Genomic DNA, 57,671 nt, shown 5'->3' with positions numbered 1-57,671 from the left:
GATCTTTGCTGCCGCGGAAAAGCTGGTAGCAGTCGGCTGCTTCTGTATTGGTACTAACCAGGTTGATCTCGCTGCTGCGGCGAAACGCGGTGTTCCGGTGTTCAACGCGCCGTTCTCCAACACCCGTTCTGTTGCAGAGCTGGTGATTGGCGAAATGCTGCTGATGCTGCGTGGCATTCCGGAAGCCAACGCCAAAGCGCACCGTGGCATCTGGAATAAAGTCGCCAACGGTTCGTTTGAAGCACGCGGTAAGAAACTGGGCATCATCGGTTATGGTCACATCGGCATGCAGCTGGGTGTGCTGGCAGAAAGCCTCGGTATGCACGTGTTCTTTTACGATATCGAAAGCAAGCTGCCGTTGGGTAACGCGACTCAGGTGCGTCATCTCTCCGATCTGCTCAATATGAGCGATGTGGTGAGCCTGCACGTTCCTGAAACGCAATCCACTCAGAACATGATTGGTGCGGAAGAGCTGGCGCTGATGAAGCCAGGCTCGCTGCTGATCAACGCCGCGCGCGGTACCGTGATCGATATTCCGGCGCTGTGTGATGCCCTGGCGAATAAACATCTGTCCGGTGCCGCCATCGACGTCTTCCCGGTTGAGCCTGCGACCAACAGCGATCCGTTCAACTCTCCGTTATGCGAGTTCGATAACGTGATCCTGACGCCACACATTGGTGGTTCGACCCAGGAAGCGCAGGAAAATATCGGTATCGAAGTGGCTGGCAAGCTGGCGAAATACTCCGACAACGGTTCTACGCTGTCTGCAGTTAACTTCCCGGAAGTCTCGCTGCCGATGCACGCAGCGAGTGCTAGCCGCCTGCTACACATCCATGAAAACCGTCCGGGTGTGCTGACCGCCATTAACCAGATTTTTGCCGAGCAGGGCATCAACATCGCCGCGCAGTATCTGCAAACCACGCCAATTATGGGCTACGTGGTGATCGATATTGATGCTGAGCAGGATGCAGCGGATAAAGCGCTGCAGGCGATGAAGGCGATTCCGGGCACCATCCGCGCCCGTCTGCTGTACTGATTAAACAGGGCGCCATTGGCGCCCTTTGTTTTTCCTGCTCACGCTTCCCACTGCCACAGTTTCGATGGCGTCAGTATCGCGGGGAGCGGCACATCCCAGGCGGCAACCGGCAATGCTTCTACGCGCTGACAATCATGTGCGATGCCCACCGGAAGAAAACCATGCTGCTGCCAGTTTTGCAGCGTGCGATCGTAGAATCCGCCACCCATTCCCAAACGTTGGCCAGCATAGTCAAACGCCACCAGCGGCACCAGCATCACATCCAGCTGATCCAGCGTGGCCAGTTGCGTGATATCCAGCGGCGGTTCCGGGATGCGAAGTTTATTTGGCGCGAGTGGCGTTTCTGGCGTGTAACGGATAAACAGCAGATTGCCCGGCGAGAAGGGATGAAGCAACGGTAAGTAAACCTGCTTTTTTTGCTGCCAAAGTTTGGCGATCAGCGGGCGGGTGTTGATCTCTCCATCGACAGATAAAAACAGCGCAATGCGTTGGGCATTAGCGATCGGTGCAATGTTGATGGCGTGTTCAGCCAACTGATCGGCGGCTTGTTCCTGTTGCTCAGACGTGAGATTACGGCGCAAATGGCGCACATGCTGACGGATGTCTTGACGGTCGAGAAGGGAGGGCGCTGGCATGATATCTAAATCCCCGGAATAATCGCTTCTTAAAAGCGATTATATCATGCGAACCGGGGAAACAGACTTGCTACTAAATGGAGATCTCCGAGATGCCGCCGCAGGCTGTAACCCTTGAACCCTTGGTTCAAGGTGAACATGCCGTCACAACTATTAGGCTTCTCGGACGGACCGAGCATGCGCACAAATTGTGGAGCGTCACATTCTGTTGGTATGAAATATCGGCTCAGGGGACTGGCCCGCTTGCAAACATCTCAGAGAAAATTTACTTCACCGTCACTATAGCATGAGTGACCATGAAGCTTTATTCAAAATTAGGGCCCTGGCGGTCAGTTATGCGACCTTGCTCTACTAACGCTTGTTCAATGGTCTGCTGCAGCATGCGGATACGTTGTTCCATGTTTGCTGCATAGTCGCGCGTCTTACCTTTCTCTTGTGCCAACTCGTGGCAGATGTTTAACGCGGCGATGAACACCAGTTGCTCTGTATTGGTGACTCTAGTGCGAACTTTTAAATCTTGCAACCGTTGATTGAGATCCTCTGCGGCCAGATTCAGCGCATCTTGCTGTTCAGGCGGGCAATTCACTCTTAACGAACGACCAAAAATTTGAATATCTACTGGTTGTGCAGACATGCCACCATCCTAACTGATTACTTCGATCGCATCTCCCTTACCGGTCAATGGGTTGGGAGGTGCGAAACTATATATACCCGAGTTATAAGTTACAACCCCTTTTCTGGAAACCCAGAGGCACCTGGTGGTAGCATAACACGAACTTATTCTGCCAACGACGACCAAAGCTTATGTCTTTACAGAACGCAACGCCGAGTTACAACGCGCTGGCCGCGGCCCTTTCACAGCAGGGCGTGGGCATGACGCCAGCCGAAATGCATGGTCTCCTTTCCGGGATTCTGTGCGGCGGCAATCAGGATACCAGCTGGAAAACCATGGTTCACGATCTCACCAACGAAGGCATGGCATTTTCGCAGAGCCTGTCTCAGCCGCTGCAGGCGCTGCATGAAAGCCTGGCGACCACGCTGGAAGACGAAGGTTTTATGTTTCAGCTGATGTTGCCGGAAGACGATGACATCACGGTATTCGATCGCGCGGATGCGCTGGCCGGTTGGGTAAACCACTTCCTGCTCGGTTTGGGTGTCACGCAGCCGAAGCTGGAGAAAGTGACCGGCGAAACTGGCGAAGCGATTGACGATCTGCGCACCATCGCACAACTTGGCTATGACGAAGATGAAGATCAGGAAGAGCTGGAGCAGTCACTCGAAGAGGTAATTGAGTACGTGCGCGTTGCCGCTCTGCTGTGCCACGACACCTTCACGCGTCCGCATCAGCCAACGGCACCAGAAGTACAGAAACCTACGCTACATTAAGCGCGTCAATGCGGGTGCGTTGTGGCCCGTCTTCAACAGGGAGTGCAAACATGATTACCTTGGATACGTTTCAACAACGTCGTCAGGCGCTGATTGCCCGCATGGCGCCAGGCAGTGCGGCGTTAATTTTTGCTGCACCTGAAGTGACGCGCAGCAACGACACCGAATACAGCTTTCGTCAAAACAGCGACTTCTGGTACTTCACCGGTTTTAATGAACCGCAGGCGCTGCTGGTCTTAATCAAAAGTGATGATAAGCACAATCACAGTGTGCTGTTCAATCGCGTGCGTGACCTGACGGCTGAAATCTGGTTTGGTCGCCGCCTTGGCCAGGATGCCGCACCGGCGAAACTGGGTGTCGATCGCGCTTTGCCGTGGGATGACCTCGGCGAGCAGCTGCATCAACTGCTTAACGGCCTGGATGTGGTTTACCACGCGCAGGGCGAATACGCAGAAGCCGATCAGCTGGTGTTCAGCGCGCTGGACAAACTGCGTCGCGGCTTCCGTCAAAACCTTAGCGCGCCCGACACAGTTACCGACTGGCGTCCGTGGGTGCACGACATGCGCCTGTTCAAAAGCGCAGAAGAGATTGAGATTCTGCGCCGCGCCGGAAAAATCAGCGCGCTGGCGCACACGCGAGCGATGCAAGCCTGTCGTCCGGGCATGTTCGAATATCAGCTGGAAGGCGAAATTCATCACGAATTCAATCGCCACGGCGCGCGTTTCCCCTCGTACAACACCATTGTCGGTTCGGGCGAAAACGGCTGTATTCTGCACTACACCGAAAACGAATCGGAAATGCGCGATGGCGACTTAGTGCTGATTGACGCAGGCTGTGAATTCCACGGCTACGCGGGCGATATCACCCGCACCTTCCCGGTCAACGGCACCTTCAGCGAGCCGCAGCGCGCCATCTACGACATTGTGCTGGCTTCGCTCTACAAAGCGTTATCGATGTTCCGTCCGGGCATCAGCATCCATGACGTCAACGACGAGGTGGTGCGCATTATGATTACCGGCCTGGTCGATCTCGGCATTCTGGATGGCAACATCGATACGCTGTTTGAAGAGCAGGCGCATCGTCCGTTCTTCATGCACGGTTTGAGTCACTGGCTGGGGCTGGATGTGCACGATGTCGGCCATTACGGCACGCCAAGCCGCGACCGCGTGCTTGAGCCGGGCATGGTGCTGACGGTTGAGCCTGGCTTGTATATCGCGCCAGATGCCAAAGTACCGCCACAATATCGCGGCATTGGCATTCGCATCGAAGATGACATCGTCATCACCGCCGACGGCAACGAAAATCTCACCGACAGCGTAGTCAAAGACGCTGACGCGATTGAAGCCTTGATGGCGGCGGCACGTCACGCATGAGCATTTTGATTGCTGGCGGCGGCATGACCGGTGCGACTCTGGCGCTGGCGATTTCACATCTGACGCAAGGCCAACTGCCGGTTACCCTGATTGAGCGCAGCCAGCCCGACAGCCGCGCGCATCCCGGTTTCGATGGACGCGCGATTGCCCTGGCGGCTGGCACCTGTCAGCAGTTAGCGGATATCGATCTGTGGCGCTCGCTGGCCGATTGCGCCACGCCCATCACCGATATTCACGTTTCCGATCGCGGTCATACCGGCTTCGTTTCGCTTAAAGCGCAAGATCATCAGTTGCCTGCGCTCGGTCAGGTGGTTGAACTGTTTGATGTCGGCCAGCGGCTGTTTCAACGCCTGCAAAAAGCGTCAGGCGTCACGCTGCGCTGCCCGGATCATGTAACTTCGGTAGCGCGTACGGCGGATAATGTGCAGGTGATGTTGAACAGCGGCGAACAGCTGGCAGGCGCATTACTGGTGGCCGCCGACGGTTCGCGTTCACCTTTAGGCGCGTCCTGCGGTATCACCTGGCAGCGCGACGATTATCAGCAGTTGGCGGTTATCTCCAACGTGTCGACGCAGTTGCCGCATCAGGGTCGCGCCTTTGAGCGTTTTACCGAATACGGCCCGCTGGCGCTGTTGCCGATGTCCGGCAACCGCATGTCGCTGGTGTGGTGCCACCCGCTTGAGGCGCAAGCAACGATTAAGCAGTGGGATGATGCGACCTTCCTGCAAGAACTGCAGCGCGCATTCGGCTGGCGTCTGGGGCGCTTCACGCATACCGGTCAACGCGAGCATTATCCGCTGGCGCTGCAAACCGCCGAACGTCAGGTGACACATCGTCTGGCGCTGGTGGGCAACGCGGCGCAAACACTGCATCCCATTGCCGGACAAGGCTTCAACCTGGGTCTGCGCGATGTGATGTCGCTGGCGGAAACGCTGGCAGGCGCATATCGTCAGCAGCAAGATCCCGGCAGTTTCGCGGTATTACAGCATTTTGCCGCGCGACGTCAGCCCGATCGTGCCGCCACTGTTGGCGTCACTGACGGTTTAGTCCGACTGTTTGCTAACCGCTATGCGCCGTTGGTAGCAGGACGAAATCTTGGGCTGGTGGCGATGGACCATCTGCCTTGGCTACGAAATCCACTTGCCGCGCGCACGCTCGGCTGGGTTAAGCGTTAAGCACGAATTAAGGGGCAGCAATGCAAACTTTTGATGTGGCAATTGCCGGAGGCGGCATGGTGGGTTTGGCCGTCGCCTGCGGACTTCAAGGCAGCGGCTTACGCGTTGCCGTGCTGGAAAAAGCACCCGAGCCACAGTTTGATCCGGCGGCCAATGCGTCGATTCGCGTCTCCGCCATCAACGCTGCCAGTGAACGTCTGCTGCAAAAGCTCGATGTCTGGTCGAGCATTCTGGCGCTGCGCGCCAGCGCCTATCACGGCATGGAAGTGTGGGATCAGGACAGCTTTGGCTCAATCAGCTTTGATGACGAGCAGCAGGGTTTATCGCATCTTGGCCATATTATTGAAAACGAAGTGATTCATAGCGCGTTGTGGCAGCGTGCCAGTCAGAGCAGCGATATTACGCTGTTTGCCCCGGCGCAGCTGCAGCAAGTGGCGTTTGGCGACAACGAAGCCTTCATTACGTTGCAGGATGGCAGCATGATGAGCGCACGTTTGCTGGTGGCGGCCGACGGCGCAAATTCGTGGCTGCGCGATAAAGCGGATATCCCGCTGACTTTCTGGGATTACGAGCATCACGCGCTGGTGGCGAACATCCGCACCGATATGCCGCATGATGCGATTGCGCGTCAGGTGTTTCACGGCGACGGTATTCTGGCGTTCCTGCCGATGCAGGATCCACACTTATGCTCGATCGTCTGGTCGCTCGCGCCGCAGGAAGCGGCACGCCTGCAATCGATGCCGGAAGCGCTATTTAATCAGCAGCTGTCGGTGGCGTTTGATATGCGGCTTGGCTTGTGTCAGGTCGAAAGTGAACGTAAAACCTTCCCGTTGACGGCACGTTATGCGCGTAACTTTGCCGCGCACCGTTTGGCGCTGGTCGGCGATGCCGCCCACACCATCCATCCGCTGGCCGGGCAGGGCGTAAATCTCGGCTTTATGGATGCGGCTGAATTAATTGGTGAAATTCGTCGATTGCATCAGGAAGGCAAAGACATTGGTCAGCATCTCTATCTGCGTCGCTATGAGCGCAGCCGCAAGCACAGTGCGGCGATGATGCTGGCGGGGATGCAGGGTTTCCGCGAGCTGTTTGCTGGCACCCATCCCGCGAAAAAGCTGCTGCGTGATGTTGGCCTCAAGCTCGCCGACACGTTACCTGGCGTTAAACCGCTGATGCTGAAACAGGCGATGGGGCTTAACGATCTACCCAGATGGATACGCTAATCATCTCAGCTGACGGCGCCCAATTGGGCGCCGTTTTTCTTTGCTGCACCCCAATGATGCAGCGATGCACCGCGATCGCGCCTCGTTTGATTTATTCTAATTTGACGCCTTAATTCGCATTAGATTAATTCATGTCATAGCCCTGCGCATGCCGGACCATTTCTTAATCCTGTGGCGTGTATTCCCTCAATTTGCTGCATGAAAGTAATTTAGTCGTATTTTGTGCGAGGCTAATCACAATAATGCAGTGATTTATGCTGGGCGCTGTTCGATGATTTGATGAAAGGTGGTAGTGTTTCGCCCTCGTTTTCCTCATGGTTAATTGCCACATTAGGTGATAACTTCAGCACAAAGAGAACGTTTGCGTCAGCCTCATTAGGCGACGCAGGCGCGTCACACTCACTTGTCTTCACAGGATGGTTATGACTCAGCAAACGCCTCTATTCGAACAGCATCAGGCAAGCGGTGCACGCATGGTGGACTTCCACGGTTGGATGATGCCGCTGCATTACGGCTCGCAAATGGATGAGCATCACGCGGTGCGTAACGATGCCGGCATGTTTGATGTTTCCCACATGACCATCGTCGATCTGCACGGCGCACGTACCCGCGAATTCCTGCGCTATCTGCTGGCAAACGATGTCGCCAAGCTCACCCAGCCGGGCAAAGCCCTGTATACCGGCATGTTGAATGCCTCTGCTGGCGTCATTGATGATTTGATTGTTTACTTTATGAGCGAAGATTTCTTCCGTCTGGTGGTGAACTCCGCTACGCGTGAGAAAGATTTAGCCTGGATTAAACAGCATGCGCAGCCGTTTGGCGTTGAGCTGACCGAGCGTGACGATCTGGCGCTGATTGCGGTGCAAGGTCCAAACGCGCAGCAGAAAGCACAAACGCTGTTGAGCGCCGCTCAGCGTGATGCCGTTGCCGGCATGAAACCCTTCTTTGGCGTGCAGGCCGAAAACCTGTTTATCGCTACCACCGGCTACACCGGCGAAGCGGGTTATGAGATTGCCATGCCAGCGACTGAAGCCGCCGCTTTCTGGCAGCAGCTGTTGGCCGCAGGCGTTAAACCGGCTGGACTCGGTGCGCGTGACACGCTGCGTCTGGAAGCGGGCATGAACCTGTACGGTCAGGAGATGGATGAGGGCGTTTCGCCGCTCGCCGCCAATATGGGCTGGACCATCAGCTGGGAACCTGCCGATCGCGATTTCATTGGCCGTGATGCTCTGCAAGCGCAGCGCGAGCACGGCACCGAACAGCTGGTTGGCCTGGTGATGACCGAAAAAGGGGTGCTGCGTAACGGGTTAACGGTGCGCTTCACCGATCAACAAGGTCAGCCGCAGCAAGGTATTATTACCAGTGGTTCCTTCTCACCAACCCTGGGTTACAGCATCGCGCTGGCGCGTGTGCCAGCCGGCATTGGTGAGCAGGCGATTGTGGAAATCCGCAACCGTGAAATGCCCGTGAAAGTTACCAAACCGATTTTTGTTCGCGCCGGTAAGCCGGTTGCCCAGTAATTTTTTTTCAGGAGAAATGGCCAATGAGCAATGTGCCAAGTGAATTGAAATACCGCGATAGCCACGAATGGGTCCGTAAAGAAGCCGACGGCACCTTCACTGTGGGTATCACCGAACACGCACAGGAACTGCTGGGCGATATGGTGTTTGTCGATCTGCCAGACGTCGGTGCCACCTTCGCGGCCGGAGATGACTGCGCCGTTGCGGAGTCGGTGAAAGCGGCTTCAGACATCTACGCGCCACTGAGCGGTGAGATTGTGGCGGTGAACGACAATCTGGGCGATTCGCCAGAGCTGGTCAACAGCGCGCCGTACGCCGATGGTTGGCTGTTCCGCATCAAAGCCAGCGACGAATCAGAACTCGACGCGATGCTTGATGCCGATGCCTATAAAGCCGCAATCGACGAGTAACCGGTAGTGGCAGAAGGTGGCGCGCTGCGTCACCTTCTTTTTTATCTGCCTGATTTAACGCCATTTTTGTGACCCAGCCCGATTCAGGATTTACTGCAAATGACCCAGACTCTCAGCCAGCTTGAACACAACGGTGCTTTCATTGAGCGCCACATCGGTCCTACGCCGGAACAACAGGCCTTAATGCTGGAAGCGATTGGTGCCAGTTCGCTCTCCTCATTGATCAGTTCTATTGTGCCTGCCGACATCCAACTGCCAGGCCCGCCTGCAGTAGGCATAGCGGCGACCGAGCAGCAAGCGCTGGCAGAGCTGAAAGCCATTGCCAGTCAGAACCAACGCTATAAATCCTGGATCGGCATGGGCTACAGCGCGGTGATCACGCCGCCCGTCATCCTGCGCAATATGCTGGAAAATCCAGGCTGGTACACCGCGTATACGCCGTATCAGCCAGAAGTGTCGCAGGGCCGTCTTGAGGCGCTGCTCAACTTCCAAACTCTGACGCTGGATCTGACCGGTCTGGACATCGCTTCCGCGTCACTGCTGGACGAAGCGACCGCTGCTGCCGAAGCAATGGCGATGGCCAAGCGCGTTAGCAAACTGAAAACCGCCACCAAATTCTTCATCGCCGATGACATCCATCCACAGACGCTGGATGTGGTGCGCACCCGCGCAGAAACCTTTGGTTTTGAACTGATTATTGATCGTGCTGACAAGGCGCTGGATCACGATGATCTGTTCGGCGTGTTGCTGCAACAGGTGGGTACGCACGGTGAAGTGCACGATTACCGCTCACTGATTGCCGAGCTGAAAAGCCGCAAAGTGGTGGTGAGCGTAGCCGCAGATTTCATGGCGCTGGTGCAGCTAGAGGCGCCAGGCAAGCAGGGCGCAGATATCGTCTTTGGTTCTGCCCAGCGTTTCGGCGTGCCGATGGGTTACGGCGGACCACACGCCGCGTTCTTCGCCAGCCGCGACGAGCACAAACGCTCGATGCCTGGTCGCATTATTGGTGTATCGCGCGATGCCGCCGGGAACACCGCGCTGCGTATGGCGATGCAAACCCGCGAGCAACATATTCGTCGTGAGAAAGCCAACTCCAACATCTGTACATCGCAGGTGCTGCTGGCGAATATCGCCGGTCTCTACGCGGTGTATCACGGTCCGGTTGGCCTGAAACGCATTGCCTCACGTATTCACCGTCTGACCAGCATTCTGGCCGCGGGCCTGCAAAACGGTGGCCTCAAGCTGCGCCACAACAGCTGGTTCGATACGCTGACGGTTGAAGTGGCCGATAAAGCGGCGGTGCTGAACCGCGCGCAGAGCTTCGGCGTCAACCTGCGCAGCGATATCCACAATGCAGTTGGTATTACGCTGGATGAAACCACCGCCCGTGAAGATGTGCTGGCGCTGTTCGCCATTCTGTTGGGCGATGCGCACGGTCAGGACATTGATGCGTTGGATGCCGCCGTTGCTGCGGAAAACAGCGCGATTCCGGCAGGTCAGGTGCGTGAAAGCGCCTTCCTGACGCACCCGGTGTTCAACCGCCATCACAGTGAAACTGAGATGATGCGTTACATGCACAGCCTGGAGAAAAAGGATCTGGCGCTGAACCAGGCGATGATCCCACTCGGTTCGTGCACCATGAAACTTAATGCCGCGGCGGAGATGATTCCGATCACCTGGCCGGAATTTGCCGAACTGCATCCGTTCTGCCCGGCTGAGCAGGCGTCGGGTTATCTGCAGATGATTGGCCAGCTGTCGCAATGGCTGGTGCAGTTGACCGGCTACGATGCGCTGTGCATGCAGCCCAACTCGGGTGCGCAGGGCGAATACGCCGGCCTGCTGGCGATTCGTCGTTATCACGAAAGTCGTAACGAAGGCGGCCGTAATGTTTGCCTGATCCCGAGCTCGGCGCACGGCACCAATCCGGCATCGGCGCAGATGGCGGGCATGTCAGTTGTGGTGGTGGCGTGTGATAAACAAGGCAACATCGATCTTGGCGATCTGCGTGAGAAAGCCGCGCAGGTGGGTGATCAGCTGTCGTGCATCATGGTGACCTATCCGTCAACACACGGCGTTTATGAAGAAACCATCCGCGAGGTGTGCCAGATCGTGCATCAGCACGGCGGCCAGGTGTATCTCGACGGCGCCAACATGAATGCGCAGGTCGGTATCACCACGCCAGGTTACATCGGCGCGGATGTATCGCACCTTAACCTGCACAAAACCTTCTGTATCCCGCACGGCGGTGGCGGTCCGGGTATGGGCCCAATCGGCGTGAAAGCGCATCTTGCACCGTTCGTGCCAGGTCACAGCGTGGTGCAAATTGATGGCGTGCTGACACAGCAGGGCGCGGTATCTGCCGCACCGTTTGGTAGCGCATCGATTTTGCCAATCAGCTGGATGTATATCCGTATGATGGGCGCAGAAGGTCTGAAGCAAGCGAGTTCGGTGGCGATCCTGAACGCCAACTACATTGCCAGCCGTCTGCAATCGGCCTATCCGATTCTGTATGCCGGCCGCGATGGCCGCGTGGCGCACGAATGTATTCTCGACATTCGTCCGCTGAAAGAGCAGACCGGTATCAGCGAGCTGGATATTGCTAAGCGTCTGATCGATTACGGTTTCCACGCACCAACGATGTCATTCCCGGTTGCGGGTACGCTGATGGTTGAACCCACGGAATCGGAAAGCAAAATCGAGCTGGATCGCTTTATTGATGCGATGCTGGCTATTCGCATGGAAATCGATCGCGTTGCCGATGGCGAATGGCCGCTGGAAGATAATCCGCTGGTGAACGCACCGCACACGCAGACAGAAATCGTTGGCGACTGGGCGCATCCGTATACCCGTGAGCTGGCCGTATTCCCGGCCGGTAGCGCCAATAAATACTGGCCGACGGTGAAACGTCTGGATGATGTATTTGGCGATCGCAATGTCTTTTGTTCGTGTGTACCAATGAGCGAATACCAATAATTTAGCCGTCATACTTTGAGCCACAGCGGCGTTGGCTGCGCTCATTCACCCCGGTCACTTACTGATGTAAGCTCCCGGGGATGAATGAACTTGCCGCCTTGCTGTCTCTCAAATTATTTAGGCTAAAGTAGCGGGTGATATTTATGAAAGGGCCGATTGTTCGGCCTTTTTTGTGGAGGCAAAAATGGATCTGGCTTTGATTACCGGCGGTAGTCGCGGCATTGGACGCGCAACCGCACTATCGCTGGCGCAGGCGGGTTATCGCGTGGCGATCAACTATCGTCAGCGTGCAGCCGAAGCGGCAAGCGTGGTGGCAGAGATTGAAGCGCAGGGCGGCAGTGCGTTTGCGCTGCAGGCCGATATTGGCGATGAAGCGCAGGTCATACGTATGTTTGCCGAATTGGACCAGCAAGAGGGCGTGCTGCGAGTGCTGGTGAATAATGCCGGTATTTTGTTTACCCAATGTCGGGTGGAAGATCTGGATGCCGAACGTATTCAGCGCGTGTTCGCCACCAACGTTACCGGCACGTTCATCTGCTGTCGTGAGGCGGTAAAACGCATGGGCACGCATCATGGCGGCAAAGGGGGCGCCATCGTCAATGTGTCATCCGCTGCGTCACGTCTCGGTGCGCCAGGCGAATATGTGGATTACGCCGCTTCAAAAGGGGCGATGGATACGCTGACTAAAGGGCTGTCGCTGGAAGTGGCATCGCAAGGCATTCGCGTCAACAGCGTGCGTCCTGGCCTTATTTATACCGACATGCACGCCGATGGCGGCGAGCCGGGTCGGGTCGATCGCCTGGCGAGCGCATTGCCAATGGGACGCGGCGGCCAGGCAGAAGAGATTGCTGCAGCAATTGCCTGGCTAGCGAGCGATGCCGCGTCATACGTGACGGGCACCTTTATCGATGCGGCTGGCGGACGATAATCACCAAGCCGGTATCAATACCGACCCCATAAAACAGTATCCGTGCGGAGTGTCGCCATGCATGGCGACCGATTCATTCAAATCCTCGCCTGTCACACCCACTCACAGATTTATTTTAGCGTACATGTGTACTCTGAAAATTATCCCGGTTACTCTGGTTGCTCAGAAATAGCACACTCGCTTTTTCCGTTGTTCAGGAATCCCCTCATGGTACAAACCCCAGTTATTGCTCAGGGCTACTCATTGGCAGAAGAGATCGCCAATAGTATCAGCCACGGAATTGGCTGCATTTTCGGCATCATCGGCCTGGCGTTAATGTTGACACAAGCCGTTGAATCCCAAGCTAACGTTACCGCGATCACCAGTTACAGCCTGTACGGCGGCAGCATCATTCTGCTCTATCTCGCCTCAACGCTGTATCACGCCATTTCCCATCAAAAAGCCAAATACTGGCTGAAGAAATTTGACCACTGCGCCATTTATCTGTTGATTGCTGGCACTTACACGCCGTTCTTGCTGGTGGGGCTCAATTCGCCGCTGGCACAAGGCTTAATGGTGGTGATCTGGAGCCTGGCGCTGGCCGGTATCCTGTTTAAAATCGCCTTTGCCCACCGCTTTGAAGCGCTGTCGCTGGTGACCTATCTCGGTATGGGCTGGTTGTCGCTGGTGGTGATTTATCAGCTGGCGATCAAACTGTCGCCGGGCGGGATTTGGCTGCTGGCTGCCGGTGGCATTGTCTATTCGCTAGGGGTGATATTCTACGTCTCGCGCCGTATTCCTTACAGTCACGCCATCTGGCACGGTTTTGTGCTCGGCGGCAGCGTATTGCACTTCTGCGCGATTTATTTTTATGTGATGTAAGCTCAATCCAGGTCGCCGAAAATGGCGACCTTACGTGTTTAGTACGGACCCGGCCCGCAATTATTCTGTTAATGAATACGGCAGCGGCTGAATGGTCAATTTGCCACTTTCGTCGCCTTCCACGCGCAATACGCTATCCGGCTCCAAATCATTATTCATCACCACCTGCACCCAAACGCTGCCGTCATCCAGCTGCACGCCGCTCAATACGGTGCCGGTGCGACGCCATTTATCGCCCATCTGCAGCTCCATCGAACCGCCAACCTCCGGCACTTTGCTGGCTTTACCTGCCAGCCAATAGAGTGCGCGTTTGTTCGCACCGCGGAATTTGGCGCGTGCCACCATTTCCTGGCCGGTGTAACACCCTTTTTTGAAGCTGATGGCATCCAGCGCCTGTAGGTTAGTGGCTTGTGGAATCAACTGCGCGCTGCTGGCGCTTTCAATCACCGGAATGCCGGCTTCGATATCCAGCGCCAGCCATTGCAGGCTGTCGTTGAACTGCGCTTCTCCCGCCAGTTTCTCTTTCAACGCATTCGCCTGTTCTGGCGTGGTCACCAGCAGGAAACGTTCGGCTGGCTGATCAAACCACAAAAGCGTGCTCTCACCTTGCTGTACTACCGGCGTTTCGGCATCCGGCAGTGTGCTGAATACGCCTGCCAGCGCGGCGCGCGCCTGGAAACCGGCAACGCCGAGCAGCACCGCTTCATCGTCAGCCACGATGGTGACTTTGGCGAACACCGCGTATTTCTTCAGTTCGGTAAGCTGCTGCTCACGCAGGTTGCGACGCACCACGTAAGCGTAACCTTCGCTGCGATGGAACAGACGAATGTTGCTCCACATTTTGCCTTTGGCATCGCAGTGCGCGGCGGGACGATGCTGCGTCTCGCCCATCGCCGCGACATCCAGCGTCAACTGACCTTGCAGATAAGACGTGCTGTCGTTGCCCTGCACCTTAACCAGCGCCCATTCGTCGAGCGAAATCAGGGTTAAAGGCAGGCGTGACGATGCAGCAGGCTGGCGAGGTGGAAGGGTAAAAATCGACATGTCTCTTTCCTGATTAATGAGGTAATAGGTAGCAATGGTAAAAGAGCAGTGCGGCTTTGCAACCTGTTTACTGAATATGGCGCACAAATCGCGTGATACCCATTGCAAACTGGGGGATGTAACGCCGAGGTATTGCACAGGGTTAAGCACAGCGCCTGCAGCGAGAAAAAAAAGCAGGTACACTGAGCCCCACTGTTTTTAGTCATGGAACCTGAGACATGGAAATTAACGACAAAGCCCGCGTCCAATGGGCATGCCGTCGCGGCATGCTGGAGCTGGATATGGCTATCATGCCGTTTTTCAAATTTGAATATGATTCGCTGGACGACATCGATAAGCAGGTTTTTATCGCGCTACTAAAGAGTGACGATCCCGATCTGTTCAACTGGTTGATGAATCACGGTGAACCGGTTGATCCCGAGTTCAAACGTATGGTGAAACTGATTCAGCAGCGTAACCGTGAACGCGGTCCGGTGGCAATGTGATCTGCGGGCGTCACGCAGTGCGCGCGCACTGAATGTGACGCTTTCTCTACTGTGCACCGGTTTGCTGCTGGCGCTGGAGTGGCCTGACGCGTGGGCGTGGAGCAAAGCGCCGGTGTTAGTGCTGCTGCTGGCGGAGTGCTGGCGTAACGAGCGTCGTCTGGTACAGCGCGTAGGTCATTTGGGGCTGGACGTGAAGGGCAATTGGCTGTGGCGCGGCGTGCGCTGGCGAGCGGAACGTAAGGCGGATTGGTTGCCGTATGGCGTTTTGCTGGTGCTGCGTAATCAGCAGGGAAAACGCTGGCGGCTATGGTTAATGCATGACAACCTGCCGCCCGGTGAATGGCGCACGCTGCGCGCCTGCTGTTTTCTAAGGGATGGTCAAACGCTGCCTTAAAGCAGCGCTGCGGTTTCCGTCAGAATCTGTTCGCACCACTGCTCAATGCGCTCATCGCTCTGTTCGAACTGGTTAACATCGTCGAGCGCCAAACCGACAAACTGCGTGCCATCGGCGGTCAGCGGTTTTTTGCTGGTGAACTCATAGCCTTCCAGCGGCCAGTAACCCACAAACTGCACGCCCATCGGCTGCAGCAGTTCGTGCAGCATGCCCAGCGCATCAAGGAACCATTCGGCGTATTCGCCCTGATCGCCCATGCCGTACAGCGCCACGATTTTTCCGCGCAAATTCAGCGCCGGAATCTGCGGCCAAATCGCTTCCCAATCTTCCTGTAACTCACCGAAATCCCACGTCGGAATGCCGAGGATCAGCAAATCGTACTGCTCCATCAGCGACGGATCGTCATCTTTCAAATTGTGCAGCGTGACTAATTCTTCACCGATAAAGTCGCGAATCTTCTCCGCCGTCATCTCGGTGTAACAGGTACTCGAACCATAAAACAAACCAATATTCATGCAATTAATGCTCTGTCTGAACCTGACTCGGGGGCAATTGTACCAGAAGCAGGCTACTTTCAGGCATAATGAGCACGATTTCACACGGGCGGAGAGTACAGTGCAGGACAGCGATCTGATCGAACAGTTTCTGGATGCGCTTTGGATTGAGCGTAATCTGGCGCAGAACACGCTCGCCTCTTACCGGCAGGATCTGCAAACGCTCACCGGCTGGCTGCATCACCACGATCGCACGCTATTAACGCTTGAAGCGCTTGATTTGCAGCAGTTTCTTGCCGAACGCGTTGAGGGCGGCTACAAAGCCACCAGCTCGGCGCGCACCCTCAGCGCCATTCGCCGCTTGTGCCAATATCTCTATCGGGAAAAAGTGCGCAGCGACGATCCCAGCGCGCTGCTGTCGGCACCGAAACTGCCGCAGCGTCTGCCGAAAGATCTCAGTGAAAACCAGGTCGAACGCTTACTGCAGGCACCGAGCATTGATGTGCCGCTCGAACTGCGCGACAAGGCGATGCTGGAGCTGCTGTACGCCACCGGTTTACGCGTAACGGAGTTGGTGGGTTTGACCATCAGCGATATCAGCCTGCGTCAGGGCGTGGTGCGCGTAATCGGTAAAGGCAACAAAGAGCGTCTTGTGCCGTTAGGTGAAGAAGCGGTTTACTGGATTGAATACTATATGGAACATGGTCGGCCGTGGCTGCTCAACGGGCAAACGCTGGACGTGATGTTTCCCAGCCAGCGCGCACAGCAAATGACGCGGCAGACCTTCTGGCATCGCATTAAACACTATGCGACCCTTGCCGGTATCGATAGCGAAAAGCTGTCGCCGCACGTGCTGCGCCACGCATTTGCCACACATTTACTGAACCACGGCGCCGATTTACGCGTCGTACAGATGTTGCTGGGCCACAGCGACCTCTCGACCACCCAAATTTATACGCACGTCGCCACTGAGCGCCTGCGTCTGTTACATCAACAGCATCATCCGCGCGCTTGAGATGCGGTAACAAGGATTTAAGATGAAAAAGCAGCTAACGATGCTGGCTCTGCTGGTCAGTGCATTCACTGGATTGGCGCATGCCGATGACAACGCTATTCAGCAAACGCTGAAAAAACTGGGATTGCAGCAGGCTGAAATCCAGCCGTCCCCGCTGCCGGGTATCAAAACGGTGCTGACCGAAAGCGGCGTGCTTTACGTCTCCGAAGACGGCAAGCACATGATTCAGGGCCCGCTGTATGATGTCAGCGGCACCCAGCCGATCAACGTTACTAACCAGCTGCTGGACAAAAAAGTTACTGCGCTGGCGCCAGACATGATTGTCTATAAAGCGCCGAAAGAGCAGCACGTCATCACCGTGTTCACCGACATCACCTGCGGCTACTGCCGCAAGCTGCATGAGCAGATGGCCGACTACAACGCGCTCGGCATCACCGTGCGCTATCTGGCCTTCCCGCGTGAAGGTCTGAATGGTCAGGTAGAAAAAGCCATGCGCGCCATCTGGTGCAGCGCCGATCGTAACAAAGCTTTCGATGCAGCAATGAAAGGCGATGCGCCGCAGATGGATGCGCCAGCGACCTGCAAAATCAATATCGAGCAGCAGTACAAACTCGGCATCCTGTTTGGCATTCAGGGTACGCCAGCCATTCTCACGGATAGCGGCATGATGATTCCTGGCTATCAGGGACCGCAAGAGCTGAAGCAGGTGCTTGACGGCCAGAAGCGTGGCGGTTAACGCACAGTGATTCATTCTGTTGAATTGCGTCGGCGCGAAGCCGAGACCGAAGCCAGCTTACCCGCTGATTTGCCCCCTTTGCTGCGCCGCTTGTATCTGCAACGCGGCGTGAAAGAGGCGCTGGAACTGGAACGCGGCGCTAAACACCTGCTGCCGTGGCAAACGCTGGGCGGCATCGAAGCCGCCGTGACGTTGCTGCATCAGATGCTGCTGGCGGGCAAACGTATCGTGGTGGTGGGCGATTTCGATGCCGATGGCGCCACCAGCACCGCGTTAACCGTGCTGGCGCTGCGCAGCCTCGGCGGTAATGTGGATTATCTGGTGCCAAACCGTTTCGAAGATGGCTACGGTTTGAGTCCGGAAGTGGTCGAGCAGGCTAAAGCGCGCGGTGCGGAGATGATCCTCACCGTCGATAACGGCATCTCATCACATGCCGGAGTGGATACCGCGCATCAGCACGGCATTCCGGTGCTGGTTACCGATCACCACTTGCCGGGCGAAACCTTGCCCGCCGCCGAAGCGATTGTTAATCCGAACCTCAACGACAGCGAATTCCCCTCACGTTCGCTGGCGGGTGTTGGCGTGGCCTTCTATCTGATGCTGGCGCTGCGTGCGCACCTGCGTCAGCAAAACTGGTTTAGTGAGAGCCGAGCCGAGCCAAATCTGGCGGAGCTGCTGGATCTGGTGGCGCTGGGCACCGTGGCCGATGTGGTGCCGCTGGATGCCAACAACCGCATTCTGGTGTGGCAAGGTTTGAGCCGTATTCGCGCGGGAAAATGCCGTGCCGGGATTCGCGCGCTGCTGGAGATTGCCAACCGCGATGCGCGCCAACTCGCCGCCAGCGATCTCGGTTTTGCCGTGGGTCCGCGCCTGAATGCTGCCGGTCGTCTGGATGATATGTCGGTCGGCGTGGCGCTGTTGCTCACCGAAGATATTTCCCAGGCGCGCATGCTGGCGAATGAACTCGATGCGCTGAATCAGACGCGTAAAGAGATTGAGCAGGGCATGAAGAGCGAAGCGCTGGCGCTGTGCGATGAGCTGGAGCGTCAGCATACCGATCTGCCGCTTGGACTGGCGTTCTACCATCCCGAGTGGCATCAGGGCGTGGTGGGGATTCTCGCGTCGCGCCTGAAAGAGCGCTTCCATCGCCCGGTGATCGCCTTCGCTCCCGCCGGAGACGGCACGCTGAAAGGTTCGGGCCGCTCAATTGCGGGTTTGCATCTGCGCGATGCGCTGGAGCGTCTCGACACGCTTTTCCCTGGCTTAATGATCAAATTTGGTGGTCACGCCATGGCGGCCGGATTGTCACTGGAAACCGCGAAGTACGAGGAGTTCCGTGCGCGATTTGCCGCGTTGATTGATGAGTGGCTGGATGGCGAAGCGTTGCAGGGCGTGATTTGGTCGGACGGCGAACTGCATGCGCAGGAGTTTACCCTGCATACTGCCGAAATGCTGCGCGAGGCCGGTCCGTGGGGCCAGGCATTCCCGGAACCCGTGTTCGATGGCAAGTTCAAGCTGTTACAACAGCGGTTAGTGGGCGAGCGTCATTTGAAAGTGATGGTCGAGCCGCTCGGCGGCGGCCCGCTGTTGGATGGGATTGCCTTCAACGTGGATACCACGCTGTGGCCAGACAGCAGCGTGCGTCAGGTGCAGCTGGCCTATAAGCTGGATATCAACGAATACCGCGGCAATCGTTCGGTGCAATTGATCATCGATCACCTTTGGCCGCTGTAGTTCACTACCAAAACGCGCAATGCATCGCGCCGCTACCTGTGCACGTATCCGTAGCGGCGCGATCTATCGCGCTCAGTTGACCTGTTAAACGTTTATCAGAAACTCACATCCACACCGCCGCGCAGCACTTTTTCGTCACCGCGATCGGCGAAGTGCTGATCGGCGCGCAGGAACAGGCGCGCGCGTGACGTCTGCGCCACATCCAACCGCACACCTAACCACTGCGAACGGCGATCGAGCTGCATGCCGGGAATCGTGAAACGGTTCTGGTCATCGCCAAATCCGCCCCAGCGCGCCCTGACATCCATCGACGGATTGTTGAATGCGTACTGGTATTCGCCATAAAGACTCAGCATGCTCCACAATCCAGCCGACCAATCCTGCCGTGCGCTGATACTCAAACCGCTATAGCCGACGCTGCGTCGATAGCTGTCGCCGTCGCCGCTCAGACCAAACGCGCTGCCCTTATCCTCAAACGCACCGGTATCCAGCCCGGTTTCACGCCAGCCGAGATAGGGTTCGAGGCGATAATTCTCCTTAATCGTCCAGCGATAGCCGCTTTGCAGCGCCGCCTGCCAGCTGTTGCTGCTGGTGGTCGATGACACCGGCGAAGCTTCATCCAGCAACACCAGACGCTTTAACTCATCGCGACCATGTTGATAGCTGAGATTGCCCTGCAGATACCATGCTGGCGTCAAATCGTAGCGGCCATACAGCATCGCGCCTTGCAGGCGATTACGGCTGGTGCCGCCAGTTTGGTCGTAGGTGGAGTCGATCTGATTCTGCGTCCAGGCCACGCCCACGCGCAGACCAGAAATACCCAAATCGCTATCCACGCCCAATGCGGTAAGCGTGTTGCGGTAATCGGTGCCGAGGTAGCCCGCCTGATCCAGTGAACCGCGCAGTTGACCGCTCTCCAGCCAGAAACCGTAACGATTGTCGGCGCTGGCATCGGCGATACGGTTACTCAACAGGCGGCTTTGATAATCCAGCGCGTTAAACAGTACCGCGTTGCTGGAAGCGTGCGCCTGACCGGAAAGTGAATTGATGGCGGCCTGCGCACTGCGGGCATCTGCCAGCGACTGAAACGCTCCTGCTGCGCCCAGCGCTGACTGCTGCGCACTGCTCAGTGAACCCTGTTGCTGCCAGCTGTCCGCTACGCTAAACGCCTGCTCCAGATTCGCGGCCGTTTGCTGAGTGCTGGCGCTGTTCATGCCCAGCGCTGCCGCTACTGCTGCGGTATTTTTACGCGTCAGTTGGCCAGTGACGCTGTTAGCGTTGTAGCTGACCGAACCATCAAGAAACACGCCAGTATTGACCTGACTGAACTGGCCGCTAACACCCGCATCGCTGGTCAGCAGCGTTTCCTGCTGTTTCACCACATAAGTTGATGAGGGTGGCGCGAGGTTCAGCGTGCCGTCCAGCGTAGAGTGGCCTGCTACACGCAGCGGGCTGTTTAACGCGATATTGAGCACGCCATTACTGCGTTGCTGGTAATCGCCTTGCACCTGCAAACCGCCGTTGACCGTTCCCTGATTGAGTAAGCTGCCGCCAATCACACCGCTGCCACCTAAAGTGCCGCTGCCGCTGACGTTGGCACTGCCAGCAATCGCACCCTCAATCAGCAACGTATTGGCGGCAACGCTGGTCTGGCCGAGGTAACTGTTGTTAGCGGTTAACCGCAGCACGCCGCCATTATTGGCGCCGTCGAGTATCAGGCCACGATCGCCGCTGATGGCATTCGAGAAGACATAGCTACCCGCATCCAGACTGGCGTGGAAATCATTGGCCCAGAACATTGCCGGACCGTTGAGCGCTTTCGCCTGGTTGAGATCGCCCCAGCCGAAGATGTTGTTGTAAGGCCGCCCGTTGGCGCTATCCGCAGCGCCTGCGTAAGCATCGCTGCGATAAGTGGCGGTGGTCAGCAACGTTTGCTGCAGGTTGTAGCCGCTCATCCACGGAAAGCGCTGCAACACTTGCGAAGCGGCCGCAGCGGCGCGCGGCGCGGCAAACGAGGTGCCGTAGCTACGCGCATTTACCCAGGTACCATCGGCGTTATGAAAGCGATAATCGGTGTATCCCGGTGCGCTCAGGCACCATGCCGCGGCGTTACCACAGGCATCAAACGGCCCGGTTAACGCCGCGCGGTTCGCCGTGTCGTATGAGGTGCTGTCCATCACGCCGGTAACGGCCAGCATATTCTTTTGCAACGCGCTGTCCTGATAAATCAACGGCAGCTGCGCGTTAGGGGACGGTGTTGCAGTGCCGCCATTGCCGGTGATCACCACCGCCAAACCGTTAGCCGCTGCAATCTCACGCATGCTTTGCACCAGCACCTGATAGTGCGGCTGCGCATCGGATAGCGCCTGTGCGGAGGTTAAGCGCTCGCTGGAGGCGTACGACATATTGAAAACCCGCACGCCCTGGCTCAGCAGGCCGCTCACCGCACGGGCGGTATCGTCGTATTGAAAGATATTGTTCTGCGATGCCTGCGCCACATACAGTGTGCTGCCCGGCGACAGGCCTAATAACGTCAGCGCCACCACGGTGCCGTGACCGTTAATGCCCTGATTATCATTCAAACTACTGCCGCCGCCGACGTAGCTGGTGAACTGCACGTTGGCATAATTGATTTCACTGCGATCGGGCGATAACCCTGAATCAATAATGCCGACTTTGCTGGCATTGCCTGAAGCGCTGGGCTGAGCTGGCGTGGGTGTCTCAGGCGTGCCGGTGGTGGGCGAGGTTGCCGCGCTTCCGCCACCTCCGCCGCCACCACCACCGCAGGCGGCAAGTAACAAAGGCATTAACAAGGCAAGCAGGCGCGGTGAAGTGCGCAAACCGGGAATAAACATCGATACTCCTTCATGTCTCTCAGGACATGTTGTGCCCGCTCACGTTTACGGGCGCTGATTACTGTGTCATTCCCTGTCGAAGCTGCGCATTCCTGGCGATCGTGGTGACAAACGGTCTGGACGTCAGTGATGTCCATCGGGGGGATAGTCACTGAGCAAAATGATAAAAGGGCGCTAATAAATCGATAGGCTGAATATCAGCTGCTTAATGGCGTTATTTGAGACGTGTCTGCTTTCTTGCAGGAAATTTCTCACAAGACAATTCTTAATGATTTATCGTTATAAATCATGATCTTTAATGGCGTCATTCGGCGCTAATTGCCTTATCTTTGCAGGAAAATTCCTAAGAAGGTTCTGAAGGCGAGGTATTTGCGGAGGTGTTTGGGAAAGCGTAGCGGGTAAAGCTTTCCAGAAGGATAAGAACTTTTTTTCTTACGGCGGAGGCGCGCTCACTCAGGCGGCGTGCAATGCTACAAAGTGCGCGCACTTTCGGGTAAACTAGCGCGTTAGTTTTTATCTCCTTTCACCGAATCGTCAAAAAAGACTGAAAAGCCATGTTTGAAATTAATCCGGTCAAAAATCGTATCCAGGACCTCAGTGAGCGCAGCGACGTTCTTCGGGGGTATCTTTGACTACGATGCCAAGAAAGAACGCCTCGAAGAAGTAAACGCCGAGCTGGAGCAGCCTGACGTCTGGAACGAACCTGAGCGCGCGCAAGCGCTGGGTAAAGAACGTGCTTCACTGGAAGCGGTAGTGGAAACCTTAGATCACATGACGCAAGGCCTGGAAGATGTGCAGGGCCTGCTGGATCTGGCGGTGGAAGCTGACGACGAAGAGACTTTCAACGAAGCGGTTGCCGAGCTTGATGCACTTGAAGTGAAGCTGGGCGAACTGGAATTCCGTCGTATGTTCTCAGGTGAATATGACAGCGCCGACTGCTACATGGATATTCAGGCCGGTTCCGGCGGCACCGAAGCGCAGGATTGGGCCAGCATGCTGCTGCGCATGTATCTGCGCTGGGCGGAAGCCAAAGGTTATAAAACCGAAATTATCGAAGAGTCAGACGGTGAAGTGGCCGGAACCAAATCCGCCACCATTAAAATCATCGGCGACTACGCGTTTGGCTGGCTGCGTACCGAAACCGGCGTTCATCGCCTGGTGCGTAAGAGCCCGTTCGATTCCGGCGGCCGTCGTCATACCTCATTCAGTTCGGTGTTTATCTACCCGGAAGTGGATGACAACATCGATATCGATATCAATCCTGCCGATCTGCGTATCGACGTTTACCGCGCCTCCGGTGCGGGTGGCCAGCACGTTAACAAAACCGAGTCTGCGGTGCGTATTACCCACTTGCCGACCAACATTGTGGTGCAGTGCCAAAACGACCGTTCACAGCACAAGAACAAAGATCAGGCCTTCAAGCAGTTACGCGCCAAGCTGTACGAATATGAGATGCAGAAGAAAAACGCGGATAAGCAGGCAGCGGAAGATAACAAATCTGATATCGGCTGGGGCAGCCAGATCCGTTCTTATGTTCTCGACGATTCACGCATCAAGGATCTGCGTACCAGCGTAGAAACCCGCAACACCCAAGCGGTGCTGGATGGCGATATCGATCGTTTTATTGAAGCAAGTTTAAAAGCAGGGCTATAAGGAACCGACATGTCTGAACAACAACCGCAGAGCGCTGATGCCGCCCTTGAGTTAAACAACGAACTGAAAGCGCGTCGCGAAAAACTCAGCGCGCTGCGTGAAAAAGGCGTGGCGTTTCCTAACGATTTCCGCCGCGATACCACGTCCGATGTGCTGCACGCCAGCTATGACGCGAAAGAGAATGAAGAGCTGGAAGCGCTGGGCGTTGAAGTGAGCGTGGCCGGTCGTATGATGACGCGCCGCATCATGGGTAAAGCGTCATTCGCGACCCTGCAGGATGTCGGCGGCCAGATTCAGATCTACGTCTCACGCGACGATCTGCCAGAAGGCGTCTACAACGAGCAGTTCAAGAAGTGGGATCTCGGCGATATCCTCGGTGCGCGCGGTAAGCTGTTCAAAACCAAAACCGGTGAGCTGTCGATCCACATCACTGAGCTGCGTCTGCTGACCAAAGCGCTGCGTCCGCTGCCGGACAAATTCCACGGCCTGGCCGATCAGGAAACCCGTTATCGTCAGCGTTATCTCGATCTGATCTCCAACGACGATTCGCGCAAAACCTTTAAAATTCGCTCACAAATCATGGCCGGCATTCGTCAGTTCATGGTTAACCGCGATTTTATGGAAGTGGAAACCCCGATGATGCAGGTGATTCCGGGCGGCGCGTCTGCGCGTCCGTTCATCACCCATCACAATGCGCTTGATATCGATATGTACCTGCGTATTGCGCCAGAGCTGTATCTGAAGCGTCTGGTGGTTGGCGGTTTTGATCGCGTGTTCGAGATCAACCGTAACTTCCGTAACGAAGGGATTTCGCCACGCCACAACCCAGAGTTCACCATGATGGAACTCTATATGGCGTATGCGGATTACAAAGATCTGATCGAACTGACCGAAAGCCTGTTCCGTACGCTGGCGCAGGATGTGCTGGGCACCACGGAAGTGCCGTATGGCGATCACAGCTTCGATTTCGGTAAGCCGTTCGAGAAGCTCACCATGCGTGAAGCGATCAAAAAATACCGTCCGGAAACTGACCTGAGCGATCTGGAAGACTTTGATAAAGCGGTAGCGATTGCCCAATCGCTGCACATCAAAGTTGAGAAGAGCTGGGGCTTGGGCCGCGTCGTTACAGAGATCTTCGAAGAGACCGCTGAAGCGCACCTGATTCAGCCAACCTTCATCACCGAATACCCGGCTGAAGTATCGCCGCTGGCGCGTCGTAACGACGAGAACCCGGAAATCACTGACCGTTTTGAGTTCTTCATCGGCGGCCGTGAAATCGGTAACGGCTTCTCAGAGCTCAACGATGCAGAAGATCAGGCTGAGCGTTTCCTGCAGCAGGTGAATGCGAAAGAGTCTGGCGATGACGAAGCGATGTTCTACGACGAAGACTACGTCACCGCGCTGGAACACGGCCTGCCGCCAACCGCTGGTTTGGGTATTGGTATCGACCGTATGGTGATGCTGTTCACCAACAGCCACACCATCCGCGACGTGATCCTGTTCCCGGCACTGCGCCCGACCGGTAAGTAGTATTTCGCCGAAGTCCCCCATCCCGGCCTTCCCCCATAAATGGGGGAAGGAGACGCTGCCACATGCAACTCCCCAACTACCATATGGCAGCATCTTCCTCCCCCATTCATGGGGGAGGACCGAGGAGGGGGACAGCAAGCACGGACCGAGTAGCGATTCAGCCAGCACATTCCCCCCAACACAAAATTCCTGATGACAACCCGGCACGCTCTGTGCAGGATGGTTTTTTTCTTTTTCAGGGAATCACCATGAGTGCAAAAGCGGCAACGTTAGAGGGCCGGATTCGTCAGCACTGGGATCAACTCTCCAGCCACGAGCAGCGACTTGCCGATGTGCTACTCGCCGCACCAGGCCAGTTAGCCATGAACACCGCCACCGAACTGGCACACAGCGCGGGCGTGTCCAAAGCCACCACCACGCGCTTCTTCCGCCATCTCGGCTATGAAAGTTATGAAGCCGCACGTCGCCAGGCGCGTGACATGCAAAGCAGCGGTTCACCGCTCTATCTGCAACCGGCACCCAGCGCGTCGCCGTTAGCGAGCATCATGCAGCAGCATCTGGAAAGAGAGATCGCTAACCTGGTCAACAGCTATCGCACGCTGGACAGCGAACAGCTGCAGCAGGCGGTCAGCGCCATCAGCCAGGCGCGCCGCGTGGTGGTAATGGGCTGGCGCCACAGCCAAACCATCGCGCATCTGATCTATCGAGACCTGATCCATATTCACTCCGATGTGCGTCTGCTGCCGCGTCCCGGCGATTCGCTGGCGGAACATGTAGCGGCGTTGACCGCCGAGGATGTGGTGATCTGCGTCGGTCTGCGTCGTCGCATGCCCGCGCTGGAGGCGGCGATGAACGCGCTGGCCGAGCGCAATGTGCCGATGTTGTATATCGCCGACGTGCTCTCCGGCAAACCGGCGCGCCATGCGCAGTGGGTAATCCGCTGTCACACCGACAGCAGCCTGATTTTCGACAGCACCGCCGCGCTCTCTGGCGTGTGTAATCTGCTCTGTTCACTGGTGGCCCGGCAAATGGGTAAAGCCAGCAACGATCATCTCGCGCAAATCGAAGCGCTGCACCAATCCCTCGACGAACTGGAATAATGCGCCTTGCTGGCGCATTGTGCGCCAGAAAAATCACCAAAACGGTGCAATTCTGTCCAGTGCCCACCCATCCAATTATCCCCGTCTTACCGTGTGTGAAATAACAGAAACTAAAAATAAAAATCAAGAAACAAATGTTTCAATTTGATTTTATTCAATAAAATATGGTTTTTATCAGGTCTCCCTGCATGGTAGTGAAAAAGCTGGCACAAAATATGCTCAGTAGAAAATGACATTTCACCAACACCAGGGAAACACCATAATGAAAAAAACAGCACTGCTGATTGCCGCACTTCTCTCTGTCGGCACCATGGCGCAGGCACAAGCCGATACGCTGGCCGACATCAAAAGCAGCGGCAAAATTACCGTCGGTATCGATCCAACCTTTCCTCCCTACGAATACACCGATGACAAAGGTGAGATCACCGGTTACAGCGTGGCAATCATGCAATCCTTTGCCAACGATCTCGGTGTGAAACTGGAGTTTCAGAAAACCGCCTTCAGCGGCATTCTGCCGGGCCTGATTTCGGGCTCCTTTAATGCCGAAGGTTCATCCCTCAACGTCACGGCGGAACGCGCGAAGAAAGTGCTGTTTACCGTGCCGTACAGCAAAACCGTCAACGGCGTGCTGGTGCGTGAAGCCGAGGCGAAAACCTTCAGCGGTAAAACCCTGAGTCCGGAAAGCTTGTCGGGTCTGCGCGGCGCGGTGAAAACCGCCAGCGTGCCAGAGCAACTGCTGAAGGGCTTCAACGAGCAGTTGAAGAAGGAGGGTAAAAAACCGATCACCATCATCAATGTCGATTCACTCGATCAAACCGTCAGCACGCTGATGACCAAACGCGCCGACTTCGTTTATGACGACATCTCGGTACTGGCGCCGGTAGCAAAAAAATATGCCGGCAAAGTGGCGCAGGTGGGCGAAGTCGGCCCGTCGCAGTGGATGGGTTGGGCGACTCGTAAAGAAGATGGCAGCCTGAACAAAGCCATTAGCGACCACATCCTGGCGATGCAGAAAGATGGCGAACTGACCAAACTGCAGCAGCAATATCTCGGCACTACCTTTACCGTGCCCGCCAGCGACTTCATTCCGCAGGAGTAATTATGTGCCAGTCCAACCTGACGGTACCTGCCGGCTTTGGCAAAACCTTTCGCGTGCGCAAGGGTCAGTTTATTACCGTGATTGACAGCGAAGGGCAGCAGGCGGCCGATTTTGTCGCGGTGAACGCCGATGACCTGAACGAGAAGCTGTCGCCGGTGCACACGCGCCAACAGCTGCGCTCGCTGTTCTTTAAGCCGGGCGACGCGTTGTGGTCGAGTGAAAACCGCCCGATGCTGCGCATTCTTGCTGACAGCATCGGCATCCACGATGCCAACGTACCGGCCTGCGATCGCACCCGTTTCAGCATTGATTTCGGTGTCGAAGGGCATCGCAACTGCGTCGATAACCTGCTGGAGGGGATGAAGGCGTTTGGCGTCACCTACTTCTCGCTGCCGGAGCCGTTCAACCTGTTCCAGAACGGCCCGGTCACCGCCGATGGCCGCATGGAAGTGACCGATCCCAACAGCAAAGCGGGCGATAGCATCACCTTTGAAGCGCTGTGCGATCTGATCTGTGCGGTCTCATCCTGCCCGCAGGACATTATTCCTGGCAACGGCCTGCAGGTGACGCCAATCGACATCGTGGTCAGCGACCATTTTCACGCTCAGGAGATGAATCATGCTGTTAATGCGTGAAAATTATCAGGAAACCGCTGTGCGTAAGCTGGCTGAACCGGTGCAGGTTGCAGCGGGCAGCATCGGTTCGATTCGCGTGCTGCGCGGTCAGTTACTGCGCATCACCGCCCAGGGCGACGGCGCGGTGGCTTCGCTATTTGGCTTTAGCCTGGCCGATCCCGCCGTGTGGCTGTCGGTGCATCACACGCGGGTGTTTAGCAACAGCTACCTGCTCGGTTCCGGCATGCGTCTGGTGAACAACCGTCGTCGTCCGATGATGGTGCTGGGCAAAGACAGCGTGAAGCGTCACGACCTGCTGCTGCCGGCCTCCACCACGGTGTTTCTCGCTGAGCGCGGTTATCCGGGCGAAGGTTGCCTCGATGCGCTGCGCGGCGAGCTGGCGCGTCTGGGCATGGTGGTGCCGAAGCTGCCGGATCCCATCAACCTGTTTATGCACGTCAAGCTGACGCGTGAAGGCGAGATTCTGCCGGAAACCAACCTGACCCAAACTGGCGACAGCATTACCTGTCGCGTGGTAATGGACACGCAGTTCATCGTCTCCGCCTGTAACACCGGCATTGAGGGCAACGATCGTCCCGCGCCGCTGCTGCTGTCGGTGGCGGAAAACCTGCACGACTTTAACGCGGAGTAACGCATGGGGCTGGATCAACAGGTAGTGGCCGCGTTGCCGGAACTCGGGCACGGCCTGCTGATGACGCTGGTGCTCACCGTGCTGGCGTCGTTAGTCAGCGTGGTGATGGGGCAGCTCGGTTGCTTCCTGCAGCTGCGTCGTGCCTGGATCTGGCGCGCCATCGGGCGTTGCTATGTCAGCGTGATGCGCGGAACGCCGGCGATTGTGCAGCTGTTTGTGGTGTTCTTCACCTTGCCGCGGCTGGGATTAGGCGGTCAGCCGATGCTGGCGGCGGTGATTGCCATTGGCCTCAACAGCGGCGCGTACGTGGCGGAAATCCTGCGCGTGAATCGCAGCCTGGTGACGCGCGGACAGCTGGAAGCGTCGCGCACGCTGGGTCTGAGCCGCCTGCTGACGTGGTGGTACGTCATCAATCCCCAAGTGATGCGCGCCAGTCTGCCGATGCTGGTGAATGAATTCACCATTCTGCTGAAAACCACGCCGCTGGCGTCGGTGGTGGCGCTCACCGAACTGACCTACGCCGGACAGATCGTCATCGCCCGCACCTACGAAGCTACGCAAGTGCTGCTGCTGGTGGCGGCCGGTTATCTGCTGATCGCCATGCCGTTAATTGCGGCGGCGCGCCGTTTAGAAGCGAAGCGGAGGTTGGCGTAATGGATTGGCAGGCAATTATCACCTCTCTGCCGTCGCTCGGTGACGGCCTGCTCGCCACTTTGCAGCTCTGTCTGGTGGCGGCGCTCTGCTCGATGCTGTGGGGCGCGCTGCTGGCCGTATTGCTGATGCGGGCATCGCGGTTCTGGCTGCGTTTGCTCAATCTTTACAGCGGCTTAACCCTTGCACTGCCGCTGCTGGTGGTGATCTATCTGCTCTATTTTGTGTTGCCGGAATATGACATCACGCTGTCGTCGCCGGTGGTGGGCGTGCTGGCATTGACGCTCTACTACGCGCCTTACATTGCGCAGGTGATCCGCTCGGCTATTAATGCGCTGCCGCAAGGGCAGTGGGAAGCGTGCCGCGTATTGGGCCTGAGCCGCAGCGAACAACTGCGTGACGTGGTGCTGCCGCAAACCCTGCCGCAGATGCTGTCGCCGCTGGTCGGGCTGATGATCGGTTTGATTAAAGACTCCGCGCTGCTGTCGATTGTCTCGGTGCAGGAGTTTATGTACGCCGCCAAACAGGCGATTTCGGATACCTACGCGCCGCTGGAGATCTATCTCACGGTGGCGCTCTGTTACTGGCTGCTCAACAGCGTCATCGACTGGCTGGCGCACGGCCTTGAATCTCGCATGACGCGCTATCGTCGTGCCATGCAGCATTAATCAGGAGAACAACATGTCGGCTGAATTTCAGCATCGCGAAGCGGTGACCATCCCGGCACGCTACGGTAAAGCGGTGCGCCTGAAGAGAGGTGAAGCGGTGCAGGTGATTAACCTGCACGGCACGCAGGTGGTGGATTGCTGGGCGTACAACGCTGAGGATGTGAGTGAATATATGTGTATGGAGGCGACGCGCGTGTGGAATCAGCGTCTCAATCCCAAAGTGGGCGACAGCTTTATCACCAGCCAGCGCCATCCGATTTTGACGCTGGTGGCGGATACCTCGCCAGGCGTGCACGACACCTTTATGGCGGCCTGCGATGCGCGTCGTTATGAGCTGCTCGGCTGCACCGAACCGCATCGCAACTGCCATGACAATCTGTTTGAAGGCATGCGTGAGCTGGGCGTGACGCTGCCGCATGGCAATCTGGCCTCGTTTAATATCTTTATGAATATTCAGGTGCAGCCGGATGGCATCACGCTGAAGACGCTGCCGGTGGTGACGAAGCCGGGTGACTATATTGTGCTGCGCGCCGAGATGGACTGTTTTGTGGCGTTTTCCGCCTGTCCGCAGGATATCGTCAGCATTCAGGGGCAAGGCGACAACACCCCGCGCGATGCCGAGCTGCGTATTCTGACCAGCGGTTTCCCGCAGGTGCAGTTGCAGGGGGCGTGGGTTCCGGCTTGACTGTGCACGCTGTCCCCCATCCCGGCCTTCCCCCATGAATGGGGGAAGGAGACGCTGCCACATGCAGCTCCCCAACTATCATATTGCAGCATCTTCCTCCCCCATTTATGGGGGAGGACCGAGGAGGGGGACAGCCAGCACGATCTAAGACTTCACCACCCCATCCAGCCACGCCTGAAACCGTGCGTACGGTACATACAGCGCCACATTCTTAAACAGCGTTTTGCCGCTTTTATTGTCATCAATCTGGCTGCTGTAACCGACAATCACGCCCGCCAGCGTATCATCGCTGGCGTTATACACCGCGCCGCCGGACATGCCTTTCACCACGCCGGCATTGGCCGCCACCACCACACAGCTGGCTTTGTTCCAGTCATTCGCCAGCGTGGTATTGATCAGATTCTTGCCGCTTGACGCTACCGGCATCGCGGAAATAAAGCTGTAGCCATACAGATTCACGTCGTCACCGATATGGCTATTGCGGAACGGCGGCGGCAAATTGGCTTCGCTGTTTTTATGGTACACCACAGCAATATCGCATTCGGGATGCCAGGCTTTCACCCGATAGAGTGAATACTTCGCCACGTGGGCCGCCGTCAGGCTGTATTCGGGCGTGAGAGGAATGGTGGTGCCAAGCGCACCAATGCCCAGCACCGTTGGAATGCCAGTGACGGTCATATCGACGCGTTTTGCTGCTTCTTTGCTGTATTCGTAATGCCCAACAGAGCAGCCGCTTAGGCAGCCAACCGTTAGCGCGATGAGCCATCGCATACGCTTTCCCCTCGATTTTTGACACCCCATAACCGGGCAATCCATTGAGGTATCGGCAGTGCGCGTCCATCCTTTACTGTTTGTTTTCGCGTCAAAAGCTGACTCACTGTGATAACGATCACATCCTTTTCAAGCGTAGCGCGGAAACCTCCATCTGTCTCAATGGTTAGTCAGTGACATTTTCGCGCGCAGGGATTATTGCTGCGGGCGCAAAATAGTCTTGCGGCGCGCAGGGTGGTTGGCATGGAAGGGCTATGCTTTAATAACAATGTGACGCAGTTCAAATTTTAATAAGCGTCTGTTGTCACCGTACTGCGTTCGCAGTGCGGCCCGCCTGCAAAAAATTATTGGGAGAGTATGTTATGCCTGTTGCATTACTGGCGCTGGCGCTGAGTGCGTTCGCCATCGGCACCACGGAATTCGTCATTATGGGATTGCTGCCCGAGGTGGCGGGCGATCTGCAAGTGACCATTCCTTCTGCGGGATGGCTGATCAGCGGCTACGCGCTGGGCGTTGCTATTGGCGCGCCGATCATGGCGTTGCTGACCGCCAAACTGCCGCGTAAACGTACTCTGATTCTGCTGATGATCATCTTCATCATCGGTAACGTGCTCTGTGCATTGGGCTACACCTACAACCTGCTGATGCTGGCGCGTGTGGTGACGGCGCTGTGTCACGGTGCGTTCTTCGGCATCGGTGCAGTGGTGGCGGCGAGCCTGGTCGCACCAGGTAAACAAGCTTCTGCCGTGGCGCTGATGTTCACCGGTTTGACGCTGGCCAACGTGCTCGGCGTGCCGCTCGGCACCTGGTTTGGTCAGATGTTTGGCTGGCGCGCCACCTTCTGGGGCGTGGCGATCATCGGCATCTTCGCTTTTATCGCGCTGATGGTGAGCCTGCCGACCAACAAAGAAGAGAAGCCGGTGCATCTGGCGAGTGAAATCAGCGCGCTGGCCAACGGCAAACTGTGGCTGTCGCTGCTGATGACGGTATTCTTTGCGGCGGCGATGTTTGCGCTGTTTAGCTACATTGCCCCGCTGCTGCTGCAGGTGACCGGTATCTCGGATCGGGGTGTTAGCTGGACGCTGTTCCTGATTGGCGCGGGGCTGACCGTCGGTAACATCCTCGGCGGCAAGCTGGCCGACTGGAAAGTGTCGTTCAGCCTGATCCTCAGCTTTGTGCTGATTGCAGTGTTCTCGCTGCTGTTCAGCTGGACCAGCCATGCGCTGTGGCTGGCGGAAATCACGCTGTTCCTGTGGGCGATGGCGACCTTCGCCACCGTGCCGGGCTTGCAGATTAACGTGGTGCGCCACGGCAAAGATGCGCCGAATCTGGTCTCTACGCTGAATATCTCCGCCTTCAACGTCGGCAATGCGCTCGGCGCGTGGGTCGGTGGCGCGGTGATCGAGAAAGGGTACGGCCTGACGTCGGTGCCGGTTGCCGCTGCTGCGCTGGCCGCGGTCGGACTGGTGATCTGCCTGATCACCTTCCGCAAAGCGGGCGGGCAGGGCGAAGCGGTCAACGCTTAAGCCAGCCGCTCGGCAATACGTTGTGGAAACGCCGCCACGTGCTGTTGCAGGTGGTCGCAGAAGTGATCGACCAGCGCCGAAGCCGGTCGATGCTGCGGCCGCACTAAACTCACGGTGAAGGGCACGGCAATACTGAAGCGACGCATCACCACACCGCTGTCGGCGTAATCCAGCGCCGTCAGCGGATTCACAATCGAAATCCCCACGCCCGCGCGCACCATCGCGCACACTGACGCCGCGCTGTGCGTCTCCAGCACCAGACGACGCTCCACATTCTGCTCATGAAACAGGGAATCCAGCAGCTGGCGATAGCTATCGCTGCGCGACAGGCTGACGTAGTTTTCACCGTGGAAATCCTGCGGCGTCAGCACCTCGCGCTGACACAGCGGATGCTGTGGCGGCAGCACGCACACTTCGTCACAGGTCAGCAGCGGCAAGCGTTCGGTGCCCGCCGGTGCGTGTTGGGTTTCGGTCAGGCCGAGATCGTAACGCTGTGCCGACAGCCACTCTTCCAGCAGCGGCGACTCCTGCGGAATGATATTCAGGCTAACCTGCGGATAGCGCTGAAGAAAGGTCTGCAGCAGCGGCGGCAACAGCGACTGCGAAAACACGGGCAGGCAGGCGATCGACAATTCACCCTGACGAAACTGACGCAATCCTTCGGCGGCATCCATGATGCGATCTAGCCCGTACCACGAGCGCTGCACCTCTTCGTACAGCCGCAAGCCCTGCACCGTGGGCTGCAGGCGGCCGCGCACCCGTTCGAACAGCTGCAGGCCGAGCTGCTGCTCGAGGCGCGCCAGTTCGCGGCTCACCGTAGGCTGCGAAGTGTGCAGCAGCGTCGCGGCCTGCGTCAGGTTGCCGCTGGTCATCACCGCGTGAAAAATTTCGATATGTCGCCAGTTAATTTTTGCCATTGTCTCCTCCAGATAACCCATATCATATTTGTATAGACGTCGCTAAAACAGATATTTTTCTGAATTGATGCGCTGTGGCTAAATAGCCTCAATGACACAGGAGAATTGACATGCCACGCCCACTCAACAACACCGAAACCGCGTTAACTGCCGCCAACTTACTGCCGCTGGCGCAGCGTTATGCCGGCCCATTCTGGGCTTATGATGCGGCGATTATTCAGCAGCGCATTGCGCAGCTCGGCGCCTTCGACGTGGTGCGTTTTGCGCAAAAAGCCTGCTCCAACATCCACATTTTGCGTCTGATGCGTGCGGCGGGCGTCAAAGTCGATTCGGTGTCGCTGGGTGAAATCGAGCGTGCTATTGCCGCTGGTTATCAGCCGGGCGGCGAAGATATCGTCTTCACCGCCGATGTGTTTGATCAGCCAACCCTGACGCGTATCGCCGAGCTGAAAGTGCCGGTCAATGCCGGTTCGGTGGATATGCTGCATCAACTGGGCGAGCTGTCACCGGGCCACGCGGTGTGGCTGCGCATCAATCCGGGTTTTGGTCACGGGCACAGCCAGAAAACCAACACCGGCGGTGAGAACAGTAAACACGGCATCTGGCACAGCGATCTGCCGCTGGCGCTGGCGGCGATTCAGCAGCACGGCCTGCGTCTGGTCGGCCTGCATATGCACATCGGTTCCGGCGTGGATTATGGCCATCTGCAGCAGGTGTGTGACGCGATGGTCGATCAGGTGGTGGCATTTGGGCAGGATTTGGAAGCGATTTCTGCCGGTGGCGGTTTGTCGATTCCGTATCGTTTTGACGAAGAAGCCATTGATACCCAGCACTATTACGGCTTGTGGAACGGCGCGCGCGAGCGTATCGCTGCGCACCTCGGTCACCCGGTGAAACTGGAGATTGAGCCAGGCCGCTTCCTGGTTGCTGAATCGGGCGTGCTGGTGTCACAGGTACGCGCGGTAAAAGAGATGGGCAGCCGTCACTTTGTGCTGGTCGATGCCGGTTTCAGCGATTTGATGCGTCCGTCGATGTACGGCAGCTATCACCACATTTCTCTGCTGCCGGTCGATGGCCGCGCGCTGGGCGACGCCACCGTGGAGAGCGTGGTGGCCGGTCCGCTGTGTGAATCGGGCGACGTGTTCACGCAACTGGAAGGCGGCAAAGTGGAAACCCGTGCGCTGCCTGTGGCGCAGGTCGGCGATTATCTGGTGTTCCACGATACCGGCGCGTATGGCGCGTCGATGTCGTCGAACTACAACAGCCGTCCACTGATTCCGGAAGTGCTGTTCGAGAATGGCGCGGCGCGTGAAATTCGTCGTGCGCAGACCATTCAGGAGCTGCTGGCGCTGGAGCTGATTTGATGAAGATCGTCGCGCTCAGCGAGGTGCCGCATCACGCCACGCAGATCACCGACTGGCTGTGGCAGGCGTTTGGTGACGGTACGTCACGTGAGTTTTACCACAGCATTGTGCGCAGCAGCCTCAACGGCGCCGACTTTCCGGTGACCTTCGTGGCGCTTGACGGCGACATACCGCTCGGTACGGTGGGATTCTGGCGCTGCGATTTGATCAGCCGTCAGGATCTCACGCCTTGGGTGGCGGCGCTGTTTGTTGAGGAGTCCGCGCGCGGCAAGGGATTGAGCAAAGCGCTGCAGCAGCATGTGATCGATTTCGCGCAGCAGCGCGGTCATGACAAGCTGTGGTTATGGTCCACCTTTGGCGGCTATTACGAACGTTTTGGCTGGCAGTATCAGTGCGACGCGCTGGAGTTTCCGGATGTGCGGGTGAAGGTGTATTCGCGGGATTTGTGATGGGTGCGCTTTGTCCCTCATCCCAGCCTTCTCCCGCAAGCGGGAGAAGGAGCCGCCCGAGCAAGCTGTAAATCCGAGGTTCACTCCACCTAATCATTCCCTCTCCCGCTTGCGGGAGAGGGTTAGGGTGAGGGAAAGCGCGCACCAGGATTTAACCCGGCCCACTCACCGAATGCCTTCTTACCAGCGTGGGGCTAAACATATTGGTTACTTCCGGCATCTCGCTGCCATTGGCTAACGCCAGCGCCAGTTGCGCCGCCTGTTGCGCCATGGTGACTATCGGATAACGCACCGTCGTCAAACGCGGACGCACATAGCGCGACACCAGCACATCATCAAAGCCAATCAGCGACATCTCTTCCGGCACGCGAATGCCGTTATCACTCAGCACCGCCAGCGCACCGGCGGCCATCGAATCGTTGTAGCAGGCCACCGCGGTGAACTGCTTGCCGCGTCCCATCAATTCGGTCATCGCCTGCTCGCCGCCCACCTCGTCCGGTTCGCCCCACGCCACCAAACGGTCGTTACACGGCAAACCGTGCTCTTTCAGCGCGTCGTAATAGCCTTGCAGACGATCTTCGGCATCGGAAATGGTGTGCGTGGAGCAGATAAAGGCGATTTGCGTATGGCCTTGCTGAATCAGATGGCGCGTTGCCAGCCACGCGCCGTAGCGGTCATCCAGCGCGATGCAGCGATGTTCAAAGCCTTTCAGCAGGCGATTCAGCAGCACCATGCCCGGCACCTGCTTCATCAGCATCTCTAAATCGTCGTCGGGGATTTTCTTGGCGTGCACCACTAAGGCGGCGCAGCGATGGCGCATCAGTTGCTCAATCGCCTGACGCTCTTTTTGCTCATTGTGGTAACCGTTACCAATCAGCAAAAAGTTGCCGGTCTGGCCCGCAACTTCATCCACCGCTTTGACCATCGCGCCAAAAAACGGATCGGAAACATCGCCCACCACTAAACCCAGGGTTTCGGTGGATTGCTGCGCCAGGGCGCGTGCGTTGGCGTTCGGGTGATACTGCAACTGCTCCATTGCCGCCGTAACGGCGAGGCGAGAACTCTCGCTGGCTTTGGGCGAGTTATTGATGACGCGGGAGACGGTCGCAACCGACACCCCAGCCATTCGGGCAACATCCTTAATGGTAGCCATGCGATTATCGACATCCGGGAAAACGTTTACACATGCCACCAGTGTTACGGAAAACCCACCCTGTAGCAACCCGGCAGAATGCCAGCGCTGTCGCAAAAGCACGGAAAATCAGGCGCTCACAGCCGCGCTTTAGCTCGGTTACAGGCTCATGTTATGCTGCCAGACACAATCACACCTGCCTGCCGGACCCAAAAACCATGAAAACTCGCGTGCCACACCTGGCGCACTGGGGCGCATTCACTGCCGTCACCGAAAACGATCGCCTGATTGGCTGTGAACCCTTCTTCGCCGATGCCGATCCTTCGCCGATGCTCAACACCATTCCTGAACTGGTCTATTCAGATAAGCGTATTCGCCAGCCGATGGTGCGCCGTTCATGGTTGAAGTCGCGCGAGAACAGCGATCGCACCTTGCGCGGTCGGGAAGATTTCGTGGCGGTGGATTGGGATACCGCGCTGGATTTGGTGGCGGAAGAGAATCGCCGCGTGCGCGATCGCTACGGCGCATCAGGCATTTTCAACGGCTCTTACGGTTGGTCATCGGCGGGACGCGTCAACCACGCGCGCACGCTGATTCGTCGCTTCTATTTTCAGGGCGGCGGCGGCGTCGATCAGCAAGGTAACTACAGCTGGGGCGCGGCGCAGTTCTTCCTGCCGTACGTGATTGGCACCTACATGCCGCTCACCGGCCGCGTCACCGACTGGCCGGAAGTGGTGCAGCACGCCGACATCTTTATCGCCTTCGGCGGCCTGGCGCTGAAAAACGCGCAGGTGGCTTCCGGCGGCGCAGGGCAGCACAGCCTGAAACCGGCGCTGGAGCAGCTCAGTGCCAAAGGCACGCCAATTATTAACATCAGCCCAATGCGCGATGACTGCCCGGCGTTCGTCAATGCCGAGTGGATTCCGATTCGCCCGAACACCGACGTGGCGCTGATGCTGGCGCTGGGTTTTGAAATCACCAGGCATAACGCGCTGGATGAAAGCTTCCTCGCCAGCCACTGCACCGGCTGGCCGCAGCTGCGCGGCTATCTGCTCGGTGAAAGCGATGGCATCGCCAAAACCCCTGAGTGGGCCAGCAGCATTACCGGCATTCCGGCGGCGCGCATTGCTTTGCTGGCGCAGCAGCTGATCGGCAAACGCAGCTTTATTACCTGCTCCTATTCGGTACAGCGCGCCCATCGCGGCGAGCAGCCGTACTGGATGATGATTGCGCTGTCGTCAATGCTCGGTCAGCCAGGCTTGCCGGGCGGCGGTTTCTCCTTTGGTCATGGCTCGATGAACAGCGTCGGCAATCCGCGTCAGGATGGCCCGGCACCCATGATGAGCACCGGCCCGAATCCGGGCAATTTGTCGATTCCAGTGGCGCGCATCAGCGACATGCTGCTCAATCCCGGCCAGCCGTACGCATTCCAGGGTGAAACCCAGCACTATCCGGATATCCATTTGGTGCACTGGGCGGGCGGCAATCCGTTCCATCATCATCAGCAGCTCAATCGTCTGGTGGAAGGCTGGCAGCGCCCGGATACCGTGATTGTGCAGGATATCGTCTGGACGCCGGCGGCGCAGATGGCGGATATCGTGTTGCCCGCGACCACCACGCTGGAGCGCAACGACATCGGCGGATCGTCTCGCGATCGCTTCGTGCTGGCAATGCATCAGGCGATCAAGCCGCAGCATCAGGCGCGCAATGATTTCGACATCTTCGCTGATATCGCCGATCGCCTCGGCTATCGTGATGTGTTCACCGAAGGGCGCAATGAGATGCAGTGGATTGAGCATCTGTATCAGCAGTGCGCGGTAGCGCATGCGCGCCGTGATATTCCGTTCCCGGAGTTCGGGGAATTCTGGGAGCGCGGTTTTGTCGAGATTCCCGAAGGCGGCAAGCCGTTCGTGTTTATGGATGATTTCCGCGCTAACCCAGAAACGCATCCAATTCAAACCGCCAGCGGCAAGATTGAGCTGTTCTGCCAAACCATTGCCGATTATCAGCTGGAGGATTTCGCCGGACATCCCGAGTGGCGCGAGCCGCAAGAGTGGCTGGGCGCGCCGCTCAGTTCACAGTTCCCGCTGCATATGATCTCGATTCAGCCATCCGATCGTCTGCACAGCCAGATGGACGCCACCGCCACGGTGCAAGGCAACAAAACCGCCGGACATGAGACGCTATATATGCATCCGCAGGATGCGGCAACGCGTGATATTCAGGATGGCGATGAGATTGAGGTGAGCAACGCGCGCGGGCGCATGCTGGCCGGTGTGCGCCTGACCGACGGGGTAACGCCGGGCGTGGTGATCATCGCCACCGGCGCCTGGTTCGATCCTGGCTTTGGTCGCGCCTGGCAACCGTGGGATCGCGCCGGCAACCCGAATGTCCTGACATTGGATATCGGCACCTCGTCGTTAACGCAGGGTCCTAACGCCATGAGTTGCCTGGTGGAAATCAAAAAACATCTGATGTGAATGGGCAACGAATAATCTCATCGCTGGTTACATTTTGCCGGTAACTGTTGCGTTTAGGCGATGGTTTCCCAGCGTGCCACCTTGCTACAGTCAGGGTCCCAGAGGTATTGATGGGTGAACATCAAAAAGTTTTCTTGATTACACCGACCTGCGCAGATGCGCAGGTTTTTTTTTGCTTAACGAATCGAAACACAGTTTTCCTGTCAACTCGCTTTACGTTTCTTTATAACTGCAAGCAATAAGCTTCAGATTCACTTACAGCAGCGGATTGCCATGCCTCAAATAAAAAAATTTCTGGGAAAAGACCAGATAAAAGCGCCCTTTAACCCGTTTCGTTTTCGCCTGATCTGCCTTGGCGTTTTCTGCTGTTTGGTGCTGTTGCTGATTTGCGTTGGTGACCTGCAGCTGATCAAGCATCCGATGCTGGAGCACGAAGCCGATCAGCGCTCGCTGCGTACCGTAACGTTGCCAACTAACCGTGGCACCTTGCTGGATCGCGACGGCCAGGCGTTAGCGCTGAGCGTTCCGGCACGTGACATCATCGCCGATCCAATGCGCGTGCTGGAGGCAAATCCCGATTTCACCAGCGCCAAATGGGCTTATCTGGCGGCCGCTCTCAATCAGCGTCCGGAAGATCTGCGCGCGGCCATCACCGCCAACCCGAAAAAACGCTTCCTCTATCTGGGCCGCAAAATCGAACTCGGCATCGCCAAAGATATCGCCGAGCTGAAACTCAAAGGTATCAGCTCGGTGTATAACGACAGCCGTTTCTATCCGATGAGTGAAGCGGCCGCGCCACTGATTGGCATTGTAGGGGCCGACAGCAATGGCCTGAACGGCATCGAGAAGGGCTTCGACCATGTGCTGCAGGGAGATCCGGGCAAAGAAGTTTATCGTCAGGATGGTGAAGGCAACATCATTGCGATGATCGATTACCAGCCGCCACAACAGCCGCCAACCGTGCAGCTCAGCATCGACAAGTTCGACCAATTCACGCTCTACAGCAAACTGCGCGACGGCGTGCTGCTTAACAAAGCGGATTCGGGCGCGGCGGTATTGGTGAAAATCGATACCGGCGAGATTCTGGCGATGGCCTCTTATCCGTCGTTCAACCCGAACAACTATGAAAATGCCACGCCGGCGCAGATGCGTAACTCGGCGATCAACGACAGCTACGAACCCGGCTCCACGGTGAAACCGCTGGTGGTGATGGAAGGGCTGGAGCGCCATCTGGTGCGCGCCGATTCGGTGATCGATACCACGCCGTACAGCGTCAACGGCCACTTAATTCGCGACGTTGGCCACTGGCCGCGCCTCACCATGACCGGCATTTTGCAGAAATCGAGTGACATCGGCGTCTCGCACATTGCGCTGGCGATGCCCGCTGAAGCGCTGGTTAATACCTATCAGGCGTTTGGTCTGGGTAAACCTACCGGACTGGGATTGACCGGCGAGAGCGTGGGTTACTTCCCGCTGCACCGCGAGCGCTGGGCTGATATCGAACGCGCCACCTTCGCCTTTGGCTACGGCCTGCGCGTCACGCCGCTGCAGATTGCGCGTGAATACGCCACGCTTGGTTCGTACGGCGTTTATCGTCCACTGTCGATCACCAAAGTGACGCCGCCGGTGTTAGGCAAACAGGTGGCGAATCCGCAGGTGGTGCAAACCGTGGTGCATATGCTGGAGAGCGACGTACTGCCGGGCGGCACCGGGGTAAGAGCGGCGGTGCCGGGTTATCGTCTGGCGACCAAAACCGGTACAGCAGAGAAGATGGGCACCAGCGGCAAGTACGATGGCGGTTATATCAACTACACCGCCGGCATCGCGCCCGCCAGCCATCCGGAAGTGGCGCTGGTGGTAATGATCAACCATCCCACCGCGGGCGATCACTTTGGTGGCTCGGTGGCAGCACCGATCTTCGGCAACATCATGGGCCCGGTACTCAAGCACATGAACGTGGCACCCGATGCGATCTACAGTAAACCTTCTTCAGACAAATCTTAGTTAAATCAAAAGTGTAAGTGAGGTGTGGAGAATATTCACACCTCGTTTCACTTCCCCAAACACCGTTGCTTTTTGCACCTGTCTTTCACCGACTCAACGGTGCGAGTATGGAGATCCCAGAGGTATTGATGGGTGTGAAACAAGCTGCTTTGGCAGTACCCTGTTATTACACCGACCCACGCAGATGCGTGGGTTTTTTTTGCCTGTAATTTACTGCCGTGCGAACTCGCTCACACCTCTTGTCTGAGTCTTAACACTTCCCCGGCAACATAAAAATATCGGGTTGTGTAACCTGTAGGTAACGCACCGCGATGTCGCATTCCATGGCGGTTCGCTAGCCCCTTACGGTGTTGGTAGCGCTTTAAGGGGCGATTTTTTATTGCGACTCGTTGAGGCCAACCCGCGATGCCAAAAACCAAAGACCGCACGCCAAAAGGCGAGGGCCGTTCTTCGGCGTTTCAGTTACGTATTCACCCAGAGCTGCACGAGCAGCTGCGCAGTGTGACCGACGACGACAACGTCACGCTGTCGTGCTGGTTAAAAGAGCTGGCGCGCCGCGAGCTGCGCCGCAGAGGCATCGAACCCAAAGGTTAAATCGGTTGTTATTGCGTGCACATAACCGTAGCGGCGCAATTCATTGCGCTCCTTTGACCTTTTTCCCGCTGTTATCTTGCGCAATAAATTGCGCCGCTACGAAATTTTCGATAATCGATTTCGGGGCTGAAAACCCGCAAAACGCTAAAAATCCCAACCCTTTATGGCACGAAAGGTTTACCATTTTCCTTTGGAAAATATATTTTACGCAACCTTAACAACCCCGCTTAACCCGCCTCCCTACAATGGCTTTTTGAGTCATTACCTTCGTGACTATTCCCTTCCTATCTTTTAGAGAACAACTATGCGTCTGAAACTTCTTTCTGCCAGCGTGGTGTTTTTACTGGCAGCCTGTGACCAGGGCGGAGCAAAGCCCGCCGCATCCGCCACCCCGCAAGTGGGCGTGGTCAACCTCAAAGCGCAACCCGTTACGCTTGTCAGCCAATTGCCAGGCCGAACCACGGCGGTGAGAACCGCGCAGGTGCGTCCGCAGGTGAGCGGCGTAATTGAAAAAATCCTGTTTACCGAGGGCGGTGAAGTGAAAGCCGGCCAGCCGCTGTATAAAATCGATCCGGCCACCTATAAAGCGGCCTACGACAAAGCCATGGCGACCTGGCAGAACGATGCGATGGTGGTGAAGCGCTATCAGCCGCTGGCCAACGCGCACGCCATCAGCCAGCAAACCTACGACGATGCGGTCGCCGCCGCGCGTGAAGCGCAGGCCGACGTGGAAACCGCCAAAGTGAATCTCGACTACACGCTGGTGAAAGCACCGATCTCCGGCCACATCAGCCGCTCTCTGTATACCGCCGGTGCGCTGGTCACCAACGGCCAAACCGATTATCTCGCCACTATCACTCAGCTTGATCCGATCTACGTCGATGTCAGCGAATCCTCCACCGATTTGCTGCGCCTGCGCCGCGCGCTGGCCGACGGCAAAATTGCCAAAGTGGCCGACAATACCGCCGCCGTGGGCTTGTCGCTGGAAGATAACAGCCAGTACGCCGAGCAGGGCAAGCTGGCGTTCTCGGAAGTGAACGTCGATACCGCCACCGGCACCGTGGTGCTGCGCGCGGTATTCCCGAACCCGAATAACCAACTGCTGCCGGGCATGTACGTGCACGCCAGCTTCCCGCAGGGCATTCAGCAGCAAGGCATTCTGCTGCCGCAAGAGTCGATCATGCATGACACCAAAGGTCAGCCATATGTCTTTGTGGTGAAAAGCGACAACACCATCGAGCAGCGCAGCATCCACACCGGCGAGATGATCAACGGAGAATGGCTGGTGACCTCGGGCCTGCAGCAAGGGGAAAACGTGGTGGTGAACAACCTGCAAAGCGTGCGCAGCGGGGTGAAAGTGACCACCAGCGTCGCCAACACCAACGACACGCCATCTGCCAATGCGGTGAGTCTTTCGATGACTGACGCAGCGGCGCAATAAGGGGGCGGCATGTCGAAGTTTTTTATAGAACGTCCAATCTTCGCCTGGGTTATCGCCATTATCGTGATGCTGGTCGGCGCGATTGCCGCCATCAGTTTGCCGGTCAATCAATATCCCAATATCTCCGCGCCAGCGGTCTCTATCTCGGTGACCTATCCAGGTGCCAGCGCCGAAACCACGCAAAACACCGTGGTGCAGGTCATTGAGCAGCAGCTGAATGGCCTGGATGGTTTGCGTTATCTGGAGTCGAGCAGCGCCTCGGACGGCAGCGCGCAGATCATCGCCACCTTTAATCAGGGCATCAATCCCGATATCGCCCAGGTTCAGGTGCAGGATCGCGTGTCGCTAGCGGAGTCGCAGCTGCCCACCGATGTCACGCAGCAAGGCATCCGCATCCGTAAGTACCAGAAAAACTTTATGATGGTTATCGGGCTGATCGCCAAAGACGGCAAGCTGACTAACGGCGATCTGGCCGACATGCTGGTGTCGAAACTGGAAGATCCGATCTCGCGTACGCCGGGCGTCGGCGACTTCATGGTGCTGGGATCCGAATACGCGATGCGCATCTGGCTCGATCCGGCCAAATTGTACAAATACAACCTGATGCCGAGCGATGTCACCACGGCGATTGATAACCAGAACGTGCAGGTGTCGTCCGGTTCACTCGGCGGCTTGCCAACCATTCAGGGCGCAAAAACCCAGGCGACGATCCTCGGCAAAACCCGTTTCACCACCGTGCAGCAGTTTGAGAATGTACTGCTGAAGGTAAATAGCGACGGCTCGCAGGTGCGGCTGAAAGATGTGGCCAGCGTCGCGCTCGGGCCGCAAAGCTACGGCATCGATGCCACCATGAACGGCAAACCGGCCGCCGGTATCGCGTTGCGTCTGGCAACCGGTGCCAATGAACTGGATACCGCCAAGGCGGTGCGCCAAACCATCGCCGACCTGAAAGATTCGCTGCCGGATAACGTCGAGATTCAGTATCCGTACGACACCTCGCCGGTGGTCAGCGCCTCGATTGAAGAGGTGGTGAAAACGCTGATCGAAGCGGTGGTGCTGGTGTTCTTCGTGATGCTGATCTTCCTGCAAAACCTGCGCGCCACGCTGATCACCACGCTGGTGGTGCCGGTGGTGCTGCTGGGCACCTTCGGCATTCTGTCGGCGTTTGGTTACAGCATTAACACCCTCACCATGTTCGGTATGGTGCTGGCCATCGGGCTACTGGTGGATGACGCCATTGTGGTGGTGGAGAACGTTGAGCGCGTAATGCACGAAGAGCAGCTCGATCCGAAAGCCGCCACCATTAAATCGATGCAGCAGATTCAGGGGGCGCTGTTTGGTATTGCGCTGGTACTGTCGGCGGTGCTGCTGCCGATGGCGTTCTTCTCCGGATCGACCGGCGTGATTTACCGCCAGTTCTCGGTCACCATCGTCTCGGCGATGGCGTTGTCGGTGATCATGGCGCTGATCTTCACGCCTGCGCTGTGCGCCACCTTGCTGAAACCGGCAGCGGCGGAGCACAAAACCACCGGATTCGCCGGTTGGTTTAACCGCAAGTTCGACAGCGGCGCGATGCACTACACGCGCGGCGTCAGCAAAGTAATTTCCCGTCGCGGCCTGTTCCTGGTGATCTATCTGGTGATCGTCGGCGTGACGGGCTTTTTGTTCACCCGCGTACCAACCACCTTCCTGCCGGGTGAAGATCAGGGCTTGATGATGGTGCAGATCACGCTGCCGGTGAACTCGTCATCGCAGCGCACTCAGCAGGTGATCAACGATCTCAACGCCTATCTGCAACAGAACGAAGCGTCGGTGGTGACCACCACCTTTGGCGTGGCGGGCTTTAACTTTGCCGGTCGCGGCCAGAGCAACGCCATGGCTTTTGTGCGCCTGAAAGATTGGGGCGACCGCACGCACAGCGGGCAAAGCGTGCAGGACCTGGCGAACCGCGTGATGGCGCACTTCGCCAACTACCAGAACGCCAAAATCTTCGCCATGGTGCCGCCGGCGGTGATGGAGCTGGGCAACGCCACCGGTTTCGATCTCTATCTGCAGGATACCGGCGCGCACAGCCATCAGCAGATGATGGATGCCGCGCATCAGTTGATTACGTTGGCGAACAACGATCCACATCTGGCGCAGGTACGTCTTAACGGGCTGGAAGATGAGCCGCAGTATCAGCTGGAGATCAATGATGAGAAGGCCAGCGCGCTCGGCCTGAGCATGACCGACATCAACAACACTTTGTCGGTGGCGTGGGGCTCCAGCTACATCGATCAGTTCATGTATAACGGCCGCGTGAAAGAGGTCTATCTGATGGGTAAAGCGGACTCGCGCGTCACGCCGTCGGATCTCGACAAATGGTACTTCCGCAACAGCAGCGGCACCATGGTGCCATTCTCCGCCTTCGCCTCGGGCAAATGGGTGTACGGCTCGCCGCACTTTGAACGCTTTAACGGCTTAACCGCTGAGGAGATCCTCGGATCGCCCGCGCCGGGCCAGAGTACCGGTGAAGCGATGAAGGCGGTGGAACAGCTGGCGAAGCAGCTGCCGCACGGTTTCCGCGTGCAGTGGTACGGTATTTCGTATGAGGAGCAGGCATCCGGCAGCCAAACCACGCAGTTGTATCTGATCTCGATTCTGGTGGTGTTCCTGTGTCTGGCGGCGCTGTACGAGAGCTGGTCGATTCCGTTCTCGGTGATCATGGTGGTGCCGCTCGGCATCCTCGGCACCATCAGCGCGGTGCTGCTGCGCGGCCTGCAGAACGATGTGTTCTTCCAGGTCGGCCTGCTGACCACCGTGGGGCTGGCGGCGAAAAACGCCATCCTGATCGTGGAGTTCGCCAAAGAGCTGCATGAGCGCGAGGGCAAAACGCTGGTGGAAGCGGCGGTAGAAGCGGCGCGGCTGCGTATCCGCCCCATCATCATGACCTCGATGGCGTTTATCCTCGGCGTGCTGCCGCTGACCATATCCAACGGCGCGGGCGCAGGCAGCCAGCATTCGATTGGTACGGCGGTGGCGGGCGGTATGATCACCGCGACTTTCCTCGCCATCTTCTTTGTGCCGATGTTCTACGTGGTGGTTTCGCAGTTCTTTGCGCGTAAGAAACAAACATCCGCAGAGGTGGTTAAAAATGAACATGAATAACTTCCGTCTGGCGCTGTTGCCGCTCGCGCTGGCATTGGCCGGTTGTACGCTGGCACCGCACTATCAGCGCCCGGCGCTGCCGGTGGACGCTAAATACGATCAGGCGACGCCCGTCGGCAACGTCGCCGATTTACCGTGGCAGAACTTCTTCACCGATGCCACGCTGCGCCACCTGATCCAGCTGTCGCTCGATAACAACCGCGACCTGCGCGTGGCGGCGTTGAACGTGCAAGAGGCGCAGCAGGGCGTCACGGTGCAGCGCGCGGCGCTGATGCCGTCGATCAACGCCACGGCCAGCCAGACTTCGGCGCATGAACCGGCCAATCTCTACAACACCAAAACCAGCGGCGCGGTGACCTATCACGAGCTGAACAGCGGCTTGAGCGTCACCTCGTGGGAGCTGGATTTCTTCGGCCGCCTGCAAAGCCTGAGCGATCAGGCGCAGGAAACCTATCTGTCGAGCGCCGCCACCGAACGCGCCACGCGCATTTCACTGATCGCGGAAGTGGCGACGGCGTGGCTGACGCTGAGTTCGGATAACGATCTGCTGCATCTGGCGCAACACACCGCGCAAAGCCAGCAGGAATCGTATCGCCTGACCAAGCTCAGCTACGACGGCGGTGCCAGCAGCGATCAGGATCTGGCGCAGGCCGAAAGCACGGTGCGGGCGGCGCAGGCGGACGTGGCGAGTTACACGCGTCAGGTGCGGCAGGATGTGGATGCGCTGCGCTTGCTGGTCGGCACCGATCTGCCCGCCACGCTGCTGTCACACGCCACGCTGGACGCCAACTGGCACTTCCCGGCCACGCCCGCTGGCTTACCGTCGGATCTGCTGACGCGTCGCCCGGATATCATGGCGGCGGAGCACATGCTGAAGGCGGCTAATGCCAATATCGGCGCGGCGCGTGCCGCCTTCTTCCCGAGCATCACGCTGACCGCGTCCGGCGGCTCCACCAGCAGCTCGCTTGGCAGCCTGCTGGGCGGCGGCACCGGCGCATGGTCATTCATGCCATCGATTAACCTGCCGATTTTTGACGGTGGTAAAAACCAGGCCAACCTAAATATCGCGCATATCGAGAAACGCATTGAGATTGCTGACTATGAGAAGGCGATCCAGACCGCGTTTAAAGAGGTGAACGATGCGCTGGCCGGTCAGGATACCTGGCAGGATCAGCTGACGGCGCTGCAACAGGAGGTTGGCGCCAATCAGCGCGACTACGACTACTCCACATTGCGCTTCAAGCAAGGCGTCGACAATTATCTCAATGTGTTAGTGGCCCAGCGATCGCTTTACAGTGCGCAGCAGTCGCTGATCAGTGCGCATCTGGGGCAATTGAGCCAGAAAATCACCCTGTACAAGGCGTTAGGCGGCGGCTGGAAATCTTAATCACCTTAACGAAACCCTTACGGTTCGCGTATGGAATTCGCGCGGGCATTCAACCGATAATGCGCGTAGTGATGATTTCCCCTTGAAATAGTCCCCTGTTTTACAGGGGATTTTCCGTTTTCTGGCTAACTTGAAGATCCTGATGACTAACAACGCTTCCCGCTCCCCGTTTTCCCGCTGGCTGAAATGGCTGCTCCTGTTAGTTTTGCTGTTGATTGTGGCGGGCGTTATCTGGCGCGTGGTCGGTGGTCACGGCGGCATGCCGGGCGGCGGAAAGCCGCCGGGCGCACGCGGCGGTCATCGCGGTGGCGCGGGTGGCCCGCCGGGCATGGCGATGATGATGGGCGGTGCCACGCTGGTGCACAGCGGCGTCGCCAGCAGCGCGGATGTGCCGGAATACCTCAACGCGCTCGGCACGGTGATCCCCAACGCCAGCGTCACCGTCACCAGCCGCGTCGCCGGACAGCTGGAAAAAGTGTTCTTTACCGAAGGGCAGAAAGTTAGCGCCGGCCAGCTGCTGGCGCAGATCGATCCGCGCAGCTATCAGGCCACGCTGGCGCAGTATCAGGGCGATCTCAATCAGAATCAGGCGTTGCTGAAAAGCGCGCAGTTAACGCTGGTGCGTTATCAGAAACTGGCGACGCAGGACTCGCTGTCGCGCCAGGATCTTGATACCCAAACCGCCACCGTCGGCCAGTACAAAGGCGCGGTCGCCGCTGATGAAGCGCAGATCGCCAGCGCCAAACTGGATATCGAGTATGCGCGCATCACCTCGCCAATCAGCGGACGCGTCGGTTTGCGTCTGGTCGATCCCGGCAATATGGTGCAAACCACTGATACCACTGGCATTGTGGTGGTGACGCAGATGCAGCCCGCCGCCGTGACCTTTAGCGTGCCGCAGGGCAACATTCCGCAGCTGACCAAAGCGCTGCACGGCGGGCAAAGTCTGCCCGCCACCGCCTTTGATCAGGACAACAGCCGCGCGCTGGCGCAGGGCGAGGTGAAGTTCATCAGCAACCAGATCGATACCGCGACCGGCACCATTGAGCTGAAAGCCAGCTTCGCGAATGAAGACGAGTCGCTGTTTGCCAATCAGTTCGTTAATCTGCGACTGCAAACCAGCATCCTGAAAAATGTCACGGTGATCCCGGCGCAGGCGCTGCAGCTGAGCAGCGACGGCAGCTTCGTGTTTGTCATCAACAAAGACAACACCGTGACGCGCAAAGCGGTCACCACCGGGCCAACGTTTGGTGAAGATCAGCAGGCGATTCTCAACGGAGTGGAACCGGGCGAGCGTCTGGTGACCGAAGGCATCGATCGCCTGACCAACGGCAGCAAAGTGCAGCTGGCGGATGAGCGCAAAACCACCGCGACCGCCGAGGCCAAATGAATCCGTCTCGCCTGTTTATCCAGCGTCCGGTCGCCACCATTTTGCTGATGGTCGGCGTGCTGATCGCCGGGATCTTCTCTTACCGTTTTCTCTCCACCTCGGCGCTGCCGCAGGTGGATTACCCAACCATTCAGGTCACCACGCTCTATCCCGGTGCCAGCCCGGATGTGATGGCGTCGTCCGTCACCTCGCCGCTGGAGCGCCAGCTCGGGCAAATGGCTGGGTTGAGCCAGATGACGTCGACCAGTTCAAGCGGATCGTCGATCGTTACGCTGAAGTTCAGCCTCGATCTGTCGCTGGATGTCGCCGAGCAGGAAGTGCAGGCGGCGATCAATGCTGCCAATAACTTGCTGCCGAGCGATCTGCCCAATCCGCCGACCTATAAAAAGGTTAACCCAGCCGATACCGCCGTGATTACGCTGGCGGTGAGTTCCGACACGCTGCCGCTGACGCAGGTGCAGGATCTGGTGAACACACGCGTGGCGCTCAAGCTGTCGCAGATTAATGGCGTCGGCATGGTGACGCTGGCGGGCGGCCATCAACCGGCGATTCGCGTGCAGATGGACCCGAAAGCGCTGGCGGCGCACCAGCTGTCGCTGGAGGACGTCAACACGCTGATCGGCAACAGCAACGTGAACGGCTCGAAAGGCGGCTTCGACGGCAAATATCACTCGGTGACCATCGACGCCAACGATCAGCTGCGCACCGCCGATGAGTACGGCAATTTGATCATCACTTACCAATACGGTGCGGCGCTGCGGCTAAAAGATATCGCGCATATCGAACAGGGACCGGAGAACAGCTTCCAGTCGGCGTGGGCCAACAACAGTCCGGCGATTGTGATCAGCGTGCAGCGCCAGCCGGGCGCCAACGTGATTCAGGTGGTGGACAGCATCAAAGCGCAGCTGCCGAAGCTGCAGGCGGCGCTGCCGGACGGCGTGAAGATGAGCATCTTGTCGGATCGCACGCAAACCATTCGCGCCTCGATCAGCGACGTGCAGTTTGAGCTGATGCTATCGGTGGCGCTGGTGGTGATGGTGACGTTCCTGTTCCTGCGCAACGTGGCGGCGACGCTGATTCCCAGTGTGGCGGTGCCGCTGTCGCTGATTGGCACCTTCGGCGTGATGTATCTGGCCGACTTCAGCCTGAATAATCTGTCGCTGATGGCGCTGACCATCGCCACCGGCTTCGTTATCGACGATGCGATTGTGGTGGTGGAGAACATTTCACGGCGGCTGGAAGAGGGCGAAACGCCGATGCAGGCGGCGCTGAAAGGCTCGCAGCAGATTGGCTTCACCATCATCTCGCTGACCTTCTCACTGATTGCAGTGCTGATCCCGCTGCTGTTTATGGGCGACGTGGTTGGGCGGTTGTTCCGGGAATTTGCCATCACGCTGGCGGTGTCGATTCTGGTGTCGATGGTGGTGTCGCTAACGCTGACGCCGATGCTGTGCGCCTATCTGCTGCAGCACATTCCGCCAGAAAAACAGTCGCGCTTCTCGCGTAAAGGCGGCGAACTGTTCGACAAGCTGGTGCGCGGCTACGACCGCATGCTGACGGTGGTGCTGAACCATCAGAAGCTGACGCTGCTGGTGGCGCTGGCGACCTTTGCGCTCACCGCGCTGCTGTATATCGCCATCCCGAAAGGCTTCTTTCCGACGCAGGATACCGGGCTGATTCAGGGCGTCACCGTGGCGTCGCAGGATGTGTCGTTTAGCGAGATGTCGAAGCGGCAGCAGGCGCTGGCGAAAGTGATTCTGCAAAATCCGTCGGTGGAGAGTTTGTCCTCAACCATCGGTATTGATGGCAGCAACACCAGCCTGAATAGCGGGCGCATCCAGATCAACCTCAAGTCGTTTGACCAGCGCGACGACAAAGCCGACGTGGTGATCAAACAGCTGCAACAGGCGGCGCAGCAGGTGGCGGGCATTCAGCTCTATCTGCAACCGGCGCAGGATTTAACCGTCAACGATCAGGTGTCGCCGAGCCAGTATCAATTCACGCTGGATGATGCCGACAGCGAAAACCTGGTGCGCTGGACGCCGAAGATGGTCGCCGCCTTGCAGCAGCGTCCGGAGTTTAACGGCGTGGTGAGCAACCTGCAGGATCAGGGCCGCGTGGCCTACGTCGAGCTGAACCGCGATAAAGCGGCGCGCTACGGCATTACCGCCGCCGACGTCGATACCGCGCTGTACAACAGCTTCGGTCAGCGTCTGGTCTCCACCATCTTTACCCAGGCCAATCAGTATCGCGTGGTGCTGGAAGTGGCGCCGCAGTATCAGCAATCGCCCGCTTCGTTTGATGATGTCTATTTGCCGGTGACCAGCGCAAGCAGCAGCACGTCCACCACGGATGACACCACCACAACCACCACCGGCATGGTGAAGCTCACGTCCATCGCCACCATTCACCAGCGCACCGGTTCGCTGATGCACATGCGCCTCAATCAGTTCCCGGCGGTGATGGTGTCGTTCAATCTCAACAAAGGCTATTCGCTGGAAGAGGGGCAGAAGGCGATTGCCACAGTAACGCAGCAGCTCAATTTGCCGTCGAGCATCACCTTGCGTTATCAGGGCGAAACCTCGGCATTCCAGAGCGCCACCGGCAACACGCTGTGGCTGATTCTGGCGGCATTAATCACCATGTACGTGGTGCTCGGCATTCTCTATGAGAGCTTTATCCATCCGGTGACCATTCTCTCGACGCTGCCGTCGGCGGCGGTCGGCGCGCTGTTGACGCTGCTGCTGGCGGGCAGCGAGTTCAGCCTGATTGCGCTGATTGGCGTAATTCTGCTGATCGGTATCGTCAAGAAGAACGCGATTATGATGATCGACTTCGCACTGGAGGCGGAAAACAAGCAGCACATGAGCGCGCGGGACGCGATTCATCAGGCGTGTTTGCTGCGCTTCCGCCCGATTCTGATGACCACCATGGCGGCGCTGCTCGGTGCGCTGCCGCTGATGCTGGCGTCCGGTTCCGGTGCCGAGCTGCGCCAGCCGCTCGGTCTGGTGATTGTTGGCGGTTTGATCGTCAGCCAGGTGCTGACGCTGTTCTCCACGCCGGTAATTTACCTGTGGTTTGATGGCATTGCGCAGCGCGGCAAGCGCTACATGCAGCGCAAGCAGCAGCAGGCGCGGGGCGAGCGATGAACCTCACCCGGCTGTTTATCTTCCGCCCGGTTGCCACGTTACTGCTGACGCTGGCGATCCTGCTGCTGGGCGCGTTGGGCTATCGGCTGCTGCCGGTGGCGCCGCTGCCGCAGGTGGATTTCCCCACTATCATGGTGAGCGCCAGCCTGGCCGGTGCCAGCCCGGAAACCATGGCAGCCACCGTCGCTACGCCGCTGGAGCGTTCGCTGGGGCAGATTGCCGGCGTCACCGAGATGACCTCGACCAGTTCGCAGGGATCGACCAGCGTGATTTTGCAGTTTGATCTCGATCGCGACATCAACGGCGCGGCGCGTGACGTGCAGGCGGCGATCAACGCCGCACGCAGTTTGCTGCCGAGCGCAATGGAGTCGCTGCCGACCTATCGCAAAGCCAATCCATCGGATGCGCCGATTGTGATGCTGGCGCTGACGTCCGCCACGCGCACGCCGGGCGAACTCTACGATCTGGCCGAAAGCAAAATCGAGCAGGCAATGGGCCAGGTGAAAGGCGTGGGCGAAGTGTCGCTGATGGGCAGCGCCTTACCGGCGGTGCGTATCGATCTGCAGCCGCTGAAGCTGACGCAGTACGGCATTTCGCTTGATACGGTGCGCAGCGCCATCGCCAACAGCACCAGCAATAAGCCGAAAGGGATTTTGCAGGGCAGCAGCCAGTCGTGGGTGGTGGACAGCAACGGCCAGCTGGATAAAGCCGCGCAGTATCAGGATCTGATCGTTACGTATCAAGAGGGCAAAGCGGTGCGGCTGCATGATGTCGCCACCGTGTATGACTCGGTTGAAGATCAGTATCAGGCCGGTTTCCTCAACGCCATGCCATCGGTGATGGTGGGCATTAAGCGCCAGGCCGGTGCCAACATGCTCGACACCATTGATGCCATCAAAGCGCAGCTGCCGGCGCTGGAAAAAAATCTGCCCGCCGATACGCAACTGAAAGTGGTGGTGGATCGCTCGCCGACGGTGCGCGCCTCGCTGTATGACACCGAAGAGACGCTGCTGGTGGCGATGCTGCTGGTGATCGCCGTGGTGTTTGTGTTTCTGCGTAACGTGCAGGCGGTGATTATCCCGGCGCTGGCGCTGCCGGTTTCGCTGATTGGCACCTGCGCGGTGATGTATCTGCTGGGTTACAGCCTCGATAACCTGTCGCTGATGGCGCTGATTATCGCCACCGGCTTTGTCGTCGATGACGCGATTGTGGTGCTGGAAAACATCACGCGCCATATCGAAGAAGGGCTCAGTCCGCTGCGCGCGGCGCTGCGTGGCGCGCAGGAAGTGAGTTTTACCGTGCTGTCGATGACTATGTCGTTGATTGCGGTGTTCATCCCGATTCTGCTGATGGGCAGCATCGTCGGACGCTTGTTCCGCGAATTTGCCGTCACGCTGACGGTATCGCTGCTGATTTCGATGTTTGTCTCGCTGAGCCTGACGCCGATGCTGTGCGCGCGCCTGCTGAAGCCAAAGCCCAAAGTCACGCAACGCCCGCATCCGCTGTATCAGTTTATCGAAAACCAACTTAACGCATTGCTGGCGGCTTATTCGCGCGGGTTAACCTGGGTGATGGCGCACCAAAAGCTGACGATGTTCAGCCTGGTGCTGACCGTGCTGCTCAACCTGTTCCTGTTTTCCGTGGTGCAGAAAGGCTTTTTCCCCAATCAGGATACCGGCCTGCTGATGGGCGCGCTGCGTGCCGATCAGAACATCTCCTTCCAGGCGATGAAGCCGAAAATGCTGCAGTTCACCCACATCATCCAGTCCGATCCGGCGGTGGAGAGCGTGATGTCGTCGATGGGCAGCGGCATGTTCGGCTCGCGCAACAGCGCCAACTTCTTTGTGCGCCTCAAGGATTTTGACAAGCGCGATGCCACCGCCACCGAAGTGGCGAACCGCCTGAGTATGAAAACCAGCCATATCGCTGGCGCGCAGATGTTCCTGATGGCGGCGCAGGATCTGCACATCGGCGGGCGCAGCGCCAACGCCACCTATCAATACAGTTTGCAGGCCGACGATCTCGATCTGCTACGTGAGTGGACGCCGAAAGTGCAGGCGGCGCTGGCGGCAATCCCGCAGCTGAACAGCGTCGATTCCGACTCGCAAACCGGCGGTCAGGAAGTGGTGATTAATATCGATCGTGACCGCGCGAAACGGTTGGGCGTGGATGTGCAGATGCTCGACACCCTGCTGAATAACGCCTTCAGCCAGCGTCAGGTCGCCACGCTCTATCACACGCTTAATCAGTATCATGTGGTGATGTCGCTGCAGAATAGCTACACGCGCGATCCGGCGATTTTGCAGCAGCTGTATGTGATTAACGACAGCGGCGATCGCGTGCCGCTCGCCGCATTCGCCAGCTTCAAGGGCGGCAACGCGCCGCTGTCGGTGGCGCATCAGGGCCAATCCGCCACCAGCACCGTGGCGTTTAACCTCAACGATGGCGTGTCGCTGGAGCAGGCGCAGGCGCTGATTAAGCAGGCAATGGCGCAGCTTGGTTTGCCCTCCAGTATTCAGGCCGGTTTTGCCGGCACCGCCGCCGCATTCGCCCAGCTTACCGCCACCATGCCGTGGCTGATTATCGCGGCGCTGGCGGCGGTGTATATCGTGCTCGGCGTGCTATATGAGAGTTACATCCACCCGATCACCATTCTCTCAACGCTGCCGTCGGCGGGCGTGGGCGCGCTGCTGTTGCTGCTGCTGACCAACACGCAGCTGACGGTGATCGCGCTGATCGGCATCATCCTGCTGATTGGTATCGTGAAAAAGAACGCCATCATGATGATCGACTTTGCGATTCACGCCGAGCGCAGCCAAGGCATGACGCCGCAGCAGGCGATCACCCAAGCCTGCTTGATGCGTTTCCGGCCGATCATGATGACCACGCTGGCCGCCTTCTTTGGCGCGCTGCCGCTGGCGCTGGGCAGCGGCGGCGATGCCGACTTACGTAGCCCGCTCGGGCTGGCGATTGCCGGTGGTTTGGCGCTGAGCCAATTATTAACGCTGTTTACTACGCCGGTGGTTTATCTCTGGCTCGACCGTTTAAGCCGCGCCACGCAACGTCAGTGGCAGCGGTTGCGTCATGTGGAATCCCGATAGATGAAAATGTCTCTGAAAATTACGCCGTTGCTCACCGTGATGTTGCTGGCGGGCTGCGCGGTTGGCCCCGATTATCAGCGCCCGAGCATGGCGATGCCGACCCATTTCAAAGAAGCCAAAGGCTGGACGCAGGCGACGCCGCAGGATGCAAATAGCAAAGGTGAATGGTGGCAGGTGTATCACGATGCCACGCTGGCTAGCCTGCTGAAGCAGGTGAGCATCTCCAACCAGAACGTTGCCAGCTATGCCGCGCAGTACCGCGAAGCGCAGGCGTTAGTTGGGCAATCACGCGTGGAGTTGTTGCCGTCGCTAGGCTACGACGCCAGCAGCACGCGCAGCGGCAGCCGCGCCAGCTCCAGCGGACAACGTAGCGTCAGCAACAGCCATGCCGCCGATCTCAGCGCCAGCTGGGAGCTGGATGTGTGGGGCAAACTGCGGCGCACGCTGGAGGAGAACCATGCCAGCGCCGAAGCCAGCAAAGCCGAGCTGGCGAATATCACCTTGAGCGCGCAGTCCGAACTGGCGCAGGACTATTTCCACCTGCGCATCATCGACGAGAAAATCGCGCTCTATCAGCGCAGTATCGCGGCCTATCAACGCTATCTGACGGTGATTGAAAACAAATACGCGGCGGGCAGCGAATCACGCGCCACCTTAGCGCAGGCGCAGATGCAGCTGGAGAGCGCCCACGCCTCGGCGCAGGATTACCAGTGGCAGCGTGCACAGATGGAGCACGCGATTGCCTTGCTGCTGGGCCGAGCTCCGGCGGATTTCTCCTTGCCGGTGGCGAAGCTGGAGGCCGCGCTGCCCGCGATCCCGAACAGCGTGCCGTCGCTGCTGTTGCAGCGCCGTCCCGATATCGCCTACGCCGAGCGCAACGTGGCGGCGGCGAATGCGGCGGTCGGCGTGGCGATTGCCGGTTACTATCCCGATTTGACGCTGAGCGCCAGCGGCGGCGTGAGTTCATCGGCGATCAACAGTTTGTTCTCGCTGCCCAATCGCGTCTGGTCTTTGGGGCCGGAGCTGAGCGGTACGCTGTTAGATTTCGGCGCCACCTCAGCGAAAGTCGAACAGGCGCGCGCCGCCTATGATGCCAGCGTTGCCAGCTATCGCCAGTCGGTGCTGACCGGCATGGGCGAAGTGGAAGATTATCTGGTGCAGCTGAATACTTTGCAGGGCGAAATCGCCGCACAGCAGCGCGCCACCGACGCAGCGCAGGAATCGGCGCGCGTAACGCGCAATCAGTATGATGCCGGAATGATCGACTATCTCGACGTCGCCACCACCGAAAACAGCAGCCTGAGCGCGCAGCAGAGTTTGCTGTCGCTGCAGAGCACGCAGTGGGTCAGCAGCGTCGGTCTGATCGCCGCGCTGGGCGGTGGCTGGCAGGCGGATACGCAGTAAAACCAGGTCGCCATGAATGGCGTAATGCTTGTTAGTTAAGAAAGCATTTTTGGTGCGGGCTCTGACACATCTGCTGCGTCACGGGCCGTCCTCGCGCCGCTAACGCGGTGCCTTCGGCTTCCACGTCGTGCCAACGGATCGTTCGTGGATCGGCCGTCCTGGCCGCCCCGAACTGCCTCACGCATCCCTGCGTGAGGCTCCTGGCCCAACGTAAAAGCCTCAGCGCTGCGAATGGCACTTTGCCGCAGCTGACGCGCCAGCGCCTCTGGCAAATGTTGCCCTTTTCAGCAGCACACACTGAAGCTTCGGGACAGGCCGGGGACGCTTTTGGGCCGGCAATCCGCAGCGCTGAACGAAGCGAGGAAGCCAGGAGAGCCCGCAGGACGCGGGCGAAAGGCGGAGCCGGGACAAGGAAGTCCCGTCTCCGCCGGTCCGTCAGGCAAACGAGCGAAGTGAAGGCACCGCGCTAGCGGCGCGAGGACCGCC

Annotated in this window: 45 protein-coding genes and 1 other RNA gene (1 of these 46 only partly in view); 37 read left to right on the top strand and 9 right to left on the bottom strand. The window is 57.9% G+C overall.

Features of this window, described 5'->3' with window-relative positions; translation table 11 throughout:
• Positions 1-1,036: the 3' portion of a phosphoglycerate dehydrogenase gene (gene serA / locus K5Y33_RS17705; RefSeq protein WP_176973613.1), read on the top strand. It extends 203 nt beyond the left edge of the window; the window shows 1,036 of its 1,239 coding nt (coding positions 204-1,239); its start codon lies off the left edge, out of view; it ends in the stop codon at positions 1,034-1,036.
• A gap of 38 nt (positions 1,037-1,074) precedes the next feature.
• On the opposite strand, the gene K5Y33_RS17700 is transcribed toward serA, so the two are convergent.
• From K5Y33_RS17700 to zapA, 3 genes are all read right to left on the bottom strand, one after another.
• Entirely contained in the window at positions 1,075-1,671 is a 597-nt protein-coding gene (locus K5Y33_RS17700) for a 5-formyltetrahydrofolate cyclo-ligase (RefSeq protein ID WP_222234717.1), read from the bottom strand.
• Positions 1,672-1,751: 80 nt separating this feature from the next.
• A non-coding RNA gene (ssrS, locus tag K5Y33_RS17695) (6S RNA) lies at positions 1,752-1,935 on the bottom strand.
• A gap of 40 nt (positions 1,936-1,975) precedes the next feature.
• Positions 1,976-2,305, bottom strand: a complete 330-nt coding sequence (gene zapA / locus K5Y33_RS17690) for a cell division protein ZapA (protein ID WP_007890288.1) — start codon at positions 2,303-2,305, stop codon at positions 1,976-1,978.
• 170 nt (positions 2,306-2,475) lie between these two features.
• On the opposite strand from zapA, the gene K5Y33_RS17685 reads away from it, so the two are divergent.
• The 9 genes from K5Y33_RS17685 to K5Y33_RS17645 all read left to right on the top strand — a co-directional run bounded on the left by K5Y33_RS17685 (position 2,476) and on the right by K5Y33_RS17645 (position 13,520).
• On the top strand, positions 2,476-3,057 hold the full coding sequence (locus K5Y33_RS17685) for a YecA family protein (RefSeq protein WP_101761948.1): 582 nt from the start codon (positions 2,476-2,478) through the stop codon (positions 3,055-3,057).
• Between the two features lie 50 nt (positions 3,058-3,107).
• Complete coding sequence (gene pepP / locus K5Y33_RS17680) at positions 3,108-4,430, top strand: Xaa-Pro aminopeptidase (RefSeq protein WP_222234716.1); 1,323 nt, start codon at positions 3,108-3,110, stop codon at positions 4,428-4,430.
• On the top strand, positions 4,427-5,605 hold the full coding sequence (ubiH, locus tag K5Y33_RS17675; RefSeq protein WP_222234714.1) for a 2-octaprenyl-6-methoxyphenyl hydroxylase: 1,179 nt from the start codon (positions 4,427-4,429) through the stop codon (positions 5,603-5,605). Before pepP ends, ubiH begins: the two co-directional genes overlap by 4 nt.
• Before the next feature lie 20 nt (positions 5,606-5,625).
• Positions 5,626-6,828, top strand: coding sequence for an FAD-dependent 2-octaprenylphenol hydroxylase (ubiI, locus tag K5Y33_RS17670; RefSeq protein ID WP_101761951.1), 1,203 nt, complete (start codon positions 5,626-5,628; stop codon positions 6,826-6,828).
• A 422-nt stretch (positions 6,829-7,250) separates the two neighbouring features.
• Positions 7,251-8,348, top strand: a complete 1,098-nt coding sequence (gene gcvT / locus K5Y33_RS17665) for a glycine cleavage system aminomethyltransferase GcvT (RefSeq protein ID WP_110867992.1) — start codon at positions 7,251-7,253, stop codon at positions 8,346-8,348.
• 23 nt (positions 8,349-8,371) lie between these two features.
• Positions 8,372-8,758, top strand: coding sequence for a glycine cleavage system protein GcvH (gcvH, locus tag K5Y33_RS17660; protein ID WP_192236450.1), 387 nt, complete (start codon positions 8,372-8,374; stop codon positions 8,756-8,758).
• Between the two features lie 99 nt (positions 8,759-8,857).
• Positions 8,858-11,731 (top strand): aminomethyl-transferring glycine dehydrogenase, encoded by a 2,874-nt coding sequence (gene gcvP, locus K5Y33_RS17655; RefSeq protein ID WP_222234713.1) that lies wholly within the window; start codon positions 8,858-8,860, stop codon positions 11,729-11,731.
• A gap of 184 nt (positions 11,732-11,915) precedes the next feature.
• A complete protein-coding gene (locus tag K5Y33_RS17650) occupies positions 11,916-12,659 on the top strand; it encodes an SDR family oxidoreductase (protein WP_222234712.1) in 744 nt (247 codons plus the stop codon).
• Positions 12,660-12,866: 207 nt separating this feature from the next.
• Positions 12,867-13,520, top strand: coding sequence for a hemolysin III family protein (locus K5Y33_RS17645; RefSeq protein ID WP_222234711.1), 654 nt, complete (start codon positions 12,867-12,869; stop codon positions 13,518-13,520).
• Between the two features lie 60 nt (positions 13,521-13,580).
• Here the strand turns inward: K5Y33_RS17645 and ygfZ are convergent, their stop codons facing one another.
• Positions 13,581-14,564 (bottom strand): tRNA-modifying protein YgfZ, encoded by a 984-nt coding sequence (gene ygfZ, locus K5Y33_RS17640; protein ID WP_222234710.1) that lies wholly within the window; start codon positions 14,562-14,564, stop codon positions 13,581-13,583.
• Between the two features lie 218 nt (positions 14,565-14,782).
• On the opposite strand from ygfZ, the gene sdhE reads away from it, so the two are divergent.
• Both sdhE and K5Y33_RS17630 read left to right on the top strand, forming a co-directional pair.
• Positions 14,783-15,049: an FAD assembly factor SdhE gene (gene sdhE / locus K5Y33_RS17635; protein ID WP_222234709.1), complete on the top strand. Its 267-nt coding sequence runs from the start codon at positions 14,783-14,785 to the stop codon at positions 15,047-15,049.
• A 34-nt stretch (positions 15,050-15,083) separates the two neighbouring features.
• Positions 15,084-15,443 carry a protein YgfX gene (locus K5Y33_RS17630; RefSeq protein WP_271461227.1) on the top strand — a complete coding sequence of 120 codons (360 nt, stop codon included), beginning with the start codon at positions 15,084-15,086 and terminating at the stop codon, positions 15,441-15,443.
• Here K5Y33_RS17630 and fldB read toward each other — a convergent pair.
• Positions 15,440-15,958 carry a flavodoxin FldB gene (fldB, locus tag K5Y33_RS17625; RefSeq protein WP_101761960.1) on the bottom strand — a complete coding sequence of 173 codons (519 nt, stop codon included), beginning with the start codon at positions 15,956-15,958 and terminating at the stop codon, positions 15,440-15,442. The genes K5Y33_RS17630 and fldB overlap by 4 nt on opposite strands.
• A 100-nt stretch (positions 15,959-16,058) precedes the next feature.
• Between fldB and xerD the strand changes: the two genes are divergently transcribed.
• Genes xerD through recJ form a run of 3 tightly spaced genes read left to right on the top strand, consistent with a single transcriptional unit; the run spans position 16,059 to position 19,422 of the window.
• Positions 16,059-16,952 carry a site-specific tyrosine recombinase XerD gene (gene xerD, locus K5Y33_RS17620; protein WP_008108233.1) on the top strand — a complete coding sequence of 298 codons (894 nt, stop codon included), beginning with the start codon at positions 16,059-16,061 and terminating at the stop codon, positions 16,950-16,952.
• A 22-nt stretch (positions 16,953-16,974) separates the two neighbouring features.
• On the top strand, positions 16,975-17,688 hold the full coding sequence (dsbC, locus tag K5Y33_RS17615; RefSeq protein ID WP_101761962.1) for a bifunctional protein-disulfide isomerase/oxidoreductase DsbC: 714 nt from the start codon (positions 16,975-16,977) through the stop codon (positions 17,686-17,688).
• Between the two features lie 6 nt (positions 17,689-17,694).
• A complete protein-coding gene (recJ, locus tag K5Y33_RS17610; RefSeq protein ID WP_101761963.1) occupies positions 17,695-19,422 on the top strand; it encodes a single-stranded-DNA-specific exonuclease RecJ in 1,728 nt (575 codons plus the stop codon).
• A gap of 95 nt (positions 19,423-19,517) precedes the next feature.
• On the opposite strand, the gene K5Y33_RS17605 is transcribed toward recJ, so the two are convergent.
• On the bottom strand, positions 19,518-22,277 hold the full coding sequence (locus K5Y33_RS17605; RefSeq protein WP_222234707.1) for an autotransporter domain-containing protein: 2,760 nt from the start codon (positions 22,275-22,277) through the stop codon (positions 19,518-19,520).
• 554 nt (positions 22,278-22,831) lie between these two features.
• On the opposite strand from K5Y33_RS17605, the gene prfB reads away from it, so the two are divergent.
• The 9 genes from prfB (at position 22,832) to K5Y33_RS17560 (ending at position 30,929) form a co-directional block, all read left to right on the top strand.
• Positions 22,832-23,930 (top strand): peptide chain release factor 2 gene (gene prfB, locus K5Y33_RS17600; protein WP_110867985.1). Its coding sequence is split into 2 segments (ribosomal slippage): positions 22,832-22,906 and positions 22,908-23,930, totalling 1,098 coding nucleotides; the frame shifts between segments, so codons are not numbered across the junction.
• 9 nt (positions 23,931-23,939) lie between these two features.
• On the top strand, positions 23,940-25,460 hold the full coding sequence (gene lysS / locus K5Y33_RS17595; RefSeq protein WP_101761966.1) for a lysine--tRNA ligase: 1,521 nt from the start codon (positions 23,940-23,942) through the stop codon (positions 25,458-25,460).
• A 248-nt stretch (positions 25,461-25,708) separates the two neighbouring features.
• Positions 25,709-26,560, top strand: coding sequence for a MurR/RpiR family transcriptional regulator (locus tag K5Y33_RS17590; protein WP_101762021.1), 852 nt, complete (start codon positions 25,709-25,711; stop codon positions 26,558-26,560).
• Positions 26,561-26,822: 262 nt separating this feature from the next.
• Positions 26,823-27,659, top strand: a complete 837-nt coding sequence (locus K5Y33_RS17585; protein WP_101761967.1) for a transporter substrate-binding domain-containing protein — start codon at positions 26,823-26,825, stop codon at positions 27,657-27,659.
• A 2-nt stretch (positions 27,660-27,661) separates the two neighbouring features.
• Entirely contained in the window at positions 27,662-28,294 is a 633-nt protein-coding gene (locus K5Y33_RS17580) for a DUF1989 domain-containing protein (protein ID WP_101762022.1), read from the top strand.
• Complete coding sequence (locus K5Y33_RS17575) at positions 28,278-28,925, top strand: urea carboxylase-associated family protein (protein WP_222234705.1); 648 nt, start codon at positions 28,278-28,280, stop codon at positions 28,923-28,925. The genes K5Y33_RS17580 and K5Y33_RS17575 overlap by 17 nt, the downstream gene beginning before the upstream one ends.
• A 3-nt stretch (positions 28,926-28,928) precedes the next feature.
• Entirely contained in the window at positions 28,929-29,579 is a 651-nt protein-coding gene (locus K5Y33_RS17570) for an amino acid ABC transporter permease (RefSeq protein ID WP_192412037.1), read from the top strand.
• Complete coding sequence (locus tag K5Y33_RS17565; protein WP_222234704.1) at positions 29,579-30,244, top strand: amino acid ABC transporter permease; 666 nt, start codon at positions 29,579-29,581, stop codon at positions 30,242-30,244. The genes K5Y33_RS17570 and K5Y33_RS17565 overlap by 1 nt, the downstream gene beginning before the upstream one ends.
• Before the next feature lie 13 nt (positions 30,245-30,257).
• A complete protein-coding gene (locus tag K5Y33_RS17560) occupies positions 30,258-30,929 on the top strand; it encodes a DUF1989 domain-containing protein (RefSeq protein ID WP_110867982.1) in 672 nt (223 codons plus the stop codon).
• Between the two features lie 144 nt (positions 30,930-31,073).
• Here K5Y33_RS17560 and K5Y33_RS17555 read toward each other — a convergent pair whose 3' ends face one another.
• Positions 31,074-31,700: a hypothetical protein gene (locus K5Y33_RS17555; protein ID WP_101761972.1), complete on the bottom strand. Its 627-nt coding sequence runs from the start codon at positions 31,698-31,700 to the stop codon at positions 31,074-31,076.
• Positions 31,701-32,062: 362 nt separating this feature from the next.
• Between K5Y33_RS17555 and K5Y33_RS17550 the strand changes: the two genes are divergently transcribed.
• Positions 32,063-33,226 carry an MFS transporter gene (locus tag K5Y33_RS17550; protein WP_222234703.1) on the top strand — a complete coding sequence of 388 codons (1,164 nt, stop codon included), beginning with the start codon at positions 32,063-32,065 and terminating at the stop codon, positions 33,224-33,226.
• On the opposite strand, the gene K5Y33_RS17545 is transcribed toward K5Y33_RS17550, so the two are convergent.
• A complete protein-coding gene (locus tag K5Y33_RS17545; RefSeq protein WP_222234701.1) occupies positions 33,223-34,143 on the bottom strand; it encodes a LysR family transcriptional regulator in 921 nt (306 codons plus the stop codon). The two genes, K5Y33_RS17550 and K5Y33_RS17545, sit on opposite strands and share 4 nt — an antisense overlap.
• A gap of 110 nt (positions 34,144-34,253) precedes the next feature.
• Here K5Y33_RS17545 and lysA point away from each other — a divergent pair, with 110 nt between their 5' ends.
• On the top strand, positions 34,254-35,507 hold the full coding sequence (lysA, locus tag K5Y33_RS17540) for a diaminopimelate decarboxylase (protein WP_101761975.1): 1,254 nt from the start codon (positions 34,254-34,256) through the stop codon (positions 35,505-35,507).
• Complete coding sequence (locus tag K5Y33_RS17535) at positions 35,507-35,956, top strand: GNAT family N-acetyltransferase (RefSeq protein WP_101761976.1); 450 nt, start codon at positions 35,507-35,509, stop codon at positions 35,954-35,956. The genes lysA and K5Y33_RS17535 overlap by 1 nt, the downstream gene beginning before the upstream one ends.
• A gap of 151 nt (positions 35,957-36,107) precedes the next feature.
• Here the strand turns inward: K5Y33_RS17535 and galR are convergent, their stop codons facing one another.
• Positions 36,108-37,109 (bottom strand): HTH-type transcriptional regulator GalR, encoded by a 1,002-nt coding sequence (gene galR, locus K5Y33_RS17530; protein WP_036649453.1) that lies wholly within the window; start codon positions 37,107-37,109, stop codon positions 36,108-36,110.
• 197 nt (positions 37,110-37,306) lie between these two features.
• On the opposite strand from galR, the gene K5Y33_RS17525 reads away from it, so the two are divergent.
• The 10 genes from K5Y33_RS17525 to K5Y33_RS17480 all read left to right on the top strand — a co-directional run bounded on the left by K5Y33_RS17525 (position 37,307) and on the right by K5Y33_RS17480 (position 57,185).
• Complete coding sequence (locus K5Y33_RS17525; protein WP_222234699.1) at positions 37,307-39,568, top strand: molybdopterin-dependent oxidoreductase; 2,262 nt, start codon at positions 37,307-37,309, stop codon at positions 39,566-39,568.
• Positions 39,569-39,841: 273 nt separating this feature from the next.
• Positions 39,842-41,572, top strand: coding sequence for a penicillin-binding transpeptidase domain-containing protein (locus tag K5Y33_RS17520; protein ID WP_101761978.1), 1,731 nt, complete (start codon positions 39,842-39,844; stop codon positions 41,570-41,572).
• A 405-nt stretch (positions 41,573-41,977) separates the two neighbouring features.
• Positions 41,978-42,166: a hypothetical protein gene (locus K5Y33_RS17515; RefSeq protein ID WP_061719884.1), complete on the top strand. Its 189-nt coding sequence runs from the start codon at positions 41,978-41,980 to the stop codon at positions 42,164-42,166.
• Between the two features lie 304 nt (positions 42,167-42,470).
• Entirely contained in the window at positions 42,471-43,607 is a 1,137-nt protein-coding gene (locus K5Y33_RS17510) for an efflux RND transporter periplasmic adaptor subunit (protein ID WP_222234698.1), read from the top strand.
• A 9-nt stretch (positions 43,608-43,616) separates the two neighbouring features.
• The gene (locus K5Y33_RS17505; RefSeq protein ID WP_222234696.1) at positions 43,617-46,754 is read left to right on the top strand and encodes an efflux RND transporter permease subunit; all 3,138 of its coding nucleotides are present in this window, start codon (positions 43,617-43,619) and stop codon (positions 46,752-46,754) included.
• On the top strand, positions 46,741-48,141 hold the full coding sequence (locus tag K5Y33_RS17500; RefSeq protein WP_222234695.1) for an efflux transporter outer membrane subunit: 1,401 nt from the start codon (positions 46,741-46,743) through the stop codon (positions 48,139-48,141). Before K5Y33_RS17505 ends, K5Y33_RS17500 begins: the two co-directional genes overlap by 14 nt.
• A 142-nt stretch (positions 48,142-48,283) precedes the next feature.
• Entirely contained in the window at positions 48,284-49,531 is a 1,248-nt protein-coding gene (locus tag K5Y33_RS17495; protein WP_222234694.1) for an MdtA/MuxA family multidrug efflux RND transporter periplasmic adaptor subunit, read from the top strand.
• The gene (locus tag K5Y33_RS17490; protein WP_222234693.1) at positions 49,528-52,680 is read left to right on the top strand and encodes an MdtB/MuxB family multidrug efflux RND transporter permease subunit; all 3,153 of its coding nucleotides are present in this window, start codon (positions 49,528-49,530) and stop codon (positions 52,678-52,680) included. The genes K5Y33_RS17495 and K5Y33_RS17490 overlap by 4 nt, the downstream gene beginning before the upstream one ends.
• Positions 52,677-55,781 carry an efflux RND transporter permease subunit gene (locus K5Y33_RS17485; protein ID WP_222234691.1) on the top strand — a complete coding sequence of 1,035 codons (3,105 nt, stop codon included), beginning with the start codon at positions 52,677-52,679 and terminating at the stop codon, positions 55,779-55,781. The genes K5Y33_RS17490 and K5Y33_RS17485 overlap by 4 nt, the downstream gene beginning before the upstream one ends.
• Positions 55,782-57,185: an efflux transporter outer membrane subunit gene (locus K5Y33_RS17480; RefSeq protein WP_222234690.1), complete on the top strand. Its 1,404-nt coding sequence runs from the start codon at positions 55,782-55,784 to the stop codon at positions 57,183-57,185. It begins immediately after the preceding gene.
• Positions 57,186-57,671: the final 486 nt, after the last annotated feature.

The organism is Pantoea sp. DY-17, assembly GCF_019795975.1.
GTDB classification, from domain to species: Bacteria; Pseudomonadota; Gammaproteobacteria; order Enterobacterales; family Enterobacteriaceae; genus Pantoea; species Pantoea leporis.
The sequence above is the reverse complement of the archived record's forward strand: the minus strand, read 5'-3'. Positions and strand labels throughout refer to the sequence as shown.

Bases quoted from the DNA above. Each gene is read 5' to 3' on its own strand.
- K5Y33_RS17700 (WP_222234717.1), bottom strand. From the start codon at position 1,671: ATGCCAGCGCCCTCCCTTCTCGACCGTCAAGACATCCGTCAGCATGTG.
- zapA (WP_007890288.1), bottom strand. From the start codon at position 2,305: ATGTCTGCACAACCAGTAGATATTCAAATTTTTGGTCGTTCGTTAAGA.
- K5Y33_RS17685 (WP_101761948.1), top strand. From the start codon at position 2,476: ATGTCTTTACAGAACGCAACGCCGAGTTACAACGCGCTGGCCGCGGCC.
- pepP (WP_222234716.1), top strand. From the start codon at position 3,108: ATGATTACCTTGGATACGTTTCAACAACGTCGTCAGGCGCTGATTGCC.
- ubiH (WP_222234714.1), top strand. From the start codon at position 4,427: ATGAGCATTTTGATTGCTGGCGGCGGCATGACCGGTGCGACTCTGGCG.
- ubiI (WP_101761951.1), top strand. From the start codon at position 5,626: ATGCAAACTTTTGATGTGGCAATTGCCGGAGGCGGCATGGTGGGTTTG.
- gcvT (WP_110867992.1), top strand. From the start codon at position 7,251: ATGACTCAGCAAACGCCTCTATTCGAACAGCATCAGGCAAGCGGTGCA.
- gcvH (WP_192236450.1), top strand. From the start codon at position 8,372: ATGAGCAATGTGCCAAGTGAATTGAAATACCGCGATAGCCACGAATGG.
- gcvP (WP_222234713.1), top strand. From the start codon at position 8,858: ATGACCCAGACTCTCAGCCAGCTTGAACACAACGGTGCTTTCATTGAG.
- K5Y33_RS17650 (WP_222234712.1), top strand. From the start codon at position 11,916: ATGGATCTGGCTTTGATTACCGGCGGTAGTCGCGGCATTGGACGCGCA.
- K5Y33_RS17645 (WP_222234711.1), top strand. From the start codon at position 12,867: ATGGTACAAACCCCAGTTATTGCTCAGGGCTACTCATTGGCAGAAGAG.
- ygfZ (WP_222234710.1), bottom strand. From the start codon at position 14,564: ATGTCGATTTTTACCCTTCCACCTCGCCAGCCTGCTGCATCGTCACGC.
- sdhE (WP_222234709.1), top strand. From the start codon at position 14,783: ATGGAAATTAACGACAAAGCCCGCGTCCAATGGGCATGCCGTCGCGGC.
- fldB (WP_101761960.1), bottom strand. From the start codon at position 15,958: ATGAATATTGGTTTGTTTTATGGTTCGAGTACCTGTTACACCGAGATG.
- dsbC (WP_101761962.1), top strand. From the start codon at position 16,975: ATGAAAAAGCAGCTAACGATGCTGGCTCTGCTGGTCAGTGCATTCACT.
- K5Y33_RS17605 (WP_222234707.1), bottom strand. From the start codon at position 22,277: ATGTTTATTCCCGGTTTGCGCACTTCACCGCGCCTGCTTGCCTTGTTA.
- lysS (WP_101761966.1), top strand. From the start codon at position 23,940: ATGTCTGAACAACAACCGCAGAGCGCTGATGCCGCCCTTGAGTTAAAC.
- K5Y33_RS17590 (WP_101762021.1), top strand. From the start codon at position 25,709: ATGAGTGCAAAAGCGGCAACGTTAGAGGGCCGGATTCGTCAGCACTGG.
- K5Y33_RS17585 (WP_101761967.1), top strand. From the start codon at position 26,823: ATGAAAAAAACAGCACTGCTGATTGCCGCACTTCTCTCTGTCGGCACC.
- K5Y33_RS17580 (WP_101762022.1), top strand. From the start codon at position 27,662: ATGTGCCAGTCCAACCTGACGGTACCTGCCGGCTTTGGCAAAACCTTT.
- K5Y33_RS17575 (WP_222234705.1), top strand. From the start codon at position 28,278: ATGCTGTTAATGCGTGAAAATTATCAGGAAACCGCTGTGCGTAAGCTG.
- K5Y33_RS17570 (WP_192412037.1), top strand. From the start codon at position 28,929: ATGGGGCTGGATCAACAGGTAGTGGCCGCGTTGCCGGAACTCGGGCAC.
- K5Y33_RS17565 (WP_222234704.1), top strand. From the start codon at position 29,579: ATGGATTGGCAGGCAATTATCACCTCTCTGCCGTCGCTCGGTGACGGC.
- K5Y33_RS17560 (WP_110867982.1), top strand. From the start codon at position 30,258: ATGTCGGCTGAATTTCAGCATCGCGAAGCGGTGACCATCCCGGCACGC.
- K5Y33_RS17555 (WP_101761972.1), bottom strand. From the start codon at position 31,700: ATGCGATGGCTCATCGCGCTAACGGTTGGCTGCCTAAGCGGCTGCTCT.
- K5Y33_RS17550 (WP_222234703.1), top strand. From the start codon at position 32,063: ATGCCTGTTGCATTACTGGCGCTGGCGCTGAGTGCGTTCGCCATCGGC.
- K5Y33_RS17545 (WP_222234701.1), bottom strand. From the start codon at position 34,143: ATGGCAAAAATTAACTGGCGACATATCGAAATTTTTCACGCGGTGATG.
- lysA (WP_101761975.1), top strand. From the start codon at position 34,254: ATGCCACGCCCACTCAACAACACCGAAACCGCGTTAACTGCCGCCAAC.
- K5Y33_RS17535 (WP_101761976.1), top strand. From the start codon at position 35,507: ATGAAGATCGTCGCGCTCAGCGAGGTGCCGCATCACGCCACGCAGATC.
- galR (WP_036649453.1), bottom strand. From the start codon at position 37,109: ATGGCTACCATTAAGGATGTTGCCCGAATGGCTGGGGTGTCGGTTGCG.
- K5Y33_RS17525 (WP_222234699.1), top strand. From the start codon at position 37,307: ATGAAAACTCGCGTGCCACACCTGGCGCACTGGGGCGCATTCACTGCC.
- K5Y33_RS17520 (WP_101761978.1), top strand. From the start codon at position 39,842: ATGCCTCAAATAAAAAAATTTCTGGGAAAAGACCAGATAAAAGCGCCC.
- K5Y33_RS17515 (WP_061719884.1), top strand. From the start codon at position 41,978: ATGCCAAAAACCAAAGACCGCACGCCAAAAGGCGAGGGCCGTTCTTCG.
- K5Y33_RS17510 (WP_222234698.1), top strand. From the start codon at position 42,471: ATGCGTCTGAAACTTCTTTCTGCCAGCGTGGTGTTTTTACTGGCAGCC.
- K5Y33_RS17505 (WP_222234696.1), top strand. From the start codon at position 43,617: ATGTCGAAGTTTTTTATAGAACGTCCAATCTTCGCCTGGGTTATCGCC.
- K5Y33_RS17500 (WP_222234695.1), top strand. From the start codon at position 46,741: ATGAACATGAATAACTTCCGTCTGGCGCTGTTGCCGCTCGCGCTGGCA.
- K5Y33_RS17495 (WP_222234694.1), top strand. From the start codon at position 48,284: ATGACTAACAACGCTTCCCGCTCCCCGTTTTCCCGCTGGCTGAAATGG.
- K5Y33_RS17490 (WP_222234693.1), top strand. From the start codon at position 49,528: ATGAATCCGTCTCGCCTGTTTATCCAGCGTCCGGTCGCCACCATTTTG.
- K5Y33_RS17485 (WP_222234691.1), top strand. From the start codon at position 52,677: ATGAACCTCACCCGGCTGTTTATCTTCCGCCCGGTTGCCACGTTACTG.
- K5Y33_RS17480 (WP_222234690.1), top strand. From the start codon at position 55,782: ATGAAAATGTCTCTGAAAATTACGCCGTTGCTCACCGTGATGTTGCTG.